This is a genomic window from Spartinivicinus poritis (assembly GCF_028858535.1).
Lineage (GTDB): Bacteria > Pseudomonadota > Gammaproteobacteria > Pseudomonadales > Zooshikellaceae > Spartinivicinus > Spartinivicinus poritis.
In genome coordinates, this window is the sequence record NZ_JAPMOU010000021.1 from 1 (window position 1) to 57671 (window position 57671).

Annotated in this window: 46 protein-coding genes and 1 pseudogene (1 of these 47 running past the window's edge); 36 read left to right on the forward strand and 11 right to left on the reverse strand. The window is 41.8% G+C overall.

What is annotated here, in order from left to right:
- Positions 1–632, forward strand: a 632-nt coding sequence (locus ORQ98_RS16015; protein WP_274689811.1) for a hypothetical protein, incomplete at its 5' end; no start/stop codon positions are given.
- Between the two features lie 12 nt (positions 633–644).
- Here the strand turns inward: ORQ98_RS16015 and ORQ98_RS16020 are convergent.
- Complete coding sequence (locus ORQ98_RS16020; RefSeq protein ID WP_274689812.1) at positions 645–1796, reverse strand: hypothetical protein; 1152 nt, start codon at positions 1794–1796, stop codon at positions 645–647.
- Positions 1797–2403: 607 nt separating this feature from the next.
- On the opposite strand from ORQ98_RS16020, the gene ORQ98_RS16025 reads away from it, so the two are divergent.
- Positions 2404–3264, forward strand: coding sequence for a type 2 periplasmic-binding domain-containing protein (locus ORQ98_RS16025; protein WP_274689813.1), 861 nt, complete (start codon positions 2404–2406; stop codon positions 3262–3264).
- A 136-nt stretch (positions 3265–3400) separates the two neighbouring features.
- Here ORQ98_RS16025 and ORQ98_RS16030 read toward each other — a convergent pair whose 3' ends face one another.
- The 3 genes from ORQ98_RS16030 to ORQ98_RS16040 all read right to left on the reverse strand — a co-directional run bounded on the left by ORQ98_RS16030 (position 3401) and on the right by ORQ98_RS16040 (position 5342).
- A complete protein-coding gene (locus ORQ98_RS16030) occupies positions 3401–3997 on the reverse strand; it encodes a Dabb family protein (protein WP_274689814.1) in 597 nt (198 codons plus the stop codon).
- A gap of 48 nt (positions 3998–4045) precedes the next feature.
- A complete protein-coding gene (locus tag ORQ98_RS16035) occupies positions 4046–4525 on the reverse strand; it encodes a GlcG/HbpS family heme-binding protein (RefSeq protein ID WP_274689815.1) in 480 nt (159 codons plus the stop codon).
- Positions 4526–5039: 514 nt separating this feature from the next.
- A complete protein-coding gene (locus ORQ98_RS16040) occupies positions 5040–5342 on the reverse strand; it encodes a Dabb family protein (protein ID WP_274689816.1) in 303 nt (100 codons plus the stop codon).
- 462 nt (positions 5343–5804) lie between these two features.
- On the opposite strand from ORQ98_RS16040, the gene ORQ98_RS16045 reads away from it, so the two are divergent.
- From ORQ98_RS16045 to ORQ98_RS16095, 11 genes are all read left to right on the forward strand, one after another.
- Positions 5805–6860, forward strand: coding sequence for a Gfo/Idh/MocA family protein (locus ORQ98_RS16045; protein ID WP_274689817.1), 1056 nt, complete (start codon positions 5805–5807; stop codon positions 6858–6860).
- A gap of 24 nt (positions 6861–6884) precedes the next feature.
- Positions 6885–8459 carry an acyl CoA:acetate/3-ketoacid CoA transferase gene (locus ORQ98_RS16050; protein WP_274689818.1) on the forward strand — a complete coding sequence of 525 codons (1575 nt, stop codon included), beginning with the start codon at positions 6885–6887 and terminating at the stop codon, positions 8457–8459.
- Between the two features lie 23 nt (positions 8460–8482).
- The gene (locus tag ORQ98_RS16055; RefSeq protein ID WP_274689819.1) at positions 8483–9259 is read left to right on the forward strand and encodes an enoyl-CoA hydratase/isomerase family protein; all 777 of its coding nucleotides are present in this window, start codon (positions 8483–8485) and stop codon (positions 9257–9259) included.
- 5 nt (positions 9260–9264) lie between these two features.
- On the forward strand, positions 9265–10833 hold the full coding sequence (locus ORQ98_RS16060) for an aldehyde dehydrogenase family protein (RefSeq protein ID WP_274689820.1): 1569 nt from the start codon (positions 9265–9267) through the stop codon (positions 10831–10833).
- 423 nt (positions 10834–11256) lie between these two features.
- Positions 11257–12507 (forward strand): ABC transporter substrate-binding protein, encoded by a 1251-nt coding sequence (locus tag ORQ98_RS16065; protein ID WP_274689821.1) that lies wholly within the window; start codon positions 11257–11259, stop codon positions 12505–12507.
- 529 nt (positions 12508–13036) lie between these two features.
- Positions 13037–13945 (forward strand): carbohydrate ABC transporter permease, encoded by a 909-nt coding sequence (locus ORQ98_RS16070; protein ID WP_274689822.1) that lies wholly within the window; start codon positions 13037–13039, stop codon positions 13943–13945.
- Positions 13942–14823 carry a carbohydrate ABC transporter permease gene (locus tag ORQ98_RS16075; RefSeq protein WP_274689823.1) on the forward strand — a complete coding sequence of 294 codons (882 nt, stop codon included), beginning with the start codon at positions 13942–13944 and terminating at the stop codon, positions 14821–14823. The genes ORQ98_RS16070 and ORQ98_RS16075 overlap by 4 nt, the downstream gene beginning before the upstream one ends.
- Before the next feature lie 16 nt (positions 14824–14839).
- Positions 14840–15967: an ABC transporter ATP-binding protein gene (locus ORQ98_RS16080; protein ID WP_274689824.1), complete on the forward strand. Its 1128-nt coding sequence runs from the start codon at positions 14840–14842 to the stop codon at positions 15965–15967.
- A complete protein-coding gene (locus tag ORQ98_RS16085) occupies positions 15964–17490 on the forward strand; it encodes a GMC oxidoreductase (protein WP_274689825.1) in 1527 nt (508 codons plus the stop codon). Before ORQ98_RS16080 ends, ORQ98_RS16085 begins: the two co-directional genes overlap by 4 nt.
- Positions 17490–18263, forward strand: coding sequence for a 3-ketoacyl-ACP reductase (locus ORQ98_RS16090; RefSeq protein ID WP_274689826.1), 774 nt, complete (start codon positions 17490–17492; stop codon positions 18261–18263). The genes ORQ98_RS16085 and ORQ98_RS16090 overlap by 1 nt, the downstream gene beginning before the upstream one ends.
- A gap of 12 nt (positions 18264–18275) precedes the next feature.
- Positions 18276–19865 carry a GMC family oxidoreductase gene (locus tag ORQ98_RS16095; protein ID WP_274689827.1) on the forward strand — a complete coding sequence of 530 codons (1590 nt, stop codon included), beginning with the start codon at positions 18276–18278 and terminating at the stop codon, positions 19863–19865.
- A gap of 204 nt (positions 19866–20069) precedes the next feature.
- On the opposite strand, the gene ORQ98_RS16100 is transcribed toward ORQ98_RS16095, so the two are convergent.
- On the reverse strand, positions 20070–20696 hold the full coding sequence (locus ORQ98_RS16100) for a CHRD domain-containing protein (protein WP_274689828.1): 627 nt from the start codon (positions 20694–20696) through the stop codon (positions 20070–20072).
- Between the two features lie 696 nt (positions 20697–21392).
- On the opposite strand from ORQ98_RS16100, the gene ORQ98_RS16105 reads away from it, so the two are divergent.
- Together ORQ98_RS16105 and ORQ98_RS16110 are read left to right on the forward strand one after the other, a co-directional pair.
- Entirely contained in the window at positions 21393–21767 is a 375-nt protein-coding gene (locus ORQ98_RS16105; RefSeq protein WP_274689829.1) for a hypothetical protein, read from the forward strand.
- Positions 21754–23751 (forward strand): leukocidin family pore-forming toxin, encoded by a 1998-nt coding sequence (locus ORQ98_RS16110; RefSeq protein ID WP_342455209.1) that lies wholly within the window; start codon positions 21754–21756, stop codon positions 23749–23751. The genes ORQ98_RS16105 and ORQ98_RS16110 overlap by 14 nt, the downstream gene beginning before the upstream one ends.
- Before the next feature lie 88 nt (positions 23752–23839).
- On the opposite strand, the gene ORQ98_RS16115 is transcribed toward ORQ98_RS16110, so the two are convergent.
- Positions 23840–24856, reverse strand: a complete 1017-nt coding sequence (locus tag ORQ98_RS16115; protein ID WP_274689831.1) for a LacI family DNA-binding transcriptional regulator — start codon at positions 24854–24856, stop codon at positions 23840–23842.
- 290 nt (positions 24857–25146) lie between these two features.
- Here ORQ98_RS16115 and ORQ98_RS16120 point away from each other — a divergent pair, with 290 nt between their 5' ends.
- From ORQ98_RS16120 to ORQ98_RS16135, 4 genes are all read left to right on the forward strand, one after another.
- A complete protein-coding gene (locus ORQ98_RS16120) occupies positions 25147–26319 on the forward strand; it encodes a dihydrodipicolinate synthase family protein (RefSeq protein WP_274689832.1) in 1173 nt (390 codons plus the stop codon).
- 217 nt (positions 26320–26536) lie between these two features.
- Positions 26537–27682 (forward strand): glycerate kinase family protein, encoded by a 1146-nt coding sequence (locus ORQ98_RS16125; protein WP_274689833.1) that lies wholly within the window; start codon positions 26537–26539, stop codon positions 27680–27682.
- A gap of 10 nt (positions 27683–27692) precedes the next feature.
- The gene (locus tag ORQ98_RS16130; RefSeq protein WP_274689834.1) at positions 27693–28724 is read left to right on the forward strand and encodes an oxidoreductase; all 1032 of its coding nucleotides are present in this window, start codon (positions 27693–27695) and stop codon (positions 28722–28724) included.
- Between the two features lie 192 nt (positions 28725–28916).
- Positions 28917–29435: a hypothetical protein gene (locus ORQ98_RS16135; RefSeq protein ID WP_274689835.1), complete on the forward strand. Its 519-nt coding sequence runs from the start codon at positions 28917–28919 to the stop codon at positions 29433–29435.
- Between the two features lie 72 nt (positions 29436–29507).
- Here the strand turns inward: ORQ98_RS16135 and ORQ98_RS16140 are convergent, their stop codons facing one another.
- Positions 29508–30485, reverse strand: coding sequence for a Tll0287-like domain-containing protein (locus ORQ98_RS16140; protein WP_274689836.1), 978 nt, complete (start codon positions 30483–30485; stop codon positions 29508–29510).
- Positions 30486–30899: 414 nt separating this feature from the next.
- Positions 30900–31322, reverse strand: coding sequence for a hypothetical protein (locus tag ORQ98_RS16145; RefSeq protein WP_274689837.1), 423 nt, complete (start codon positions 31320–31322; stop codon positions 30900–30902).
- A 198-nt stretch (positions 31323–31520) separates the two neighbouring features.
- Between ORQ98_RS16145 and ORQ98_RS16150 the strand changes: the two genes are divergently transcribed.
- The 16 genes and pseudogenes from ORQ98_RS16150 to flgL all read left to right on the forward strand — a co-directional run bounded on the left by ORQ98_RS16150 (position 31521) and on the right by flgL (position 49542).
- Entirely contained in the window at positions 31521–32069 is a 549-nt protein-coding gene (locus tag ORQ98_RS16150; RefSeq protein WP_274689838.1) for an LOG family protein, read from the forward strand.
- 130 nt (positions 32070–32199) lie between these two features.
- Positions 32200–34380 (forward strand): tRNA(Met) cytidine acetyltransferase TmcA, encoded by a 2181-nt coding sequence (locus ORQ98_RS16155; protein WP_274689839.1) that lies wholly within the window; start codon positions 32200–32202, stop codon positions 34378–34380.
- Between the two features lie 88 nt (positions 34381–34468).
- On the forward strand, positions 34469–34870 hold the full coding sequence (locus ORQ98_RS16160) for a hypothetical protein (protein WP_274689840.1): 402 nt from the start codon (positions 34469–34471) through the stop codon (positions 34868–34870).
- Positions 34871–35451: 581 nt separating this feature from the next.
- Positions 35452–35766, forward strand: a pseudogene (locus ORQ98_RS29620) (methyl-accepting chemotaxis protein); the annotation flags it as partial.
- Entirely contained in the window at positions 35749–36153 is a 405-nt protein-coding gene (locus ORQ98_RS29625; protein ID WP_425347691.1) for a CZB domain-containing protein, read from the forward strand. The pseudogene ORQ98_RS29620 and the gene ORQ98_RS29625, both read left to right, overlap by 18 nt.
- Positions 36154–36610: 457 nt before the next feature.
- A complete protein-coding gene (gene flgB, locus ORQ98_RS16170; protein WP_274689842.1) occupies positions 36611–37015 on the forward strand; it encodes a flagellar basal body rod protein FlgB in 405 nt (134 codons plus the stop codon).
- Positions 37016–37017: 2 nt separating this feature from the next.
- On the forward strand, positions 37018–37464 hold the full coding sequence (flgC, locus tag ORQ98_RS16175; protein ID WP_274689843.1) for a flagellar basal body rod protein FlgC: 447 nt from the start codon (positions 37018–37020) through the stop codon (positions 37462–37464).
- A 47-nt stretch (positions 37465–37511) separates the two neighbouring features.
- The gene (locus tag ORQ98_RS16180; protein ID WP_274689844.1) at positions 37512–38210 is read left to right on the forward strand and encodes a flagellar hook assembly protein FlgD; all 699 of its coding nucleotides are present in this window, start codon (positions 37512–37514) and stop codon (positions 38208–38210) included.
- A 171-nt stretch (positions 38211–38381) separates the two neighbouring features.
- A complete protein-coding gene (locus ORQ98_RS16185; RefSeq protein WP_274689845.1) occupies positions 38382–40394 on the forward strand; it encodes a flagellar hook-basal body complex protein in 2013 nt (670 codons plus the stop codon).
- A 143-nt stretch (positions 40395–40537) separates the two neighbouring features.
- Entirely contained in the window at positions 40538–41284 is a 747-nt protein-coding gene (locus ORQ98_RS16190) for a flagellar basal body rod protein FlgF (RefSeq protein WP_274689846.1), read from the forward strand.
- Positions 41285–41319: 35 nt separating this feature from the next.
- Positions 41320–42105 carry a flagellar basal-body rod protein FlgG gene (gene flgG / locus ORQ98_RS16195; RefSeq protein WP_274689847.1) on the forward strand — a complete coding sequence of 262 codons (786 nt, stop codon included), beginning with the start codon at positions 41320–41322 and terminating at the stop codon, positions 42103–42105.
- Between the two features lie 55 nt (positions 42106–42160).
- Positions 42161–42853: a flagellar basal body L-ring protein FlgH gene (gene flgH / locus ORQ98_RS16200; RefSeq protein WP_274689848.1), complete on the forward strand. Its 693-nt coding sequence runs from the start codon at positions 42161–42163 to the stop codon at positions 42851–42853.
- Positions 42854–43132: 279 nt separating this feature from the next.
- Positions 43133–44197: a flagellar basal body P-ring protein FlgI gene (locus ORQ98_RS16205; RefSeq protein ID WP_274689892.1), complete on the forward strand. Its 1065-nt coding sequence runs from the start codon at positions 43133–43135 to the stop codon at positions 44195–44197.
- Positions 44198–44257: 60 nt separating this feature from the next.
- Entirely contained in the window at positions 44258–45337 is a 1080-nt protein-coding gene (gene flgJ / locus ORQ98_RS16210; protein WP_274689849.1) for a flagellar assembly peptidoglycan hydrolase FlgJ, read from the forward strand.
- A gap of 154 nt (positions 45338–45491) precedes the next feature.
- Positions 45492–48275, forward strand: a complete 2784-nt coding sequence (gene flgK, locus ORQ98_RS16215) for a flagellar hook-associated protein FlgK (RefSeq protein ID WP_274689850.1) — start codon at positions 45492–45494, stop codon at positions 48273–48275.
- A gap of 28 nt (positions 48276–48303) precedes the next feature.
- Positions 48304–49542 (forward strand): flagellar hook-associated protein FlgL, encoded by a 1239-nt coding sequence (gene flgL, locus ORQ98_RS16220; RefSeq protein WP_274689851.1) that lies wholly within the window; start codon positions 48304–48306, stop codon positions 49540–49542.
- Here the strand turns inward: flgL and ORQ98_RS16225 are convergent.
- From ORQ98_RS16225 to ORQ98_RS16235, 3 genes are all read right to left on the reverse strand, one after another.
- Positions 49537–51525: a class I SAM-dependent methyltransferase gene (locus tag ORQ98_RS16225; protein WP_274689852.1), complete on the reverse strand. Its 1989-nt coding sequence runs from the start codon at positions 51523–51525 to the stop codon at positions 49537–49539. The genes flgL and ORQ98_RS16225 overlap by 6 nt on opposite strands.
- A gap of 18 nt (positions 51526–51543) precedes the next feature.
- Positions 51544–53166, reverse strand: a complete 1623-nt coding sequence (locus ORQ98_RS16230) for a methyltransferase regulatory domain-containing protein (RefSeq protein ID WP_274689853.1) — start codon at positions 53164–53166, stop codon at positions 51544–51546.
- A gap of 242 nt (positions 53167–53408) precedes the next feature.
- Positions 53409–55580, reverse strand: a complete 2172-nt coding sequence (locus tag ORQ98_RS16235; RefSeq protein ID WP_274689854.1) for a flagellin N-terminal helical domain-containing protein — start codon at positions 55578–55580, stop codon at positions 53409–53411.
- A gap of 409 nt (positions 55581–55989) precedes the next feature.
- Between ORQ98_RS16235 and ORQ98_RS16240 the strand changes: the two genes are divergently transcribed.
- Positions 55990–57671 carry the 5' portion of a tetratricopeptide repeat protein gene (locus ORQ98_RS16240; protein ID WP_274689855.1) on the forward strand. It continues 46 nt past the right edge of the window, so 1682 of the gene's 1728 nt are visible here — the first part of the coding sequence; the start codon lies at positions 55990–55992; its stop codon lies off the right edge, out of view.

Here is a 57671-nt window from a genome sequence, read left to right on the forward strand (position 1 = left end):
AAAAAGTACGGCTCACACATTACTTTGCACGCCAAGCAGGAGTCCATACTGAGTTAATTATCCGGGGCCAAAAAGCACAGCCAATCACGATGTTAGCGGCTCGGGTTTATGTGAAAGCCCATGGTAAAAAGCGATTTGTGGTTGCTCTGAAATATGAGGGAGAAAAAAATTATCGTTATCTAGTGGCATCCGACATGTCCTGGCGGCACAGTGATATTGCTAGGGTTTATACATTGAGATGGTTAGTTGAGGTTTTCATTGAGGACTGGAAGCAATATGCTGGCTGGAACCGATTGGCCAAACAGCAAGGTGAAGAAGGATCAACGCGAGGCGTGATCATGAGCCTGCTGTACGACCATATGTTACTGCTGCATCCGGAGCAATCCGTCCGCCTTGAAAATAAGCAGCCCGGGCTACCTGTTGGCTGTTTGACTGAGCGAATCAAAGCAGAAGCCCTAATAAAAACTGTAGAAGCAGTTGTCACGGCTGATGAGCCAAAACAACAGCTGGAAGCATTTACCGCAGCAATAATCAGTGTGCTGCCTGAGCGTCGTTCGAAAAAACATTTAGCGGGTTTAGATTTAGGCAAGCAAGAGCCCTCTGAGTCATTAAAATACAGAGCGGCTGCATGAATAAATTAGCAGTTATGTCAATCTAAAAAAACTTCGGAACCGAGTAATAGATTCCATTGAGCGAGTGGCTTGATTGACAAAATTGCCATTTATAGTAATTGTATTGGTCTGAGCATCATAAATGGCAAGGGCATTTTCGTATGAAGCTAAGTTAATTGTGCCTACATGAAACTTTACATTAAAGAGTTTGGTGAAAAGCTGTGGTTTACTTGGGGTATTATTTTCTTGTCTAAAAGCTTTATTTAATGTTTGTGCGACAAGTTTTGCTTCTTTGGAAAATCCTTTGTCACTGGATATTGTGATGCCATTATTTATTAGGTCATTACTTAATAACGCAGCCTGATGGTAATTCAGTAATACTTCATTAATAGTTGACAGTGGTGAGGTTCCTCTATTATATACTGGGCTGTTATTTTCTTTAGCATATATCAAAGCAGCCTGTATAACTAATGGGTTATTTTCGTTTAAGCTTACTCCATCAAAGCTGTGTCCATATCCGATAGCAAATAACTCATGTGCTGATAGTTGTGTGGGATTAACTTGTTTAGATATTATATAGTTAGCGAATGCTTTTACTGTAGCATTTATCGCAGGCGTTCTTGGGAATACAATACTATCTTGGCACATAAGTGCTGAAGTAATTGATGGGTTACTCAATATTGTTTGCAATGCGTTATTTGGATCAACTGCTTGTGAAGATAGTATTTTGACCCGATTAAGCCACTCATTCCAGTATGATAAAGCTAAATACTCAAATGTTTGAATGTCTGAAATTTTTTGTATTGTTGAATTTGGAATCGTTTTGCCTGATAGTTTGGTTTTTCTATTGATTACACCATCTGTTGAATTGCTTTTTATATAGTTTTGTATCCTTTCTAAGTTGATTAAAGATGGCTGAATGAATTTCCCATCACTCAATAATGTACCTAAAATTGGATTGACAACTAAAGGGTAGGATGATGCTTCTACACTAGAAGATGTAGCTTTTTTATTTGCTGCAAGAAATTCTGCTAATAGAGCTTTGTTGTCACTACTTAAGCTTACTGAGAGACTGATTTCTTTTCCATAGTATGTGCTTTGATTGGAGCAACTTGTATTAGCATAGGTGAGTGATGTATTTGCTGAAATTGCAAGTATAAGAGGAATGAATTTAAATTTGTTCATGGTTTAAGTTTAGTATACTCAAATCAGTTTAAGTTAAATAAAATAATTATGGCCGTTGTTAAACGCCCGAAACCATAATTCAAATGATTGTTTTAATAAAGTCTTCTTATTTAGTTTTTTTTAAATTAATTGTTTTGATAGTTGTATGCAGAAATTGCCTAAGGGTAAACCACTAATGTTGTTGTGGTTGATGCTTGTTTATATAAGGACTGAATATTTTTGGATAATAAAATAGACTTGGTTGTAGTTTATACCCATCATGAATCATTTTTAGGTGTGAAAATAAAGTGGTATAGACTCACAGCGAAGGATGATTTAGGCGAGGCCACCGAGCGATGAAGCCCCAGGAGTTTAGATAAACTAAATGACTGGGGTGAAGAGAGAAGGTAACAAAGCCTAAAAATCATTCGCGAAGAGTATATACAACTTATAATGTCTTATTGCTAACACTGTATTAATTCCAACGAACCGGAGCTAATAACGGTTGTCTGTCGCTGGTCTTTATTTGATTGGTTAGTTAATTAAAGTCTCTGTTATTCAAATTTCAGGCGGACTTTGGTTTCTGTGCTTTAATGGAATTAATGTGAATCTACAATGGTAAATGGTTATGTATCTGAAAACTAGCAACTTAAAATATTTTTTATTAATGTGCTGGCTTATCTTGCCATCTGCATTTGCTGGTTTAAAAATTGTTTATCCCAATATTGATGGTATTGGTGCTGAGTCGATAGGATACAGTGTACTTAAACTGGCGCTTGAAAAGTCTGGTCAAGCGCATGAACTGAGTGTATATGGGCCAACTGTCAATCAACAGCGAGCAAGGGATTTAGTTGAACAGGGGCAATTATCTTTATTTGATACTGGCTTTCAAGAAGGGCTTGATCAACGGTTTGATCCTATATATCTGCCCATTGACAGAGGTATTCTTGGCTGGCGCCTTTTTATTATTCACAAGGATAATCAAGAGAAATTTGCCAATGTCAAGTCACTTAAAGACTTACAGCAGTATGTGGCTGGCCAGGGTAAAGGTTGGGGCGATATTGTTGTGATTGAAAATGCAGGAATCAAAGTTAAAACGGCTGGTAAAATACCCAGCTTGATAAAAATGGTAGGAGGAAAGCGGTTTGACTTTTTTCCTTTAGGCGCTAATGAAGTATATAGTTTCTTAGCTAAGTTTGGAGGAAATGACCCTAATTTGGTTGTAGATACCAATGTAGTGTTGGTTTACCCTTACGGACGTTTTTTCTATGTAAAAAAAGATGATAAAGCCCTTGCTGAAACTATTCGCTCTGGAATGGAAAAAGCATTAGCTGATGGTAGTTTGCAGAAAATGCTAGAAAGCCATAAGTACTTTAAAGATGCATTTTCAACTGCCAAGTTAAAAGCAAGGGTGCGAATAGATATTGATACGCCGAATTTGAGTGATGGTTTTAAAAATATTGATGAAAAATGGTGGTTTAAGCCTTGAGAACTGACTAGCTTATTAGGGATGTCCTGCATACACTGTTGATGAGTTATTGGAGAAAGCTATAGCCACATCACTTATCAGTGACGTGGCTATAGCTAGTTAGCAATTATTAGTTAGCCATTATTAATGGTGCCCTTTAATAGCTAGGGAAGGTGATGGCACTATTACTATTATTGCTGCGAGAATCCTTCCCATTAAGGACTTGATAATCAAAAACAATAACACCAGGGTTGTCTGAACCATCAGGGTTTTTACCTACTTTTAAAAACGGCCCAACAAAATTTTTAAAATTCTCGTGGTTTTGATCATAGAATTTTGGATCATCAATTGCAGGCTTGCCCACATAGAAATTTAGGTCTCCTCTTGATAAGAATGTAACAATAAAAGCAAGGTCGTAACCCTTACCAACGCCTTCACGGCTAATATTACGAGTACCAACTTCAATATTATGAATATAGGGTCTACCATTGAACTTGGTATCACGTAACGCTAGAAAACGATTGATAATCTCATCTTTATGTGCTTTAGATATGTTGTCTTTCAGGTCAAATAATACGATATGTCTAGTTAGACCCTTTTTAGTATTCGGTTGGGTTGCTTTCTTGTAGTTAAATGGTTGAATAGGTTTTGGGGAGCTTGCAAACTCTTTCGCGTTGCCTTCATCAATGATATGCGCACTGGTTACACTTGTGAGGCTCATTAATATTAAGCCGGTTAGTAGAATTTTTTTCATTTTATGACCTTACTTTTTGGGTTGGAGAACAGTAAATATGTAGATAATTCACTTATTAAGTACTTTGTTAATTGCTGCCTTGGCACATGCCGTATCTAAATCACCACCAGGGGCACCGCTAACACCAATCCCAGCTATAACCTCACCTTTATATTTAATAGGCAAGCCACCTGGTAAAATTAAAATATCATCGTGAAGGGCATGTAAGCCTTGTAGTTCGGGATTTTTCTGAATTAATTTAAAGAAAAACTCAGTGCTTTCTTCCATTGATGCAGCACTAAATGCTTTACGCTTAGCACCTTCAGCCGCATGGGGGCCAGATTGGTTATGTCGACCAAAGGCTTTTAAATTGCCACTATGGTCAACGATTGCCACACTAACGTTATAATTGTCTTTTGCGCAAGCCGCCAAGCCTTCTTTAACTAATTCCAAGGCAGTATTGACACTCAGAGCATGGCTGGTCACTGTTTCTGCTGTAGCGGTAATACTCGCGGTAGAGAGTAGTGCTGCGGTTAAAATTTTTTTCATAGGAGCTTCCAATAGTTGTTAATAAGAGGGTTTAAAAATAAGTTGTGAGCTTAATGGTAAATTATTTTTTTTAGGATGGTAATTTGAAAAAATATATGGGTTTGATAAAAATTAATTATTTAGAATTATTGGGATAAATAGTACGACATTAATGGTAGAGTTTTTTGGTAATAATCAGGTTGAAGGTCAAATATATAGATAAATCCTCATGCACTTGCTGTAGTACTTGATAGATGAGGTATTTTTAAAATAAGTCGAGGACTTAATAAATAAAAAAGGCAAGCTTTTATTTAAAAGCCTGCAGAGGGAGAGAAAATGTAAGTCATTCGAGAAAGGTATACCCAAAGCGTAGGGTTTTTAGGGGAGGCCGTCGAGCGATGAAGCCCCAGGAGTTTAGATAAACTAAATGACTGGGGTGAAGACAGTTTAATGCTCCTGCATAAACTGCATTCACACCTTCCATGGTGTTCAGTGACGACAACAAACCCTAAAAATCATTCGAGAAGGGTATATTTTAAAAATCTAATGCTAAAGCGCTGTCACTACCCTCAACTAATAATGCATGAATAATCGGCTGTACTTTTTTATGAGCCGGGTGAGGGAGGTAGTTATCCCGTGCGTCAGCATTTTCAAATTGCATAACAAACGCATGGGTATAACCATGACTGATACCTTCGGGGCTATTATTGTTACCCCCTTTACACGACAGTAAACCTGGAATAATGCCTACTAACGCGTTGAGTTGATCGAACATCTCATCTATTTGGGATTGGTTAACGTCAGCTTTGCATTTTAGTAGGACTAGATGGTGAATCATGTTCCCCTCCAATTCAGAGGGAGTCGCAAAACTACTGCGCTTGCAAATACAGCGTTAAAAATCAGCTCAAAGTACTCATTTATTAAGTATAAACTCCGCCTTTTCGCCTTGTCTTTGCTTCGCTCATAACCTTTTGCGACACCCTCTTCATCAACTGATTATCGTGATGATCAAGTTTGATGCTAAATACGGACTTTAAATACAGTCTTAGTGGGTAAGCAGTATAAATTGGAACGATCTAATTGCAAGTGGTTTTTTTCCTTTGGTCAATACAAGTGTGATCCTGGCTGCATTTTTTATTCAGGATGAGGTTTTATCTTTAAAGTAAAGTCCTGTAAATACAAAGAACTAGATTCATCAAGGCGAGGTCATTGATAGCTTTTAGAGTAAAAGTACTTGACGTTGAAATTTTTTGGGGTAGATAATTGGATCGTTCCAATTGATTAAAAAGAGGACTTCCCCATGAGTGTTAAGGCAAGTACTGACAACTCATCAATGAATAAAACCGTCGGCTGGGGATTTATTGGCACTAGTAATATTGCCAAGCAATGGATGGCGGCTGCGGTTAGACATCAGCCAGGCCATGAGGTCGTGGCGATTATGAGTCATAGCCTTAGCCGAGCACAAATGTATGCCCAGGATTTGAAGATTGCGAATGCTTACGATTCTTTTACTGCCCTGCTGGCTGATCCTGCGGTGGAGGTGGTGTATATCTCTAATACCAATGAGCAGCATAAGCCCGCGGTGTTGGCTGCAGCTAAGGCTGGCAAGCATGTGTTTTGTGAAAAGCCCTTGGCTCTAAATCTAGCCGATGCGGCAGAGATGGTATCAGCCTGTAAACAAGCTGGTGTGGTCATGGCAACCAACCACCATTTGCGTAATGCAGCCACCCACCAAGCGATTCGGGCTGAGATTGCAGCGGGTACCGTCGGCCAAGTGATTGGTGTGCGGATATTTCATGCCATACACCTTCCTCAGCCGTTACAAACCTGGCGGGTGAATGACCCAAAAGCCGGTGGTGGGGTAGTGCTAGATGTCGCTGTACATGATGCGGATGTGATTCGCTATTTATTAGCAGAAGACCCCGTGGATGTGATGGCCTATGCCCAAACAGGGGGGATGGCATCAGCGGTTGAAGATGGCGCCATGACCATTTTGCAGATGCCCAGTGGTGCCCTGGTTCAAACCCATGAGTCTTTTATGGTGCCTTATGCCGGCACGGGTTTAGAGGTGCATGGTACGAAAGGCAGCATTGTTGCCCGTGATATTTTGACTCAACGACCGGCTGGCACCGTGGAAGTGATTACTGAAACGGGGCGGCGCCAGCTCGATATTCAACATCATAATTTATACCACTATTCCTTGGCTCAATTTGCACAAGCGATCGCTGGTAATGGTCAACCCGCAGTGACCGGTGAAGATGGCCTTAAGTCGTTAGCCATAGCCTTAGCCATGCTGCAGTCTGCAGAGCAAGGGCAGCGAGTCACGATTGACTATCCAGCGGTATATGCCCAATAAAGATAAGAAGTAGGTATAGGTAATATGTCCAAACAGATTTCATTTGAGCAAGCTGCCCAACTGATTAACGACGGGGATGTGGTAACCGTTTCATCCTCCAGTGGTTTAGGTTGCCCAGATCGTATGTTGCAAGCCATTGGTGAGCGATTTGATCGTGAGGAGCATCCTACCCAGTTAACCACACTGCATCCGATTGCCGCGGGTGATATGTATGGTATTAAAGGGATTGATTACTTAGCCAAACCAGGCTTATTGGACAAAGTCATTGCTGGTTCTTACCCCAGCGGCCCCTCTAGCTTGCCTATGCCAGCTATATGGAAGGAAATTACCGAAAACCATATTTCTGGATACAATATTCCCAGTGGTGTTTTGTTTGATATGCACCGGGAGGCTGCGGCTAAACGACCGGGGGTAATGACCCAGGTGGGTATTGATACCTTCGTTGACCCCGATCGGCAGGGGGGAGCAATGAATGATAAGGCAGCTGCTGACCCCATTGTGCGTAAACTGCAGTTTGAAGGGGAGGAGTATTTATTTTTCCCCAGTATTATGCCCAATGTGGCCATTATTCGGGCCACCTCCGCTGACCAAAAAGGCAATCTGTCGTTTGAGCAAGAAGGGGCTTACCTGGGTGGCTTAGAGCAAGCGTTAGCGGTGCGAAACAATGGGGGAGTTGTAATTGCTCAGGTAAAGCGGGTAGTGAGTAATAATAGCCTGTCCACTTACCAAGTGCATATTCCAGGGAATCTGGTGGATGCCATAGTGGTCGATCCAGAACAGTTGCAAACAACCCAAACCCTTTATGATCCGGCTATCTCTGGTGTTATTCGCCGCCCTGATGAACGTTTTACCCATACTGAATTTTCCCCTGAGAAAGTGATTGCTCGGCGGGTGGCACAGGAGCTGAAAGCAGGGCAGGCAGTGAATCTGGGTTTTGGTATTTCAGCCAATGTACCACGCATATTGCTGGAAGAAGGGCTACATGGTGAGGTCACTTGGGTCGTCGAGCAAGGTGCAGTGGGTGGAATACCGTTGCTGGGGTTTGCATTTGGCTGTGCAGCCAATGCTGACAGTATTATTCCCAGCCCTCAACAATTTACCTATTTCCAGGGTGGCGGCTTTGATCAAAGTTTTCTGTCGTTTATGGAGGTAGATCAGCAAGGCAATGTCAACGTTTCAAAGCTAGGGATCAAGCCTTATTTAACCGCGGGTTGTGGTGGTTTTGTCGATATTACTGCTCATGCCAAAAAGATTGTATTTAGCGGCTTTTTTACTGCGGGAGCCAAGTATGCGTTAGGCGATGGGAAAATTCAGGTTGCTCAGGAAGGCCGCTTCCAGAAGTTTGTTAAAGCCGTTGAGCATGTAACCTTCTCAGGAAAAATGGCGATTCAGCGCGACCAACAAATTCTGTATGTAACGGAGCGCTGTGTCATGCAGCTGACCACTGAAGGGGTTGAAGTGATTGAGTTGGCCCCTGGTCTTGATCTAGAACGGGATGTGTTATCCAAGGCAGGCTTTCCGCTCAAGGTGGCAGACAATCTACAACTGATGGATGCCGCTTTATTCGAGCCAGCCCCTTTTGGCCTTCAGTTAGGGTAATGGGTATGAAAAGGAGAATCAGCATGAATGGCCAAGTGCGACTGGTTAAACAAGCGTTTTTAGCTGAAATCATTATCGATCGCCCTGACAAGCTGAATGCGCTCAGTGTTGAAATGCTGGAGGTATTACAACAGTGCATTCAAGCCATTGAGGCGGATAAAAACTGTCGGGTGGTTATTCTCCATACAACAGGACGTCGTGCGTTTTGTGTGGGAGCAGACATCAATGCCTGGGCGGAATATTCACCGCTGGATATGTGGCGAACCTGGGTGAAACGGGGGCATCGTATCTTTGATGGCTTAGCGCAATTACCCCAGCCAGTGATTGCCGTCATTCAAGGCCCAGCGTTAGGGGGAGGTTTGGAACTAGCTCTCGCTGCCGATATCCGGATTGCTGAGGCAACTGCTTGTTTTGGGTTGCCAGAAGCCAGTATTGCGACTTGCCCAGGCTGGTCGGGTTCGCAACGTTTAAATCGATTGATCAATCCAAGCCTGATGAAAGAAATGCTTTTTACCGGGCGCCAGCTAAGTAGCGAGCGAGCCTATCAACTTGGGCTGATTAATGAAGTGGTTGCCAATGGAGCAGGTTTAGCCAGCGCGAGACAAATGGCCGCTGAGATTATCCAGCGAGCCCCCATTTCTGTTCAGCTGGCTAAACAGTTAGTCGATGCTGGGCTGGGTGATAACACAGCGATGATCTTAGAAGCCATGGCAGGAAGCTTGGCTGCCCATACCCAAGATGCTCAAGAAGGCATTGCGGCATTTAGAAGCAAGCGACAACCGGAATTCAAAGGGGAGTAGTCCTAATGACTGATCAGCAATCATTCAATCAATCATCCAGCGAGCGATTAAATCAGCTGTCGGCAGTCAACTGGGTTGAGGGAAACCGAGTGGTTGATGTTCCCACCGAGCCATTTAAAGGCAGGTTATTGATTAATGGTAAATGGCAAGCCTCATCTGATGGCGGTCAGTTGAGTAGGGTAAGCCCTGCTTATGATCTAGTGGTTGCTGAGTATGCGAAAGCCTCAGTGGCGGATACGGAAGCCGCTATTCAGGCGGCTCAGCACGCCTTTGAACAAGGCCCATGGTCAACTATTTCTGGGGCTGAGCGGGCTAAATTACTGAATCAAGTCGCTGACCAGATGATGATTCGGCAACAAGAGCTAGCCGTATTGGAAGTGCTGGAATCAGGCAAACCCATTAGTCAGGCGAGGGATGAAGTGGCATGGGCCGCAGAGCTTTGGCGTTATGCAGCGGTTTCAGCGAGAAGTATGCATGGTGACAGCCACAATCAACTGGGCCAGGACATGCTAGCCATGGTGATTCGTGAACCGATTGGGGTAGTGAGCATCATTACCCCCTGGAACTTTCCCCTGTTAATTGTCAGTCAGAAGTTGCCATTTGCGTTGGCGGCTGGTTGTACCTGTGTGGTTAAACCCAGTGAGCTGACCTCGGCAACGACGTTAGTGCTAGGTGAGATTCTGCAAACAGTCGGTTTGCCCGCAGGGGTAGTGAATATGGTTGTAGGAGAGGGCCCTGAAATAGGCCCAACTTTAACCACCCACCCAATGGTAGATATGGTCTCATTTACCGGTTCAACCGGAGTGGGCAAGGCAATCAGTGCGGCAGCAGCAGGCACACTGAAGAAGGTGTCGCTGGAGCTGGGGGGGAAAAACCCACAGATTGTCTTTCCGGACTGTGACTGGGAAGCAGCGGTGGATGCTGTGGTATTTGGGATTTACTTCAATGCGGGGGAGTGTTGTAACAGTGGCTCTCGTATTTTGGTCCATGAATCTATTGCTGATGAATTTACCAAGGCGGTCATTGCTAAAAGTCGCCAGGTACCAGTGGGAGATCCTTTATGTGAAGCAACCAAGGTAGGGGCGATTATTTCTGCAGATCACTTACAAAAGGTCACTGACTATATTCAAGGCGCTGAGCAAGCGGGTGCCAAAGTCAGTTTAGGAGGGCAAGCCCAAGGCTCGGATGGTTTCTATATGGCGCCCACTGTATTGACTGATGTAACTCCGGAGATGGCTGTAGCCAATGAAGAAATTTTTGGCCCAGTGTTATCCGTATTGACCTTTAGTGATCTGGAAGAGGCTATTGAGATTGCCAATAACTGCTTATTTGGTTTGTCTGCTGGGGTATGGAGCGCCAATATTGATAATTGTTTGGCTATTGGCCGTCGAGTAAAAGCGGGTACGGTTTGGCTGAATACCTGGATGAGTGGTTATCCAGAGCTGTCGTTTGGTGGTTATAAGGAGAGTGGGCAAGGACGGGAGTTAGGTAAATATGGGATAGAGGAGTTTACCGAGCTGAAAACAATTCAAATGCATATGGGGCCAAGGACCAGTTGGTGGTTACCGAGGTAATGGGTGATTTGGCTTTAGGGTAGAGGCAAGTAAATTTAGTTAATACAAAGAAATCTAGCCTAAGAGTAGTAGCAGAATGGCTGAGGAATAATTGGCGATTCATGGGCTACATAAACAAGACAGAACACGCCACGAGTACTTCCTTGGATGCTCTAATCGGCATCCATGCCTCATAAGGTTCTGTCTTGTTTATCTAGCCCTTTGAGTGAGGTGTATCTAGCAGTACCAATATCAATGAGGTTATCGCAAAAGCTAGTAGATATGAGGTAATAGAGTGTACTGGAGCGGTGACATGGATGTCACTTTAGATCTTGATGGGCCAAGGAGGGCCCTTCAAGATCGGCAGAAGAATGCTCTGTTATTTCATATCGAACACGGAAGTTAAGCTACATCTTTTGCGAGTTCCTCAAATAGGAGTGAGTGATGAAAATAATGACTAAAAAAACAATCAGTGGGTTAGCGTTATCAGTTGCCTTAATCAGTAGTGCTCAAGCGGCCGATGTGGAAGTGATGCACTGGTGGACTTCAGGAGGTGAAGCGAAGGCGCTGGGTGAGCTAAAACAGTCTTTGGCTAAACAGGGCGTTGGTTGGAAGGATACACCAGTCGCTGGCGGTGGTGGCAGTAATGCCATGACCGTATTACGGGCTCGGGTATTATCAGGGCAGTCGCCTACTGCGGTGCAAATGTTGGGGTTTGATATCCAGGACTGGGGTGATCAAGGTGTGGTGGCCAATTTAAATCAAGTAGCCAAACAAGAAGGCTGGGATAAAGTGGTTCCCAGTGCATTACAGCAGTTTTCGAAATATCAGGGTAAATGGATTTCAGTGCCAGTAAATGTTCATTCGACTAACTGGGTGTGGGGGAATAAGGCGGTACTGGACAAAATTGGCGTTGGTGTGCCAAAAAATTGGAACGATCTAATTTTAGCAATGGAAAAGGCTAAAAAGGCTGGTTATGTGGCGTTAGCCCATGGTGGCCAAGCCTGGCAGGATGCAACGGTATTTGATGGGGTGGTGTTAGCGACAGGAGGAGTCGACTTTTATCGAAAAGCATTAATTGAACTTGACCCAGCAGCACTTAGCTCAGACACCATGAAACGGGTTTTCGATCGTATGGCTCAGTTACGGGGGTTTGTTGATAAAAATTACCCTGGCCGAGATTGGAATTTAGCGTCAGCTATGGTGATTAAGGGTAAAGCGGCCTTTCAAATGATGGGAGATTGGGCCAAAGGTGAGTTTCTGAGTGCAGGCAAGCAACCGGGTAAAGACTTTGTTTGTTTTAGAACGCCCGGCAGTCAAGGTGCAATCACCTTTAATGCTGATCAATTTACCATGTTCAAAGTGGATAAAGCGCACCAGCCAGCCCAACAACAAATGGCAAAAGCGGTACTTTCACCAGAGTTTCAAATTAATTTTAATAAAGTCAAAGGCTCTGCCCCTGCTCGGACGGATATTTCCGATGAGCGCTTCGATGATTGTGGTAAAAAAGCCATTGCTGATTTAAAAGAAGCCGTTAATAAAAACAGTTTAGTGGGAAGTTTAGCCCATGGACATGCAGCGCCAGCGGCAATAAAAAGTGCTTTTTATGATGTGATTACTGCCCATTTTAATGGAGAGTTTTCTTCGGAAGAAGCGGTTAAGGCACTGGTTTCATCAGTTAAAAATGCCTCTTAAAGGACCTTCTATAAAACAATGCTTTTAGAGAATCCTTTAATTAATAAAAAAGTAATAGAGTTTATTTATATCAATGACTGGCTCTTTCTTTTTAGGTTGTCGCAAATGTTGAGAATAAGGAGTAACTGGGTGTTCTGGAGCTGCTGTCGGAAATAGGGAGATTAGAAGTATGGCACAATCCAACCTCCCCCTTTGAAAAGGGGGATTGAGGGGGATTTTTACATACAAATAAGACTGGGAGGGTTCAAAAATTATGGAAGATTTAAATCTCCCTGTTATCAGAGAGGCTGTTGCAAAAGGGTATAGAAAAAAGGGTTAGTGTCCGATATGGAATAACAGGATATTCTTCCGCCACTCTTGAAGTGCCATCCCTGGCCCATCAAGAGTTAAAAAGGCATCCATGCCTTAGCTACAGAACACCCTGTTACCCCATATCCGCTAGCTTTTTGCGACAACCTGCAAAGGGAGTGGGCGCTAAAAAGTACTGTTAGAAAAGAAAAGCATTATTAGGAGTGGGATTTTTAATAATATGAAAAATTCAAACAACCCCAAACCTGCTGATAAAACCATTGCCTGGTTACAAACACAGCTGCCAAAACTGGTATTAGCACCGTCTTTTAGCATCATACTACTCTTTGTGTATGGTTTTATTATTTGGACGGTTTATTTATCTTTCAGTGCTTCCCGCATGTTACCTAATTATGAGTGGGCTGGGTGGGAGCAATGGGAACGGCTCTGGAATACCCTGACCTGGCAAACCGCTCTGGATAATTTATTTATTTTCGGGGTTTTATATATTGTTTTATGCTTGGTGATTGGATTATTGCTAGCAATTTTATTAGATCAAAAAATCCGTTTAGAAGGTGGATTACGTACACTGTATTTATACCCGATGGCGCTTAGTTTTATTGTCACTGGTACAGCCTGGAAATGGTTTTTAAACCCAGGGTTGGGGTTAGAACGCACTATGCAAGAATGGGGTTTTGAGAAGTTCGAATTTAACTGGTTAATTGATCCTGATATGGCGATTTATACGGTCGTCATTGCAGGGGTATGGCAAGCATCGGGATTTGTCATGGCCATGTTCTTAGCTGGACTGAGGGGAATTGATAGTGAAATATTGCATGCCGCGCAGATTGATGGAGCACCCACCTGGAAAATATACACACGCATTATTATCCCACAGTTAGGGCCGGTTTTTATGAGTGCACTGATTGTGTTGGTGCATTTAGCCATTAAAAGTTTTGATTTGGTAATAGCGTTAACAGGAGGTGGGCCTGGTAATGCTACTGCTTTACCAGCGACTTTTATGTATTCCTATTCGTTTACCCGCAACCAAATTGGCGTAGGGGCCAGTAGTGCGGTATTTATGTTAATTACAGTGGCAGCGATTATCGTGCCTTATTTATATTCAGAATTAAAAGGGAGCAAAAAATGAGCGATAACTCCCAACAACATGGTTTAAATACAGCCCTATTGTGGCGTGCCTTAATTTACAGTGTGCTGATTATCATGGCAGTTATTTATTTAGCACCATTGTTTGTCATGGTAGTCACGTCGTTAAAATCATTGGATGAAGTACGTACTGGCAATATGATGGCGTTGCCTTTGGAGATTACCTTTGAGCCTTGGTTGAAAGCCTGGCAGTCTGCCTGTTTAGGCTTAGATTGTGGTGGTATCAATGGCTATTTTTGGAATAGCCTCAAAATGGTGGCGCCTGCTGTACTCATCTCAACTCTTTTAGGTGCATTAAATGGCTATGTCTTAACTAAATGGCGTTTCAAAGGGCACCAGATTATTTTTGGTTTGATGCTATTTGCCTGTTTTATTCCTTTTCAAATTGTGTTGTTGCCGATGTCTCAGGTATTGGGTTGGTTAGGCTTAGCGAATAGTACTTCAGGTTTAGTGCTTGTGCATGTTATATACGGCTTAGGTTTTACAACGTTATTTTTCCGTAATTTTTATGAGGCATTTCCCAATGAGTTAATTCGTGCCGCGGTGATGGATGGGGCAGGCTTCTTTAAGATTTTTCGTTATATTTTATTACCTAACTCAGCCCCTATTATTGTGGTAACCATTATTTGGCAGTTTACCAATATTTGGAATGATTTTATTTTTGGGGCTTCATTTGCTTCTGGTGAAGCAGCACCAATGACGGTGGCATTGAATAATTTGGTCAATAGTTCCACTGGGGTAAAAGAGTATAACGTCCATATGGCAGCAGCGATTATTGCTGCACTCCCGACATTACTCGTGTATGTGGTAGGTGGACGTTACTTTGTTCGGGGTTTGATGGCCGGTTCAGTAAAAGGATAATAAAAGGATAAAACCAATGCGTTTTTTAATAATCAACAATGTCATCAAACATTACCATGATGTTGAAGTACTTAAACAAATCAATATCAGTATCGATAAAGGCGATTTTTTAGTTTTAGTAGGACCTTCTGGCTGTGGCAAATCTACTTTACTCAATATGATTGCAGGATTAGAAGATATTACAGAAGGCGAAATTCACTTAAATAACCAAAAAATAAATGGGGTACATCCTTCCAAGCGAGATATTGCTATGGTATTCCAGTCCTATGCGCTTTATCCCAATATGACGGTAGCTAACAATATTCGTTTTGGGTTGGAAATGCGTAAGGTAGCAAAACCTGAGCAAGAACAGGCCATTAACCAAGTAGCGAAGCTATTACAAATTGATAATTTATTAGATCGTAAACCCGCGCAATTATCGGGGGGGCAACGCCAACGGGTTGCTATGGGGCGTGCTTTGGTGAGAGAACCACAATTATTTTTATTTGATGAGCCGTTGTCGAATTTAGATGCCAAATTGCGGGTGGATATGCGGACTGAAATTAAATTGTTGCACCAACGGTTGGGTGCCACCATTGTCTATGTTACCCATGACCAAATTGAAGCCATGACTTTGGCTAGCAAAATTGCAGTGATGAATGCCGGTGTTGTACAACAGTTTGGTACCCCGGAAACCATTTATGAAAACCCTGCTAATACCTTTGTCGCGAGCTTTATGGGATCACCTGCCATGAATTTATTGTCAGGTAAAGTAGTTTGTATTGGTGATCAGCTCAGTGTCGCTGTGAACATCAACAGTGAACAAGGTAAAAATACGCCACTTTGCTTACCTGTCCATCGGGATCAGCAAGCAATTGCTAATTATTTAGGAAAAGACATTACGTTAGGGCTTCGGCCTGAAACCATTACTGACCCAGAAAGTGCTAACCGCGCTGAAGGCATTATTCATGAAGCTGAATTGCAGGTAAAACTGACCGAGCCCACGGGTGCTGATATGTATGTGGTGACTGAAATGGGAGGTAAAGAAGTGGTTGGACGGATGCGTAATCGTGCTCAGGCAAAGGCGAAAGGGGTTGCACCGTTTGCCTTTGATGTGTCGCGGATGGTGGCATTTGATCCAGCCTCAGGGGTGCGTATTCAATGAAAAAAGCAGGCTTATCAGACAAACAGTATGACCTGATTATTGTTGGCTCCGGAATTGGTGGCGCAACCCTATTAAATCAGCTTGCAGACACAGGCTTAAACATTCTGTTAATTGAGCGGGGTACGCCCTTAACTCATTCAGCTCAGGCTCGTGATAGTAAGGCAATATTTGTTGAGGGCGTGTATCGACCTGATGAACAATGGTTGGATGGCACAGGTAAACCCTTTAACCCCGGTAATTATTACAATGTAGGTGGAAACTCTAAGTTTTATGGGGGCGTCATGCTGCGCTTTCGTCAGGAGGATTTTGGCGAGCTGGTATTTGATGAAGGGGTTTCACCTGCATGGCCCTTTGCTTACGAAACGTTGGCACCTTACTACCAACAAGCTGAAACGCTGTATCAAGTCAAAGGGGTGGCAGGGCAAGACAGTTGTGAACCACCGGGTGTAAAAGGCTATGTTGAGGCTGCTATTCCAGATGAGCCAGCCATTGCCAAGCTGCGCAGTCAGCTTGAACAAGTTGGTGCTAAGCCATTCAGTTTGCCGTTAGCCATTGATATCGATGCTTGGTTGGCGTTGGGGCAAACCCCCTGGGATGCCTTTCCTGGCACTAATCCAGGCAAGTTGGATGCAGAATCTGCCGCATTACAATCGATATTAGACCATCCTAACATTAGTCTGCTAACTGATACGACCGTAACCAGGTTGCATACCGAGGCTGATGGTAAGCAAATCCAATCTGTTGAGGTGTGTCAGGGGGGAGTGAATAAACATTTCTCTGCCCGGTTGTTTGTGTTGGCCGCTGGTGCGGTAAATTCAGCGGCTATTTTATTGCGTTCTGCTGATCAACAGTTTCCAGAGGGGTTGGCCAATCGCTCTGGACAAGTAGGGCGCAATTTTATGAATCATAATTGCACGGCTTTAATGGCTGTTAATCCCCTGGAGGCCAATCATTCTGTCTATCAGAAAACCCTGGGTATCAATGATTTTTACTTATCTGATGGTAATGGCAGCCAGCCGCTGGGGAATATTCAGTTGCTGGGCAAAATTGATGGAACCATGTTGAAAGCTCAAATGCCATGTATGCCGAAATCGGCTTTGGATTGGCTCGCGCGGCACTCTGTGGATTGGTATGTGATGAGTGAGGATTTGCCTCAACCGAATAGCCAAGTACGGGTGAGTAGTAATGGTCAAATTATATTGGACTGGCAGCAAAGCAATCTTTCTGCTCACCAGCAGCTAGTGAAAAAAACCAAACAATTAATGCGAGCGGTGGGGTTCCCCATTGTATTAACCAAAGCCTTTGATCGACGTACTCCTTCCCATCAATGTGGCACGGTTCGAATGGGCAATGATCCGGCCACTGCACCTTTAGATCCCTATTGTCGAGCCTATGACCATGACAATTTGTTTGTGGTAGATGCTTCTTTTTTCCCTAGCGCTGCTGCCGTGAATCCGGCATTGACTATTGCGGCTCAGGCTATTCGAGTGGCTGAGCATATTAAGCTGACGGAGATACACTGATGAAAATGACAAAGCAGCCTGTGGCGCTAGTAACGGGTGGCCGCCAAGGGATTGGTCAAGCCATTGTTGAGCATTTAGCCAAGGCTGGATTTGCCGTGGCGTTTACTGCGCGTAATGCCAATGATCGCTGTGAAGCGCTGATTGCTGCTTGCGAAGCGGTAGGCAGCCGAGCACGCTATTTTCCCAGTGATCTTGCGGACTTGAATAGTCACCATGACTTACTAGAAGGGGTTATTAACTGGGGAGGAGGGCTGGATTGTCTGGTAAACAATGCAGGTATTAGCTCGCTCAGCCGGGGTGATTTACTGGAGCTAACTACAGAGTCTTTTGATCAGGTCATGGGGGTTAATGTGCGGGGTACGTTATTTTTATCCCAAGCGGTTGCTAAGTGGATGTTGGAAGCCTCTAGTGAGTTTTACCGTTCGATTATCAGTATTTCATCAGTTAGTGCACTGATGGCATCACCGGAGCGAGCGGATTACTGTATGTCTAAGGCGGCGTTAGCGATGCTGAATAAAACCCTGGCATTGCGATTAGCTAGTGACAATATTGGAGTTTTTGAGCTGCGGCCAGGCATTATTAAAACCGGTATGACAGCGGGCGTTGCGAGCCATTATGACCAGCGAATAGCGGATGGTTTGGTGCCTGCACAGCGTTGGGGAGTGCCGGATGATATTGGCCGGGCGGTGGTGCCATTTGCTAGGGGGGAGATGGCATTTGCCAGTGGGAGTGCCATTGAATTAGATGGTGGGTTATCGATTAACAGGCTTTAGGTTTTGAACAAGATGTACGATTACATAATTACGGGCGGAGGGCCGGCGGGTTGTGTGCTGGCTAATCGGTTAACTGCCAATCCTGATGTTTCGGTATTACTACTAGAATCTGGTAATACGGATTACCACCCATTTATCCATATGCCTGCTGGGTTTGCCAAACTCACGGGGGAAGCCGCCACATGGGGCTATTCCACGGTGCCTCAGCAACATCTGAATAACCGTGAAATGTGGTATCCCCAAGGCCGGGTGCTAGGTGGGGGCAGTTCGATTAATGCTCAGGTGTATACCCGTGGCCATCCTAGTGATTATGATGAGTGGGCTACTGAGGATGGCTGTGAGGGTTGGTCTTTTGATGAAGTGCTGCCGTATTTTCGAAAGGCCGAAGATAATATTCGTTTGGTTAATCGATTTCATGGCGTCGGTGGGCCGTTAAAAGTATCGGACCCTGTCCCACACCCGTTAACCAGTACGTTTGTGCGGGCTGCCCAGGAAGCAGGGTTTTCTTTTTCAGCTGATTTTAATGGCGCGGTACAGGAAGGCTTTGGCTATTACCAGCTAACGAATCGAGCGGGTAAACGCTGTAGTGCTGCTGCGGCTTATATAAAGCCTGTTTTAAAACGGCCGAACCTCACCATTATTACCAAGGCGACTGTTAAGAAAATACTCATAGAAAATAATCGGGCTGTAGGGATTCAGTATGTTCAGCGGGGTAATAATCAGCTGTATTCTGTCAGGGCTCAGCAAGAAGTGTTAGTGGCTTCAGGGGCTGTAGGCTCACCCAAACTATTGCTGTTATCAGGTATTGGTCCAGCAAATCATTTAGAAAATGTCGGCGTGGATGTTGTGCATGATTTGCCAGGGGTGGGTGAAAATTTTCATGATCATATGGATGTGTTTGTAGTCAGTGAGTGTAGTGGTGATTACAGCTTTGATCGCTATAAACCCTGGTATATGAACCTATGGGCTGGGCTGCAATATTTACTGTTTAAAACCGGGCCAGTGGCTTCAAATTTATGTGATGGCGGCGGGTTTTGGTATGCAGATAAAGCATCACGGTCGCCGGATATTCAGTTTCACTTTTTACCCGGTTCAGGGTTAGAGCATGGGTTAAAACAAATTCGTAATGGGGTCACTTTAAACTCAGCATTATTACGTCCAAAAAGTCGGGGTACAGTGCGGTTACGCTCTGCAACCTTTACGGATACACCATTAATTGACCCTAATTATTGGGCAGAAGAATACGACAGAAGGTTGTCTGTCGAAGGTTTTAAATTGGCCAGGGAAATTATGGCGCAACCAGCATTTCGACCATTTATTAAAGGTGAGGCAATGCCTGGGGCTGATGCGAAAACCGACCAGCAAATTATGGAATATGCCAAGCAATTTTCAAAAACCGATTATCACCCTGTAGGGGCTTGTAAAATGGGAGCAGTAAACGACGAGTGGAGTGTCGTGGGACCAGATTTACGGGTGAGAGGAATAGAAGGGCTGCGGGTTATGGATTCCTCGGTAATGCCGCGGGTAGTCAGTGCCAATACTAATGCAGCAACGATTATGATTGCAGAGAAAGGTGCAGCGTTAATTTTGAAGAAAAAATAAGTGTTAGCAAAAAGTATAAGACAGAATAGTAGTATTTTATATTTTTATAGCTAATGTCTTAGTTTAGCCCGAATATTTCTGATGAAATATTCGGGCTATTTTTGCTGCTGTTTTAAGCAGGTTTTCTGGTTTTAACGACACCTATACCGCTTGCGAATCATTTTTAGGTGTAAAGAAAAAGCGGTATAGACTCACAGCGAAGGGTTATTTAGGCGAGGCCACCGAGCGATGAAGCCCCAGGAGTTTAGATAAACTAAATGACTGGGGTGAAGAGCGACGGTAACAAAGCCTAAAAATCATTCGCGAAGAGTATAAGCTTAAAAGACCTAATATCAGTAGTAAAAAAGTAGCAGGTAAAGGAACCGCTACCTCTACTTGCCCCCTAATCGCGCCAGCAGGAAATTCCTTATTATGGATATTGACATAAAACTCTGTTGGGTGACTAAGAATTAGTGTGACATCTTTTATCTCAGCTATTAATGAGTCGATTAAAGTACCTTTGCCCCCTGTTGTATTTACACCCAAGCCAATCAGTATGTCGGCATTTTTTCCTACACCGCCATTTGGACCATGGATATGCATTGCGGTAGGGTCAGCAATATCAAAATACTGAATATCCCAAGAAATTTCACCGGTAACGTCATTAAATGAGATTGATCCAAATGCTTTCCCATCTGGGTCGCCTTGTGTGCCTACCTCTTGGTTACCATCTAAGCTGAGCTGTTTCGTAATAATGGTCGCATGAGAGTTAAGTGCAAAAAACTGAAGGATAAGAAACGCCATAAATGAAGCGACTTTAACGACAAATGTTGAATAAACTTGGTTGTTCATATTGAAAAGCCTCGTATGTTTTTTATAGAAATTGGTTTTTAGCAATAAGTGAGCCACTAATAAAAAATAATGATTTTTTTAAGTAAGAAGATAATGGTAAATAAAAAAATTCTTGTATGAAGGAGGTGGTGCTGCTGAAAAAAGCTTGGTTTTTACGCTTAAATCAGTTTTGGTTGATTTTTTAAAGATTGTAAGAATTTTTGAGAGATGCCTTAACTGTAGTGAGTGGAAAAAATAATGTTTGATCTGCGAGATTGAATAGGTTGATATTTGTTTGGTGGTTTGTAAGTTTTTTAAACGGGTTTATTGTCTGTTTTTATGGGGTTAAAAGGACTATTTTTAATGGTCGAAATGATGCCTTTTAAGTTAACAATGTTTGTCCTCTATTTATTCCGAAAAAAACAAATAATACGTTGTCGGGTATTTGTTTGTTCGTGAAATGTGGTTTGTTTTAAGTAAAAGCAGGTTAGCTCGTCTCACTACATTGTATTGGTAGTGGTAACTAGTAAAGTGTTTATTCTATTGACAGTTATTTTATTGAATGGTCTCGTTACTTTTGTTGTATTAATTTTTCTTTTGATGATGGAATAGGTGTCTATGTTTAACTGTTAATAGAGGAAAACCCCTAAAATGAGAGATATGTAGCACTACTTACTTATACAGCAAAATAATAGCAACAAAATAAGGAATATAATAATGAGAGTATCTAGAATAGCACTTTACTATAGTCTTATTGGTTTTGTATTGCCTGTTTATGCTAATACCCAAGATGTTGGTTGGGAAAACATATCAAAGACAACACAATCGTTAATTAGTGAGTTTGGTGATGAAAGCTTAAGCAGTGCCGACAATATTAATTATATAAACTATGCAAGATTAAAGAATAGGAATCTTGCAAATAAGTCTACTTTTTCCTTTATAAAAAGAGATATTATTGAAAATAATAAAGTATACCTTATTGATACATCTGAATCTAGGCTTTATCAAAGCAATAAAACAATAAAGGAAGATATTAAGTCGGTTTTTGGTATAGCATTCGATAAGGATATGTTTTTTTATTTCAAATTATAACAACAAGTTAAAGTATACTCCTTTCAGTAGTGATAATGGAGGAAAAGCTTTTTTCAGCTTATTAAAAAAAACATCAAATAAAACGTCAAATAAAACGTCAAATAAAACGTCAAATAAAATAAGAGTCATTAGCTCAAGCCGGTTATCCTCAGGTGTGACATCCTCTAATTTACAGAGTAGGCAGGAAACTCATCCACAAGTCTCTTTTTATATTGATATTGATCGACCAATAAGTAAACAAGAGTGTACTTTTCCAAGTTCTCATCTATTTAATAGGGGCACAGAAAAATTTTGTGATGATGCTAATATTTCCCTTACTTATTTGGTTACACTGCAGCGCTCATTGAGTATAGGTGCCTTTGGCACTGGTACTCCAGATGCAAAGATTGTTAGAATTTCTGCAGATGGTAGTGGGGCTGGTATTCATTTAAATGATCAGTTAGACCATAGAGAGCATAAAGCTGACTATACTGTATTTGATGGGTTTTACTATGATTGGAGTACAGACGTATTTGCTCAAAACTATAACTTCAATATTAAAGCTTCTAATGACAAGGCTGTTATTTTAAAAACTGTTCCTAATACAAATATCAACTCAAACTTTCAAAATAGAGAGTTATCAGGCTTTGAGATAGGCGTAAGTGGTGGTGTAGAGGGAACACCAAGTGATCCAAAACTTAAGCTTGAAGGTTCCTATAAATATACGCAAACCCGCACGTTAATATATGATACGCAAGACTATAGAGTAAATAAAGCAAATCCAAGTAATCGGGAAGTAAACTTTAGGTGGGAAAGAGAGCAATATGCTACCCCTGAGTCTCTATTTGATGATTATACTGACTCAATTTTAAATGTAGCATATCCAATAGATAAAAACCGAATTCGTCCAGTAGGGTACTCGAATTTTACGCCAAGCTTTGATGTGATTTATAAAGCCTCTTCGAATGAAACGGGCAGTACGACTTTTGAGTTAGTTTCATCTGTTCAAATGCGGGCGGTATATGCATCGGCTTATAGACACTATTATGTGGTTGGAGCACATGTTTCATATAAGCCTGTAGAAGTTAAGGATAAAATAATTGATGTAAAAGAAACATTTGATGTTGATTGGAATGCCCCTGTTTTTACTGGTGGATACCCAGTTAATCTGCAATTAAGAGGGTTTAATAATCAATGTATTAATTATAATGAGTCCGACTTTGGGCTTTCGATTGCAGCGTGTGAATTATCGGGTGCTGATGCCAGGGGGCAGTCTTTTATTTATAACAATTTAGGTCAATATGTAAGTGTCATTAATGAATCTAAATGTTTAGATGGTAAGAATTTAGCTAAATTAGTTAACTGTAATGCAAATTTAAGCCAGCGCTGGAAATGGAATGAAAAAGACCAGCTGGTTAATGAACTAAATGATAATGTATTAGCTCATCGCTACAGTGAGCTTTCTCTTAAAGCTCCGTCAAGAAGAAACTCTAAGTACTATCAGACCTTAACCTCGTTTACAAACTTATTTGGCGCCGATGATATTATCCCTGTAAAATCAAATAGAAGTGAGTCTTTACTGCTTCAGATAGAGAACTTTCAATTAAGTAACGATAGGAGTCGTCAAGAAAGAGCAAGCGATTATAATAATGTAAGTGGTCAATGTACTAGTGAATATCTTAAGCTCACTCAAAGCCGAGAAGAGTTGCAAGCTTGTACTCCAATTGAAATATCTTCATATGACTCTGAGTGGTTTTATATTTACATTCCGGAGGATTACCAGGGAGAACAATTATCTATTAATTTAAAGGGTGGAAGTGGCGATGCGGATTTGTATGTAAGTGCTAACGCTTGGCCTTATGAACAACAGTATGAGTATGGTTCAGCTAACACAGGTAATAATGAGCAGTTGATAATTAATAATCCCTCAAAAGGCACTTATTATTATATTAATGTAGATGCTAAGAGTTCCTTTAATAATGTCACCCTTGAAGCGAGATTATAGCCAATGGTGGTTTGGCTCGTTTGGCGAAATAATAAATATCAACCATTTTTTATGGTTGATATTTTATTTGTAAGTCACTTATAGCTACTTATTTGTTAAGTATAGATGACTCCCTTACCATCACTTTCGGCATTACGGTTTGGTTGGAAATAGGGCGCTCTGGGTCTTTTAAGCGGCTGATTAAACTCTCTGCCGCTAACTTTGCCAATTGATCCGTATAAATATGGACGCTGGTTAAGGAAGGACTAAAGACATTGCAGCCTTGGATATCATCAAAGCCAGTGACGGCAACATCTTTTCCTGCCTTAAACCCAGAGCGGTCAAGGCCAAAAGTGACCCCAAATGCAATAACATCACTGTAACAAACAATGGCTTCGGGTAATGGACCTTGTTTGGCTCGCTCTATAATCAATTTGGCGGCCGCTTCTCGGGTAGGGGGGCAGGGCAGTATTTCACATGTTTCCATGGCTATACCCGCTTTACTTACAGCTGCTTTAAAGCCAGCCAGGCGGCTTTCATAAACGGGGGTGTTGTCTATGCCGCCTAGAAAAGCCAGCCGTGTAAAGCCTTGTACGAGTAAATGGGCGGTAACGGCTTGGCTGCCGGCAATATTGTCAGGGCTGATAAAGTCACACGCATTGCCTTCGATTGGACGCATAACACTCACAATGGGCAAGCCTTTCATGGTGTGGCTGGTAAGTTGCTCATAACTTGTACCAAACACGGGGCAGATGACTATGCCAGCTGCACTATGTTCAGCAAAGGTGCGTACCACTTTTTCCTGTTGTTGCATGTCTTCAGAGGTATTGGCCATCATGACCACATAGCCTGAGTCAGTAAAACTGCGCTCTAGTGCAACGGCCAGCTCAGCAAAAAATGGGTTAGTGAGGTCATTGATGACCATACCAATAATTTCTGATGAACGACGACGTAGGTTGGCTGCTGCCCGGTTGTACACATAACCTAATTGCTTGGCAGCCTTGAGCACTTTTCGTTTGGTCTCTGGCTTTATTTTGGGACTATCCTGTAGCGCTAACGAAACTGTTGATTTAGAAACACCTGCTGCTGCAGCAATATCGGGAAGGGTAATACTTGTTTTGGTCACAGGCTTTCTCTCGATTTTGTTTTTTACACAATGGTTTCGATCGCTCAGTCTCTCAACTATATTCAGCATTCATTCGGCCACTCAGCTTTATAATGCTATTACTGGTAACGCGGTCACTTGCAACGACTAAACGTTTATTGTAACGTTCCATTAATTTATCACAATAACAAACTTTGTGCACTGCCTCAAGGTGGTGATTTCAGAATTTTCATTAATAACGCTACTACTAGCATAATCTACTAATTATCCTGTATTTTAAGGGTTTAATATAATTACCAGGAGGCCAGCCCATGCTTCTCTCTGTTAACCTGCCAACTGCTGATAATAAATTGGAACGTTACAATTTGCTGGCTGAAGGATTTGTTGATGTCAAGCCAACAATTCCCTTGAACCGGACCCTTTATGCGGCGGCTCATCTGGTGGTTGATCCGTTTCAAGAGCGGCATCCATGGCAAGGTATTCCGGCTGTGGACTGGGATACAACTTTGGCGTATCGAGAGTATTTATGGGGACAGGGTTTTAAAGTGGCTGAAGCTATGGATACGGCGCAACGGGGGATGGGGGTGGATTGGCCAACAGCGCTCGAATTAATTAAGCGAAGTATTTCATTGGCAAAGGCTATTCCTGGGGCTGATTTAGCTGCTGGTGCAGGTACGGATCAGCTTAATGAACACATTAATTATACCCTAGATGACGTACGTAAAGCCTATATTGAACAGATAGAGGCTATTGAGGCTGTGGGTGGCAGGGTGATTTTAATGGCTTCCCGAGCGTTGGCAAAAGTGGCTACAAGCCCGGATGAATATATAGGGCTTTATGCTGAACTGATTCAGGGCTGTCGTTATCCAGTTATTTTGCATTGGCTGGGGGATATGTTTGACCCTCAACTTACCGGTTATTGGGGTAGTACGGATATTTGGCAGGCAATGGCAACTGTAGAAACGATTATTAATGAAAATCAGCGAAAGTTAGCGGGAATTAAAATTTCTTTGCTTGCCACTGAGTATGAAGTGGCATTACGCAAGCGCTTACCGCAAACAGTGAAAATGTTTACCGGAGATGATTTTAATTACCCAGAATTGATCGCTGGTGATGGTGAAGATTTTTCCCATGGTTTGTTGGGTATTTTTGATCCCATTGCGCCAGTTGCTGCACAGGCTTTAGCGAAGTTGGCTGAAGGGGATATTGCCGACTATTTTCGTTTAATGAACCCAACCGTTGCTTTATCTCGGAAAATATTTGAAACGCCAACTCAGTACTATAAAGCGGGAGTAGTATTTATTGCTTGGCTAAATGGCCATCAGTCCCATTTTTCCATGGCAGGGGGGATGCAATCGGCTCGTTCTTTAGTACATTATGCGGAGGTATTTCGGTTAGCGGACCAAGCGGGTGTATTAAGAGATCCTGAGTTAGCGGTGAGGCGGATAAATCAGTTGAAGGCTGTATATGGGTTGTACGACTAGTGTTTTTAGGTATATGAAGGGCACTCAAGAGCTGGTGAAATATGGAGTGGTAGGGTGTTCTAAAACTGTTGTCAAAAACAGGGGCATTAGAACGATAGCACAATCCAACTTCCCCCTTTGAAAAAGGGGGGAACAACTTTTGCGACAGCCTCCAAAGGGGGAGAATAGCTTTAGTGGTGGATCATAAAATAAATTTAGTGTTGCTATGGAATAACCAATGAAAATTGTCATTGCACCTGATTCCTTTAAAGAAAGCCTCTCCAGTATTGAAGTGGCGGAGGCGATTGCGCGAGGTGTTAAACAGGTATTGCCTGATGCTGAATTAATTAAACTACCAGTAGCAGATGGCGGGGAAGGAACGGTTGATGCAATGGTGGCGGGTACCAATGGCAATAAATTTAGCTGTCGTATAACTGGACCAATGGGAGAGCCCACTGATGCTTGCTGGGGGTTATTAGGTGATGGGGTGACGGCGGTGATTGAGGTAGCTGAGGCAGTGGGGTTGGCGAAAGTACCGGCTAAGCAACGTAACCCGCTAAAAGCAACGAGTTATGGCATCGGAGAGCTGATTATTGAAGCACTGAATGCAGGTGCTAAAAAGCTGGTTATCGGTTTAGGTGGTAGTGCCACCAATGATGGGGGCGCTGGGATGTTACAGGCTTTAGGGGCCCGCTTATTAAATAAAGCAGGAGATGTGGTCGCTTTAGGGGCTGAAGGGTTGGCCGATCTGCAACAGGTGGATCTTAGCCATTTAGATAGCCGGTTGCAAAGTGTTGTATGTAAAGTTGCCTGTGATGTGGATAACCCGTTATTAGGTCCCAACGGGGCTACTTATACTTATGGTCCCCAAAAAGGGGCTGATGTAACGATGCTACAACGGCTGGAAAATCATTTAAGTCATTATGCAACGGCTGTGGAGCAAACCTTACAACAAGAGATGGCTGTTGTGCCTGGTGCTGGTGCCGCAGGTGGTTTAGGCTTTGCCTTATTAGCGGGTTTACCTGCCCAATTGCAAAGCGGTATTAATATCGTATTAGATGCTATTAAGTTAGAAAATTATTTAGCTGATACAGACTTGGTAATTACGGGTGAGGGTAAAATAGATGGTCAAACCATTCACGGTAAAACGCCTATAGGTATTGCTAAATTGGCTAAACAGTATAACTGTAGTGTCATTGCATTAGCCGGGAGTTTGGGAGATAACTACCAAGCCGTTTATCAACAAGGGATTGATGCAGTCTTTAGTGTCGTACCAGGGGTCATGAATTTAACTGATGCGTTAACAAATGCTGAACAGAATATTGAAAATACAGCTTTTAATATTGCAAAGGTTATTTGTTGTCAAAAAATCACGAGCTGTTAAGGTTTTATAGATGATAAAAACAGGTATTATTGGTTATGGTTTCTCCGCTCAGACCTTTCATTTACCCTTTATTAAGCATTTGAATGAATTTGAGCTGACTGCAATCAGTTCGAGTAAAAGCGAACAAGTATTAGCCGACAACCCAGGCATCCAGGTTTATGATACGGCTGAACAATTAATAAAAGACAATACGACAGAACTGGTAATTATTACTTCACCTAATGATACCCATTATGACTTAGCCAAATTAGCCCTAGCCAATGGCAAACATGTGATTGTGGAAAAGCCATTTGTTACTCAGGTAGCGCAGGGAGAAGAGTTGATTGCGTTGGCGAAAGAAAAAGGACTAGTACTGTCGACCTATCATAACCGCCGTTGGGATGGGGATTTTTTAACCATTAACCATTTAATTGAAACAAAAGCACTGGGTGAAATTCGTTTATTTGAATCTCACTTTGACCGGTTTCGACCGACAGTTCGACAACGCTGGCGTGAGCAGGCAGGTGAGGGTACTGGTATTTGGTATGACTTGGGTTCTCACTTGGTTGATCAGGCATTATGTTTATTTGGCTGGCCAAAAGCAATCACTGCTTGTTGTCGTGCGCTCAGAGAAAACTCACAGGTGACGGATTATTTTCATGTGCAGTTGCATTATCCCAATCATGAAGTAGTACTTCGTTCCAGCCCGTTTTCTGCAGGTCCTGGCTTACGCTTTCAAGTGGAAGGCACTAAAGGCAGTTTTGTTAAATATGGTTTAGACCCGCAAGAGGATCAGCTAAAACAGGGTGGAGGGCCTGCTAGTGAAAGCTGGGCAAGAGAGTTAGACGCAAAGCATGGTATGTTGTTTCAGGAAGAAAAAGAAACTATTTACCCAACCCTGTTAGGCGGCTATCAGCACTATTTTAGAAATATTGCCCAGGCTATTATGGAGAGTAAAACAGTTGCTGTAACAGTCGAACAGGCGTTGGCAGTCATTAAAATTATTCAACTGGCAGAACGTAGTAGTGCTATGGGCCAAACGATATCATTGCTTAACGAATAATTGTTTTAATGAAAAAACGTAAGAAATTCATCAATAAAATAGAAATAATCTCGAAATAGCTGTTGTGTTTTTATACAAAACCTGCTGGGTTAGCTGGTAAAAATCTATAAGTGACTGATTAATAAGCGTTGGTACAGCACTTGCCTTATTAGAGGTAACGGATTCAAAAAAACCAGCAAAAGGTAGGCTTGTATGAAAACATTCACATCAGTTAGGCAGTTAGTTTTTATTTGCTCGTTAATGTCGATGATCGTGCTTCTCCCTACCAAAGGGCATAGTGCATTGGTTTCATTTCAAGTAGAAGATACGGTTAATCCCATGGTGTTGTTCGGTATGTTCACAGTGGATGATATGGATCCAAACTATGGTACTGGATTTCAGTCATTAATTGATTGGGCTATTTTTGATATGGAAGGCGTGCCTGGTATTCATACTCCGGTTGATAATATAACAGCTGCCATGGTATTTATTAATTTAACCAACCCAAATTTATCTGTACTAAACTTTGATTCGACAGATACCGTAATACCGCCAATACCTCCAAGTGGTAATAACTTGGTACTTAATATCGATAATACCTGGTCCTCTGGTACCATGAATGGAAACTATATTGTAAGGTTAATCAGTGTGCATGAGCCTTCAATTATTGCACTGTTTAGTTTTACCCTAGCCTGCCTGTTTTTCAGTACCCGAAAACGATGCCGCCGCTAAAGTAGTAATAAAGGGGCTTAATAGCCCCTTGTTGTATTTTGGACTTCACTTCTTCAGTTCCTGCCCCACTGCCTAAAAATCATGCATTTTGATAAATTTTTTTAAGTCTTGGACAAGGCTGTATAACGTCTTAAATTGCTTGTTTAAATCATTTATTTCGGTGCTGGATTTATATTCTGTGTGAAATAAAGTTATGCTTTCTTCTCTATCTTGATGAATAGTTTGGATCGCTTTTGATGCTTCTGTGGTTATTTTTTTGATGGGGCTGACTACGAAGATAAGAATATAGGAAATAAAACAAATTAACAGGATAAAAAACAACCCTATAGCTAATAATGAGTAAAGATTAATGCTTTTCAGTAGTGTGAGTATCCCACTATCATAAGGTAATGAAACACTGACAATTCCCGCTAAACGCCCTTGTTCGTAGTTAAAGCCGCTGTCTCCAGGGTAAAGTTCTTGTAACTTTTTAGGCGCATTTTTGGGGTCTCCATGGCAGCTTAAGCAGGATTTTTCTGCAGTAATCTCCCGTGCATATAGAAAACGATTGTAGGTTTTTTGATAATATTCATGTCTATGGAACTCGTCTTTAATTAATGCTATTGCGGTTTGCTCAAATCTATTAGGTGCATTGTGAGGGTTTAGAAAATTGTCAGAGGTAATACGGAATATAACATTTGCATTGTTTTGTAATGTAATATCAGATACCTCCCTCTGAATGAGGGATGGATTTTTTAAGTGGTAATGGTCAATGATGGTTCTTTTTTTATCATCCTTTTGTTGCTCGGTGACATAGGTTTTTTTCTCTAGATAGTCTTGTGGGTTAAAGTGTTCCCGAACACCTGATTTAACCCAAATACCTCCTTTAAACTGACCTGCCCAATGACCGATATGAGTGACCATATCCGCGATGCTACTTGCTTGTGTTCGTAGGCTGCTGATATAAACTGCATGGCTGATCAGGTAATAACAGCCAAGAAAAGACAGAGTAAGTAAAAAAAACCATGCGATAATGTGGTTGGCTAATTGATTATTACCTAACTTACTCATCTTACGAGCCCCAACACGCTTAGGTTTATCTTCAGAAGTTCAGTTATTAAACTGAGCTGCTTAACAGTATAGCAACTGAGAGTCTTGAGGGCGTGATAGGGGAAGGCTAAGCAGTTAATGGTTAAATATTATCTTTGTAGTAAATGAGGTTGTCCCTCTAGACCATGTTAACAAGGGTAGCCTAACAGATTACCTCCGGATAATTGGTCTTAAGCGCAGTGGTTCACGCGCAAAATAAGGTAACCACTGTTTCTCCACTTATCTTCTGGCTGTGTTCTTTTTCTTGCACTAGGCCCCTATGTTGTCCTTATAAAGAGTGTCTGCAAAAAAGCACCTTGCCAGAAAATAAATGTCTTGGAGTACTATAACCTAACTTTACCCATTGACCACTATAAGGTATTTGGAGCCTTTTGTTTAAAAAACAGAACGCGTATATTGCCAGCTGTTATGTTGATAGCAGGCCATTGCTGGGAAGGCATCCTGGCTGGCTTCCACTCTAATCACATAATTACGACAGGGTAGCCCCATTCGGCTGGTATAAGTGCTACCCGCAACAAATCCAATATACCCCAGAGTAGGGTGGGGTATACGACGATACTCTCCTTCAGCAAAGCCACTAAAACCGGTTTGAACCCACTGCTCGGCCTGATCGTTGACCACCTTTATTTGAAACTCACTGTTGAAGCTCCAAAGTGTCCACTTTAGTATGTGGGAGCGGTCAATATCCCAAATAGAAAGACTCGTTCGGGATGCCGCTTGAGCTTTACTATGAAAGTAGATTGTTTCTTGTCCAAAAGTAAAGAGTATGGCAAGTAGAAAGATTGTATGCTTTTTCATAGCGCTATTATAAGTATTAAGAAAAATACTACTTCTAAAGTATTAGGGTAGTTGATTTTAGTAAAAATGTTCCAATAATAGCCGATAAAATAGCATAGTTTAAGACAATTGTTGAATACACCCTAATGTTGCATAGCTTTTTGAGCTCAGAAATGGCTAGCGTAGCGCTTGTGCCACTAGGGTATCGTGAGGTAATGAATGCGGGTTAATATTTTTTGTGCATCAAGGCCTGGGTTAGATCCTAGTTTGCCTACCATGGTTCAGCAGCTGGCCATAGCGTTAATAAAAAACAAGATAGGTGTGGTCTATGGCGGTGCCAATGATGGGTTGATGGGGATCTTGGCTGATCATGTATTAGCACTTAAAGGCGAAGTGATTGGCGTTATGCCTAGCCTGCTGGTGGCTAGAGAAAGGGCGCATGCGGGATTAACAGAGTGGTTTGAGGTTAGCAGTTTAGCAACCAGAAAAGAAAAAATGGCCAGTCTGGCAGATTGCTTTTTGGTTTTACCTGGTGGTTTGGGTACTCTTGATGAATTGTTCGAAGTATTAACCTGGGCCCAAGTGGGTTTGCATAATAAACCCATAGCTATTCTTAATCACCATGGCTACTACAATCACTTACTGGCTTTTTTAGAGGAAGGAGTGGCTAACCAGCTGATTGCAGAAAAAGACTTTAATCGTTTACTTATTGCAGATACACCTGTTGAGATAGTAGAAAAGTTAATAGAAAGTGTTGTATTCGATTAGGCCCTGTTAAGGCTTGGTTGAAGGAGTGTCTTTGAACAAATATTGAACGGCCTCTACAGCTTAAATAACGTAGTATTAATAAAATAATGCCACGAAAGCAGATAACCAGAAGTCAGGTGAGGTATTTTTTTTGCAACAGCAGCTTAGTCATTGGTTGGCCGTTATTAAACAACAAGCAACGGCTAGTCAATATCGTGCCACTATCATTATTGCGGGTGAGCAAGCATGGACTCAACAACAGGCCAGCCAACTGGTTACTCTGTTGGGGCCAGTAACGTCTAGCTATTGGGTAACCAATGATAATTTGCGGCATCAGGGAATAACGGTGATAGCACCACAACAAGTGCGAGAGTATTTAGGTAGAGAAAGCCAGCTTTTAGTTTATGATGCATTCACAGGTTTTAACCCTGATCATTTTGCCGCGATAACGGGTACGTTGACTGGAGGGGGGCTACTACTTCTATTGACGCCACCACTAGCCACCTGGGCTGAATTTAATGACCCAGAATATCATCAGTTGACCGTACTGCCTTATACTGCAGATTCAGTGCAAGGTGCTTTTTTAACGTGGCTGGTAGCAGCACTTGATAAACCACGCCCGTTGTTTATCAAGTGGCAGCAAGGCCAACCGCTACCAACCGTTGAGGTTGACTCCAGTTTGCAGCCAGCAGTTGATATAGGTGATGGTGTTGCGGAAGATGGTTGTATTACCCAAGATCAAGTTGAAGCAGTAGCAGGCATAATAAAAGTGGCGACAGGACATCGTAAACGTCCTTTGGTAATTACGGCAGATCGTGGGCGAGGTAAGTCAGCCGCGCTGGGTATTGCTGCTGGGAAACTGTTGCAACAAGGCAAGCGAATTTTAGTGACGGCCCCTAATTTCGAGGCTGTGAATACCTTATTTAACCATGCTGCAACCTATTTAACGATTGACTGGCAATTACAACCTAAATTGATTTATAGCGATACGAATACTAATAGTTGGTTGCATTATTTGACCCCAGACGATCTCAGTCATGAAATGCCAGCAGCTGATGTACTATTTATTGATGAAGCTGCTGCTATTCCTCCCGATTTATTAAACCGCTGGACACAACATTATACTCGTATTGTATTTGCTACCACAGTACATGGTTATGAAGGAACAGGGCGAGGGTTTACCATTCGCTTTCAACCTATGTTAAATCGCATCAGGCCCCAATGGCGGGCACTGAGTTTAACTCAGCCGATTCGTTGGCAGTCAAATGACCCATTAGAAAATTTTGGGTTTGATGCGTTGCTACTGGATGCAGAGCCCGTCGCCGATGAGCAATTAATTAATTTTACGAGTGATGACCTGATATTTAAAAAAGTATCGTCTGAGGAGCTGGTGCAACAGCCACAATTATTAAGGCGTTTATTTGGGTTGTTGATCATGGCTCATTACCGTACCACGCCTGGTGATTTAAGACACTTATTGGATGGCCCCAATTTACAGATTTGGTTAGGGGTTTATCATGGCGAGGTCGTTGCAGCCAGCTTAACTGCATTGGAAGGGGGGCTAGACGAGGAGTTAGCCCAGGCTATTTATTTAGCTAAACGGCGTCCTAAAGGGCACCTAGTACCACAAACGTTGGTCGCTCATGGTGGTTATCAACAAGTCGCAGGATTGCGTTGTGTCAGAATTATCCGTATAGCCCTTCATCCAGCTATTCAGCGGCAAGGAGTAGGGCGACAGTTAATAGCTCATATTTATGATCAAGTGAAAGCAGAGCAAGACTACTTGGCGGTTGCTTATGGTGTTACACTACAGTTGCAGGGCTTTTGGCAGTCATTAGGTTTTTTACCTCTCAGGCTGGGTATTACCAGGGAAGCGAGCAGTGGCTGTTATGCATTGATAATGGCAAAACCTGTTTCAGCTGAGGCGATTGAACAAATGGTCGAAATGAGCGCTCGGTTTCACCTGCATTTTATTTCACAGTTAGCTGAGTTGTGGACAGACTTGGATGAAAAAATCGTTACTGCCATTTTAACGAGTAACCAACAGAATAACATCGAACTATCAACTCAAGATCAACAAGATGTGTATGCATTTGGTTTTGGTAATCGGCAATATGAAACCTGCATTGTACCGTTAAGAAATTGGCTGCAAGTGCAAATTCAACAGCACCCTAAACAATGGCAGTTATTGACAGAGTCAGAGCAACATTTATGGATAAAAAAAGTAATGCAACAATATAGTTGGGAACGCTTACGGAATTTAACAGGGTTAGCCAAGCAGCCACTGATTAAACAAATGCGGCAAGCCGTACAAAAACTAATGTTAAGATAACTTACATTCCCTTCAAAGTGGAGAAAATCATTAAACTGGTTTAACTTGTATGTAGCAAATCATTTCCATACACAGGGTGGGGCGCTCAATGCTGATCAATGGTATAGGTGGCTTTTCTCAATTGCCGATACAACTACCGGTAGTGAGTCGTGCACCTGATCAAGCCAATACGAATAACGGCTTAGTCAATGATGAGCTAAATCGAAGCCCTTCAACTTTCACTGCCAATCCAACGTCTAACCATACCACTACTGAAATAGCCCCTACTCAGGTGGTACCTGCAAATCGTGAAGCAATAGCTACCCAGCTTCAACCAACAGCCAATCAGCAAAATCAGGTCGTAATACCCAGTGCTAACGCTCAGCTTGCAGCCGATAGGCCCAACAATACTATTGCTATTACTGAACAACAACAGCAATTATTGCAACGATTTCAGCAGTCATCGCTACCAGTTGATAATACATCCCGATTGATTGATGAAAGAGTGTAAATAGCTGAAGTGAACGGAGCTGGTATTTCTTTAGGTCGAAACTGATTAGCTTGAGCAATTAAATAGGCACAAATAGTTAACAAAAGCGACAATTACCTTCTATGCTTCACTATTAAGAAAGGTTTCAGTCTCTTTAGATTATTTTAGTTTTAAACAAAGGCTCTGTTATGTTTGGATCTAATAAATATAAGCAGCAGTGTTTTACTTTGGAGCAAGAAAATCAACAGCTAAGGGATAAAGTTGCTGAACTGGAAAAAAACGTTTACGAGGCTGAGCATGGCAGAGATGACTTAGTGAGGGAAGCAAAAGGCGGCGCAGAAAACCTGAAGCAGTTAATCAACACCTTTTTTTATGGTGAGCAAATGATTCAAAATATCAGGGAAGCATTGGCTAGTGCTGCGCACCAATTGTTGAGCGAAAAAGGGAATTTAATGGAGGCGGATAACCTGTTTGTTAATACAGGTAATTTGCTTGATGCATTAAGAACGCGTGTCAGTGGTATTAGTGATGTAGCGACTGATAGCGCAGATAGTGTCCAAAACTTAGAAAAAGTGGCCTCACAAATTACGCAATTTGTAGGGGTAATCCGTGATATTTCCGAGCAAACCAACTTATTAGCACTTAATGCTGCAATTGAAGCTGCGCGTGCAGGCGAAACCGGTAGAGGGTTTGCTGTGGTGGCAGATGAAGTCCGTAACTTAGCTCAAAAAGCAGGGGAAGCCAGTGATGAAATTTCCACATTGGTGGACACTGTAGTGCAAGGTACCCAAGTGAGCACGGCGCAAATACAAAAAATGGTGGAAGCGACAACGGCAGTTAATCAAGAAACAGAGGATATTGGTAATACGGTTAATGAAGTATTAAATATGTCACGGCAGATGCAAGGTATTATTGAAGAGTCAGCGAATACTAGTTTTATCCAAACGGTTAAGCTTGACCATGTTGCATGGAAGGTAACGATCTATCGCCATTTAATTCATCAATTGCCCGTTCAGGAAGGTGCCATTGTTAACCATGAGAATTGTCGGCTAGGGGAGTGGTATTATCATGGTGATGGTAAAAACTATCAGAATTTAATGGCCTATCGGCATTTAGAAGAGCCTCATAAACTGGTCCATACGAGTGGTATTCAGGCAATTGAAGCACAGTTAGCTGGCAACCATGAGGAAGTATTAAAGCACTTGGAAACAATGGAGTCTGCCAGTGTTAAGGTAGTAGATTGCTTAAGTGACTTAGAATCTGCTATCAGTTCATCTGATAGCAATCATGGATTTCACCATTAAATATTTGTAGCACAAATAAGTAAGCCTTATTTGAAAGATAACCATTTTTGACGTGTTGGTGTTAATGCCCCTCGTTTCGCTGGGCTACATGGATATTTTCAGTAGTCTGGTGAAAGAGTTAGCTAATCGGAATATTGTTTTAACCCCCAATTATAAAATTCCCTTTGTATAAAATAGCAATAAGGGCATTACTAAAAAATGCACACTCTTTGGGGCTTTCTGTGTTTTTATATAGAGTGGCCCTATTCAAAGTACTTACTTACTTGCTTGCGCAAAAAATCACTATTCTGGATGATGCCCATAAACCCAAAAAGTGTGGCACCGGATTGCCGCACGGCATTAGCGGAATAATCACTAAATCCTTGTAATTATTGTATTTTTTATTTGGCATAGGCATTGCTCTGGAATTGCTGAATGGCAATGACTAGCGCAGAGCTAACAGGTGGTAATTTCGAAAATGGCTATTGGTTTTGATCAAGCATTAGGGGTTCACCCGCAAGCACTATTGTTAAGAGGAAAGCGTGCTGAGCTATTGGCGGACAATTTGGCCAATAGTGATACGCCTGGTTTTAAAGCACGTGATATCGATTTTAAGCAAGTACTAAATCGGGTGAATGAGCAACAAACTGGCAAGAAGTTGCCGTTGCAGCAAACTCATCAAGACCATTTAGCTGGCTTATCGCAGAAACAGGATGTGGACTTGTTATATCGCATTCCAATTCAGCCTGCCATTGATGGTAATACAGTTGATACCCAACAGGAGTATGCCATTTATGCCCGGAATGCAATGGATTATCAAAGTAGCTTTGAGTTCTTAAATAGCAAGTTTAAAGGTTTAATCAAGGTGATTAAGGGGCAATAGCAATGGCTTTAGTCAATGTGTTTAATATTTCTGGGTCAGGTATGTCAGCCCAATCGGTTCGGCTTAATACAGTGGCTAGCAATATTGCTAATGCAGAAGCAGCAAGCAGTAGCATTGATCAAACCTATCGGGCTCGGTACCCCGTATTTACTGCTATCAGCCCACAGCAACAGCACCTTTCTTTTAATCAGTTATTGCATGAACCGCAACAGCAGTCTGAAAAAGGGGTTATGGTAAAAGCCATTGTTGAAAGTAAGGCACCTTTAGAAAGGCGTTATGAACCTGATCATCCAATGGCAAATGATGAAGGATATGTTTTTTACCCAAATATTAATGTGGTAGAGCAAATGACCGATATGATTTCAGCCTCTCGTTCATTTCAAACGAATGTGGAAATTATGAATACGGCAAAAACAATGCTACAGAAGGTGCTGACATTAGGGCAGTAAGGGTAGCATTGTATTTTTGTTGATTGAAGGTTCTGTGAGGTGTTCCAATGAGCACGCCGATAACAAATAATAGTAACACTAATGCGACTAATGCAGTCATTGAAAAATACCAACTGCAACAGCCGAAACAGAATAATACCAATACGGAGTTAGGTAAGAATCAGTTTTTAGAATTGATGATTACCCAAATGAAGCATCAGGACCCACTGAACCCACAAAAAAATGAAGAGTTTGTTGCTCAGCTGGCTCAATTCAGTTCAGTTGAAGGAATAACAAACCTGAATCAAACAGTTGAGTCAATGGCGAGTGCCTTTAATTCCAGTCAGGCATTGCAGGCTTCAGCATTAGTGGGACGAAAAGTATTGGTACCCACTTCTTATACTGAACTGGAGGCGGGAGGCAAGGTGGTAGGGATGGTTGATATACCGCAGCCGATTAATAATTTATTCGTTGAAATATACAGCAGTAGTAGTAATCAACCTATAAAACAAATGAATTTAGGTAAGCAGCCGGCAGGTGAGTTAGATATTAGTTGGGATGGAAAAGACAATAATAATCAAACCCAACCTGCAGGAAAATACCAATTTAAAGCTTATACCCTGATTGATGGGAAGCAAGTGCCATTAAATACCTTGTTAGGAGCCAATGTAAATAGTGTTACCTTGGGTGGCTTGAATAATGTGTTATTAAATGTTGAGGGAGTACAAGGAGAAGTGAGACTCAATGAAGTGAAACGGATTCAATAATAATTATTAGAGGTGCCCTTAATTTCATTTATTAGGTAAAAACCAGCTTCATGAATATACCCACTATATACGGTATATCAATGTAGTACAGCAAGTGTAGTATCTATTTCAGGGAAGTCTCTCATTTGAGATCATACCTGTAGCAGTCAGTTATGCTGAGAGGATAGTCGTATGGGATTTAATACTGGCTTAAGCGGTTTAAAAGCAGCCACTATCGATTTGGATGCAATAGGCAATAACATAGCGAATGGGAGTACAATAGGCTTTAAAAACTCAAGGGCTGAGTTTCATGATTTATTTTCGCGGTCATTTGGTGGTAGTGCTAGTCAAGCGGGTAATGGTGTTATTGTACAAGCGGTTGCACAGCAATTTAACCAAGGTAATCTTAAGCCGACTGAGCGTAACTTAGACTTATCAATCAATGGAACTGGGTTTTTTATTACGCGGGCATCTGATGGCGTTAATTACACACGACAGGGCATTTTTGGTGTTAATAGAGATGGGCAGATCGTCACCAATGCAGGTGACTTTTTACAAGGGTTTATTGCTGATGCAACCGGGGCTATTGTGCCTGGTGTATTGTCAGATTTGCAAGTCGGTGAACAATTTCAAGATCCACGGTTAACCAGTAATGTTGACATCAGTTTTAATGTTGATTCAAGAGAAACCGTATTAGCCACTCGAGGCACTACTTCACAAGCCAATGCCGTGATTATTGCCAATGCCCAGACTGGCATTAATAACGGTTATACGGCAGGTAGTTTTCTTTTACAAAATGTCTCGCAGACACCAGCAACTACACTGGCAACCTTAGCTGTGCCGAGTGTAGCGAATTTATCGGCTGGAGCGATTGCCGCTGAGATAGCACAGTTAGGTGCTAATAATGGTATAATCAGTGCCAGCGCTAATGCTAGAGCTAAGGTGGATGTGACCACTTTGCCGTTAGGGGGAGCTGCTGTAGCAGGGTCATCCATTAGTATCAATGGTCAGGCAGTGAGCTTAACCACTGTGAATAATGTGAATGAGCTGGCAACGGCCATTTCTAATTTAACGGGGATAAGTGCAGCGATTGATGCCGCAGCCCCCAATGAAATTCGAATATTTAATAATACCGGGGATGATATCAGGGTTGCCATAAACAATACTGGGGTAGGAGCGGGAATTCCAGTTCAAGGAGCCACAACTACCAGTTTTACTAATGCAGGCGCGGCGGTGAATGTTACCGATGGCAATACGGTGACGGTTGGGGGTGAACTTTCGTTTCAATTAGAGGAAAATGTTCAAATAGCAGCACCCACATTACCTGCGACGATCTCAAACATCTTTAATTTGCCACTGACTTATACGCCTTTTGTTGAAAACGATTTTAACCCTAATGACCAGTCAACCTATAATCACGCGACTCAAGTACAAATATTCGACAGTTTAGGTAATCCTCATAACATGACTTCCTATTTTGTGAAAGAACCGGATATGGCATCAACGCCTAATGTCAGTGACTGGAGTATGTATATATTGATTGATGGTCAAGATGTGGGTGACCCTATTGTGCCAGGAGGCGCTGCCACACGATCAAGGTTTTCGGTGCAATTTGATCGAGAAGGAAATTTAGTCACAACCAATCCTATCGTCATTACTAACTGGGTTCCTCTTGATACGAATGGTGACCCTATTAATGCACTACAGCCTGTTAATATTTCAGCGGGTGGTGATGTATTGCCATTACCTGAACCACCCACCAGCTCTAATTTTGTTATTGATATTGCAAACTCAACACAATTTGGGAGCCCATTTGCGGTTGATAGTTTAACCCAAAATGGTTTTGGAGTAGGGCGTTTGACGGATTTAGATGTTAGTCAGGAAGGTATTTTATTTGCCCGTTATACCAATGGACAAAATTCAGTTTTAGGCCAGTTAGCTATGGCTAATTTTGTTAATCCGCAGGGGTTAACACCGATAGGAAAAACTGCCTGGATAGAGTCAATAGATTCTGGAGAACCTGTGGTGGGTGCACCAGGAACAGGGGTGTTAGGCTCAGTGGAGTCTGGTTCTTTAGAAGAGTCGAATGTGGATGTGGCTGAGGAGTTAGTGAATTTAATTATTGCCCAACGTAATTATCAGGCTAATGCAAAAACCATTCAAACGGAAGATACGATTACCCAAACAATAATTAACTTAAGATAATGATATACCCTTCGTGAAGGGCATCAATTCTTACTTTTTAATTGTAATGATATAAAAAACCAGCTTTAAAGGTGTTCTACCTAAAGCTGGTTTTTTTTTTGCAGAGATATTCCTGATTTGATTAATTATTGGTATTAACTCTTATGGATAAAGCATTATATATAGCCATGACAGGGGCTATGCAGAATATGCAGGCGCAAGCAATTCGAGCCAATAATTTGGCAAATGTGAATACTACTGGGTTTAAGGCTGATTTTGAGCAAGCCCGGTCGATGCCAGTATTTGGAGAGTTTTATCCCAGCCGTGCCTATGCATTAACCGAAAATCCGGCTACCAATTATAATCCTGGTTGGCTTCAAGAGACGGGTAATGATTTCGATGTAGCCATCAAAGGTGATGGCTGGATTGCTGTAATAGGCCCTGATGGCACAGAGCGTTATACTCGGGTAGGCAATTTATCTATTGGGCCTAATGGACAGCTTTATACCGGCAATAATTTGCAGGTACTTGGCGATGGAGCGCCTATTGTTGTTCCAGAGTTTGACAAACTTGAAATTGGTCTTGATGGCACAATCAGCATTCGTCCACGGGGCCAAGGGCCACAGGAATTAGCACAAATTGATCGAATTCGATTGGTCAATCCTCCACTAGAACAACTGGAAAAAGATGAAAATGGTTTATTTAAATTAAAAGAAGACGGTGCAGCTGCCGTACTGCCTGATGCTAATGTCAGATTAGTGGCTGGTTTTTTAGAAGGAAGTAATGTGAGTGCTGTAGAAGAAATGATCCACTTATTATCATTAGCTCGTCAGTATGAAGTCCATGTAAAAATGATGAGCCGGGCTGATGAAAATGCACAGGCAATGGCGCGCATATTGCAAATTGGTTAGCAAAAGTTAGGAAATAGGATGTTAGGAGCACTGCTATGCACCCTTCTCTTTGGATTAGCAAGACCGGCATGCATGCCCAAGATAAACAACTATCAGTGGTCGCTAATAATTTGGCGAATGTGGCGACGGTAGGTTTTAAAAGAGATAGAGCAGAGTTTGAAGACTTATTTTATCAGATCCAGCGGCAACCGGGTGCACAGTCAACTCAAGATAATCAAATTCCCTCTGGCTTACAAATAGGTACTGGTGTAAGGGTGGTGAGCACCCAAAAAGTATTTTCAACTACGGGCTTTCAAACGACGGAACAGCCGCTTGATGTAGCAATCAATGGTCGTGGTTTTTTTCAAATATTATTACCGGATGGCACCATTGCTTATTCTCGAAATGGACAATTTCATTTAAATTCAGATGGTGATGTGGTAAATGGAAATGGCTTACCACTAGAGCCTGGTATCACCGTACCCAGAGATGCCACTAATTTTACGGTGGGTGAAGATGGAACAGTCACTATTCAAACGCCAGGTAATGTTCAACCACAACAATTGGGGCAAATTACGCTAGTGGATTTTGTTAACCCTGGTGGCTTGCAGGCAATGGGAAGTAATTTATTTTTAGCGACTGGCGCCAGTGGTGATCCAGTTGAAGGCACGCCGGGACAGGACGGTTTAGGGTTTCTTAAACAATATACATTGGAAAGCTCTAATGTCAGTGTGGTGGAGGAAATGGTCAATATGATTACCACCCAACGCGCTTATGAAATGAACTCAAAAGTCATTGCAACAGCAGATCAAATGTTGCAGTTTGTTAATCAAAATGTTTGATCAGGATTAAGCGATAGTCATAAAACTTGTAGCAGCTGCTTAGGGAGTCGTAATAATGAAATCCAGAAATTTATTAATTATTGCTATGGCTGCATCAATATTCGTTTTACCTGGTTGTATTTCATTACCTGCAGAGCCTAATGATCCAGCATATGCCCCAGTTTATCCTGCCACGCCGAAACCAGCTGAATTAAATAATGGCGCTATTTACCAGGCCGGTTTTGAAATTACGTTATACGAAGATCGTAAAGCCCATCGGGTGGGCGATATTATAACGATTCAATTAAATGAGTCGACTCGGGCAAAAAAAGAAGCAGATACTGAACTGAGCAAAAATACTGATGCGACTGTAGCAAACCCCACTGTATTAGGGAAAACTGCAAAAGGTTTATTTGGGAACGATTTAAGTCTGGCAACAACGTTATCGGCTGATCGAGAGTTTGAAGCAGAAACTGAATCAGAACAAAGCAATAGTTTAAGTGGCAATATTACGGTAACGGTGGCAGAAGTATTACCAAATGGTTTATTAAAAGTGCGAGGAGAAAAATGGCTGACGTTAAACCGTGGTGACGAATATATTCGGATTACCGGAATGGTCAGACCAGATGATATAGGCCCAGATAATGTAGTGTCTTCCCAAAAAGTCGCTGATGCACGAATTACATACAGTGGTCGGGGTGAATTAGCCGATTCCAACACCGCCGGTTGGATTACCCGGTTAATTTTAAGTGCATTTTTTCCATTTTAACGAAAATGCTTTTTCTTAAATGCATGACAACACGATTGGAGTTTGTTGTAAAAGGAGGGGGTAAAACTATAGCACAATCCAACTTCCCCCTTTGAAAAAGGGGGGATAGCGTTTTCGACAGTCTGAAAGGGAACTAAAAAAGCCTATTTTGGGCATAAAACAAAATGGTAAGTGTGATTTTGTATCTTAAGTGTATGGGAAAAATTTGCTGTGAATAGACAAGTAGCAATTAATGTAACGAATACAATCACTAAATTGTTAGTAGGCTGGTTATTCGTGATGGGGTCATTAAGTGCCACTGCCGAACGGCTAAAAGACTTAGCCAGTATTGCTGGGGTCAGGTCTAACCAGCTGGTTGGTTATGGGCTTGTCGTTGGTTTAGATGGTACTGGCGATAAAACCAGTCAAACCCAGTTTACTTCACAGTCATTTATGAGCATGTTGCGGGAATTTGGCATTAACTTGCCTCCTGGGATTAATCCTCAATTAAAAAATGTAGCGGCGGTTGCGATTCATACTGATTTACCCCCATTTGCAAAACCAGGGCAAAAAATTGATATTACGGTTTCTTCTATTGGTAATGCTAAAAGCTTACGTGGGGGGAGTTTATTATTGACCCCATTAAAAGGTGCTGATGGGCGAGTGTATGCCATTGCCCAAGGTAATTTAGTCGTCGGTGGATTAGGTGTTGAAGGCGCTGATGGTTCTAAAATAACTATTAATGTACCCAGTGTAGGCCGTATACCTAATGGTGCAACGGTTGAGCGAGCGGTCCCTAGTGGTTTTAATCGCCATAATAAAATTATGCTCAACTTAAACCGTTATGATTTTACCTCAGCCAAAAGAGTGAGTGATCAAATAAACCAGTTGCTTGGACCAAATATCGCTAAAGCCATCGATGGCGGTTCTATCGAAGTTACTGCACCACTCGACCCTTCCCAGCGAGTGACTTATATGTCAGTGTTGGAAAATTTGGAAATTGACCCAGGTGAAGCGCCAGCAAAAGTAGTCATTAATTCCCGTACAGGTACTATTGTTATCGGTAAACATGTCAGAGTGTCACCTGCGGCAGTCACCCACGGCAATTTAGTCGTCACGATTAGTGAAGACGCGGCAGTCAGTCAACCCAATGAACTGGGGGGAGGGGACACCGTAGTGGTACCACAGTCGAATTTAGGTGTTGAGCAGGAAAGTAATAAAATGTTTTTATTTAAACCGGGTGTCACTTTAAATGAAATTGTCCGAGCAGTTAATCAGGTGGGTGCTGCCCCTGGTGATTTAATGGCAATATTAGAGGCACTGAAAGAAGTGGGAGCATTGAAGGCAGATTTGGTCGTCATTTAGTGATAAAAACAGTTCACCTTGAATCAATGTATGTCTGTGTAACTTTGGGAGGATTAGGCTATGGAACATCAGCCTGCAAGTATGTACACCCAATTAAATAGTTTGCAAAACTTAAAAGGGCTTGAGAAAAAAAATCCGACCCAAGCGTTAGAGAAAGTTGCCAAAGAGTTTGAATCGTTATTTACTCATATGTTGTTAAAAAGCATGAGAGCTGCTAACCAGGTATTTAAAGAAGGCAATTATTTCAATAGTAATGAAACACAATTTTTTGAGGAAATGTTTGATAGTCAGTTATCGGTAGAGTTATCTAAAGGAAAAGGCATTGGGTTGGCAGATATGTTGATCAAACAGATGGCTCCACAAGCTGCTGTCAGTCAACCTCAAGTGGCACCAATGCCATTTGATCAAGCGGCTAAGCAACGGCAGCTATCTTATACGTTAAGTTATGTGCAAGCGATGAAAGCTCCTCCAGAACAGGAAGGTAAACTAAACGAAAATCAACGCAAGGATAACCCAACACAAGCAAAACATCCTCCTCTTTATAATGCTGTAATGGTCGGAGAGGAAAAACTTATAGCGGATAGTCATCATCAACCGATAACAACCAAACTGACAAATATACTAAGTCAGTTGACGGGTACAGGGATAGACCCTAATAAGTTTAGTCGCCCCGAAGCGTTCATAAAACATGTTTATCCGATTGCCAAAAAGCTCACCAGTGCTTTTGGTTTTAACCCGGCGGTACTAGTTGCTCAAGCGGCATTAGAAACTGGCTGGGGAAAACATATTATTCAGCATAAAGACGGTAACTCCAGCTATAACTTATTTGGTATTAAAGCTGATCGGCGTTGGCAGGGAGATAAAACCCATGTTAATACCACTGAATACCGGCAAGGGATTGCCATAAAAGAAAAAGCAGCGTTCCGCTCCTATGACTCAATTGCCGCCAGTATTAATGATTATATGGATTTTTTGCAAGTAAACCCGCGTTATAAAACAGCATTGACTAAGCGTGATAATCCGGAACAGTTTTTGAATGCATTACAACAGGCAGGTTATGCAACGGATCCTAATTACGCGAAAAAGATTTTGAAAATAGCGAATGGGCCGTTATTTAAATCAGCTATAGATAAATTATAATATTGCAATTATTAAACTACCTGCCAGAGACTGATTGAAACGTTATCGCGGATTACAGCAAAAGAATATTATATAGTCAAAGCGAATGATTTTTATAGGGCTAGCTTACTACTGTGAAGCTAGCTCTATAAAAATTATATTTAGGAGTTTTACCATGGCAGGTAATATACTGCAAATCGGTACCACTGCCTTACAAGCTTATCAGCGGGCATTAGCCACCACTGGGCATAATGTGGCTAATGCTCACACACCTGGTTTTTCTCGCCAAGAAACCATTTTTAATACCCAGCAAGAACAGTTTATTGGGGGGGTATTTTCTGGAAGAGGGGTACAAATCACTGATATAAGGCGAATCGCTAATGATTTTGTCACCAACCAACTACGCTTAGATACAGCCAGTTTTTTTCAGTTAAGTGCGTTTGATCAGAATATCCGACAGCTAGACTCTGTATTAGCTGATGAAACCACAGGGTTAAGTGTGGGGCTAGATAAGTTTTTCAATGCGATGCAAGCGGCTTCTGAAAACCCGACCTCAATACCTGCTCGCCAACTTGTATTAACCGAAGCGGAAGGCTTAGCTACTCGCTTTAATACTTTGTTTGCGACTTTTGAAGAGCAAAACCAAGCATTGAATACTGAAATTGAGGCATTAATAGGAGAGGTTAGCTCGATAGCAGCTGGTATTGCTGAATTAAATTTACAGATTTCCAATGTGGCAGGGAGTAGCACGGCAGGTCAACCGAATGACTTGCTGGATAAACGTGATGAGCTGCTTAGAGAATTATCTGAAATTGTAGGAGTACAGGTCGTTCGCCAGGATGACAACACCATTAATGTATTTATTGGTAAGGGACAGGCTCTTGTACTAGGTAGCAGTAGCTCTGAATTAATCTCTCAGTCAGGTGGGGCAAATAATGAAGGGGTTAATGTGGTAGTGAAGGGCACTAATCAACCACTTAATCAAGATTTATCAGGGGGAACGCTAGGTGGCTTAATTACTTATCGTGATAAGATTTTGGATCCATCCTTTACTAATTTAGGTTTAGTGGCAGTTGGGTTAGCTAAAACCGTCAATGATCAGCAACGAATAGGAATAGATTTAACGGGTAGTTTTGGTGAGCGAATTTTTAATGATGTTAATGAACGGCAACTTACTTTGGACCGCGTATTTGGCGATCCCCAAAATGCGTTGCCTGTTGACCGAGTGGTATCATTAACCATTAAAGATGTACAACAAATGCAGGCAAGTGATTATACGTTTAATTTTCCAGGGCCTGATAACTTTACCTACTCAATTACCCGAAACAGTGATGGGGTTGTGGTCAAGCAGGGCTCTATCAGTGGCTCATTTCCAGAAACACTAGAGTTTGATGGCTTAGAACTAGCTTTAGAAAGCGGCTCTTTTCAAGGGGGAGATACGTTCTTTTTACAGCCTACCCGACGAGCGTCTCGAGATTTTACTGCTGTGATGGGTGATCCAAGAGAGTTAGCGTTTGCCGCAGCAATTCGTACCCTCAGTTCAACCACTAATCAGGGAACTGGGTCAATTTCTCAAGGCGATGTTTTTCAAGTCTATGATCAGGTATCGGGGGCTTTATTACCGGCTTTTGCTACGTCAGGGCAATTATCTCCACCGATTATTATTAAGTTCACTAGCTTAACGACTTATGATGTATTGGATAACTCTGACCCTGCCAACCCTAAACAACTAGTGCCGCCTATTCGTAATCAAGTATTTGTACCTGGGACGCAAAAAGCTGTCTTTACTACCGATGTAAATGAAACGATTGGAAGCACTCAGCAACGGGGAACGGGAAATGTTGGGCTAGTGACGGCCCCAGTGATTAATCCAGTAGCGCCTAATCCTGTTAATAATTACCCAGCTCAGAACATTGATATTTTTAAGCGAGACCCTACTACTGGGGTAATTACTACAACTAATGTCGCTACGGTACTCAATGCTTCAGCTCAGGAAATTGCTAATCAACTGACACAAGTCGATGGCGTGACTGCCAATGCCTTTAATCAGGTGGAGTTAAGGAGTATTACAGGGGCTGTTGGTAGCACAATGGAGTTTTTTCTGAACGGGGAAGATTTGACCAACCCTGCCTTAGGGCCTGTTCCAACACCTGATACTAATCCATTATTGAATCAGCCTTATATTCAGTTCTTAGCAGATAGAATTAATACTAATGGTAATTTAACCAATCAGGGGATTCGGGCGGTGGTTTCTGAATCAGGTGGGCCGCCACCAATCCCAACATTAAAAATATTTGCAACAACTGGCGTAGACTTAGATGTAGGCTTACGAACATCTATCGGGGCGGGTAGTGTAGAAGTCACCAATGGTGAAGCAGGTGGAGCATTTTCCAGCCAAACCTTAGATGGTGCAGTTGCGGGTGCAGGTAATCAGCATGTTACGACCATTGGCGGTAGTATAGATGTCACTATGGCCGATGGTGTAACCCTACGAACTAACCCTACACCCACCAGTGGAGGTTTATTTGGTGATACCGCTTCATTTAACTTTGCGCAAAAATCTTTTAAAGGTTATCAAGTGACTGTTCAGGGTCGGCCACAACCTAATGATACCTTCACAATCGACTTTAATAGTAATGGTACATCTGATAACCGTAATGGCTTTAAATTAGCTAATTTAAGTACGGATAAAACTTTATTTAATGGCACTGCTAGTTATGCAGAAGGTTATGCTCAATTTATAGAGTTTGTTGGGGTTAATGCCAGTCAAGCAGATATAGATAAAGCAGCAAGTGAAACTTTACTGGCACAAACGGAAGGGGTGAGACAGTCAGAGTCAGGGGTTAATTTAGATGAAGAAGCAACCAATCTAATTCGCTTTCAACAAGCTTATAATGCCTCAGCACAATTAGTAAATGTGGCCAGAGAGTTATTTGATACCCTGTTAAACAGTGTATAGCGTCTAATTATTTGAGACGGGTATGGTTATGCGGATTTCAACAGTTGATATATTCAGGTTAGGGCTGAATCAAATCCAAAAAAATAGTGCTGAGTTATTAAATACTCAGCAACAAGTGGCGACGGGAAGAAGAGTAGTAACCCCAGGTGATGACCCAGTTGCCTCAACAAAAATTGTTGCTATTCAGCAAGAACAGGCAATTGCAGCGCAATATCGGCGTAATTTAGACGCAGCAGAGAACAGCTTAAAAATTGAAGAAGCCGCGTTACAAGGGATTAAAAGTGTTTATCAACGTATCAGGGAGCTGACGGTTAACGCCGGCAATGGCAGTTTAAGTGTGTCGGATAAAGCCGCTATTGCTGATGAAATAGAGGTAAGACTCGATGAGCTGAAAGACTTATTTAATCGTAAAAATGCAGATGGTGTATTTATTTTCGCTGGGTTCCAGGCCAGTCAACCACCATTTATTGACAAAGTGGGGGGGGGATTTGATTATTTAGGTGATGAAGGACAACGCTTTTTACAAATTGCTGCTAGTGCTACAGTGGCAATTAATGACAGTGGTAAAGATTTATTTGTAGATGTCCCCAGTAATCAAAAAACTTTTTTAACCTCAGCCAATCCGAATAATACATCTGACCCGCCTGCAACCATTACAGTAGGGCAAGTAGTCGATCAAGATGCATTGGATGCCTTTTATCCTGATGATTTGATTATTACTTTTAACCCAGAAACAGCTGTTGTCCCGAATGGAGCAAATTATACTGTCACCACGAAGGAGGGGGGAGTCACATTAGCCAGTAATATTCCATTTCAAGGTGGGGAATCTATATCCTTTCATGGTATGGCGGTAGTAATTGAAGGGACACCGAATCAAGGTGACACGTTTTTTGTGGATACGAGTGATAAGCAAGATGTATTAACAACAGTAAAACGTTTGCAAGATGGGTTAGATAATGCACAAAACGACGGGCCAGGTAGAACGGCTTTACAAAAACTGTTGGATGATACCCTGGTTAATATGGATAATGCGATTGCCAGTTTACTTGAGGTGCAAAGTCAGGTAGGCGGACGACTGAATATTATTGATAGTACTCGTGCGCAAAATGAAGACTTTAATATAGTCAGTGAGGAGTTCTTAGCCGAAATTCTCTATGTAGATCAAGCTGAAGCAATTAGTCGTTTATCGCTGCAAAATTTTTTGTTGCAAGCCGCCCAGCAAAGCTTTACGACAATCAGTAATCTTTCGTTATTCAATAATCTATAGGGCTTGGGCAAAAAATTGATACATCCCAAGAAAGGCAAATGGATTTTGTTGCTCAAATTGATCCCAGGCAGTAAGGTCTAGCATGCTTGCTGGGTTAGGATACAGTTTTTGAAACTGGGTAAATAACTCATGACTTCTGAAGTAAAACCCTCTAAAAGCTAATGAATGATCTGTTAATAACTTAGCTACTTCCAGTGTTGTATAGCGATGTTCTTGTGCATGAAACAATAAATCACGACACATACTGGTTGAGTAAAAGTCACTTAACTTAAGGCATGTAGCAAATTCAGTTCTTTTTTCAGTGAGCGCCTGGAAACGAAACTGACGAATACTGTTTAATGTTGGCTGTAATTCATTGTCAGCACGAAACTTGGCTATTTCTTGTCGAGCAATTTGGCTATATAGTCCTATTTTCATTACCCCTTGTTTAACCAGTAGTTTACGCAAAACGGCCAAACCATCGGCAGGCTGTGCCATATGGTGGAGTACCCCTACACATTCAATAATGTGAAATTTTTCTTTTAAAGTATCCAACTGCAAAATGTCCCCTTGATAAAAACTAATATTTTTAATTTGAAAATGGTCGGCCATGAGCTTGGCATAAGCTAAGCTTCGGCTGCTAAGGTCAACCGCAATAATTTGCAGATCAGGAAACAGTAAGGCTTGACTAATGGGATGTTTACCAGTGCCGCAGCCTGCTACCAGCATTTTTAGTGATTTAGTAGAAAATTTGGGTTTGGTAAAAGGTGGCTTATTAATGTGATAGTATTTGATATAATTACAAGGGCTTTTTAACTGGGTCACTTCTGTCCAACGAGGATAGGGGTTTTCCTCGTATTGTGCTTTCACTGCGGAAGAGACTGGGTGATCAATGGATGTTAGTTGAGGGATAGTTTTTGCTAGAGTGGTTTCCTTATATTGATGATAAAGTATTTTTTCAATGCAAGGCTGCATCTCCTTTGGCCAGTCAGCTAGGGGGTAGTGTAATAGTTGCTCAAAATAAGGTTGTTGAGATATGGGTTCATACAGCGATACTAATAAAACCAGGCCGGCAATTTGCTCTAAGCTGGTATTAGGATTTTTCAGTAAGTCCTGGATAATTTGTTGAATGGAATCAATCGTTGAGGCTTCATCATTATTCACAAAGTTAACATATTCGTTAATATAACCTTGCAAGGCTAGAGCACATAATAAACGAGTGATGTGCTGGGGTATTTCACCTAGTTGGACAATAGTGTTTAGCAGGTTATTACGGATAGCTATTAAAAACAACTCAATGTCAGGATCTGCAATGATAATTCGTTGTAATGCTTCGATCAGAAACTCATCTTGTGTAATATCGTTTAAGTCAAGAGCTATTTTATTAGATTGATCTTCTGTCAATTGATACTTGAGCTTAATCAGTGAAGTAATGAGGCTGGCAATTTCTCTACTATCGAAACGAGTATCTTTTAAATAGTCTGTGGCACCTTGTACTAATGGTTCACTGTATTTAGTGGCCTCGATATGTTGTAAACAGTTTCTTGATTTAATAATTAATTGCTCATTGAAAGCAAAATCATTAGCTGCGCTAGAAAAATTATAAAAGGCTTCAGTAAACTTACATTGGATGTTTTGTGTTTCAGCTACCAGCACAGCGAGTAGTGGATTTGGTATAGCTTCTTTATCCAGTGTGATTATGGTATTGATTGCCTCATCTGTTTTTCCATTACATAAATAAACACAGGCATTACGTAAATTGGCAAGATAGCCGGATTTAATATGAGTGCTTTTGACTAATACCTGGCTAAGTTCCTTTAAATTACCTTTAAGCAAGTAAAAGGTAATATTGGTTAAAAAAGTAGTAGGATCGTTATAGTTTTTTGATTTTATAATGAGGGATAAAAGCGATTTTTCAGTTAACTGAGCAGACTGGTTAATTGTGGTAACAATATATTGTTCTGTGTTTGTATTGAGTGGTTGTGAATTAACCAGATTTTTCATTTTAGTTTTATCCTGCGTTTAATTAATCATTACCCCAATTTGAATAAGGCTATTAATCATGATTGTTAAAATAGAGTTTGAGACTTCGTTTCTATTTTTTGCTTGTTTTTGCATCTGTTTGATGAGAGAGAAGTCCAACTTGCCTGTTTGTAGAAGTTTATCAACAGTGCTGGCCAATTCTGACTGGGTATGGGTGCCATTAAGATAAGGAATAAAGTATTTGAGATTATTATCGAGTGACAAGGTCTCGTGATGTTGGGTTGTAAAGACTTCTTGATTATCGCGAAGTTGCTGGCTTATTAATGGACTAACTAATGGTTTATCACTGACTTGGTTGACGCATAATGGTGGGTTCACTCTGAATAGCCTGAGTGAGCTTGCCTGGAATGCTGTGATAATATCATCACACAACTGTTGGATATCTTTTTCTAATATATCAGACTGTTGCTCATCAATAGATAGCCCTAATTTTTGATAACTCTGTTGAAATAGCTCGTTAAAACTTAAGCTACATGGCCAGCTTTCTTCTAAGCTTCTTAATGCAGCTTTGGTAATGGGAATTGATGCGGTAAGTTCGGGAGACACTTTACTTCTTGAAATAAACTGTACATCAGACTTATCAGTTAAGTTAAACTGTTTTTCTTTAAGTTTGAGATCACTGACTAGGCTTAATAATCTGATTCTTTGTGTTTCTACAATAGGGTTGATTAGGTGTTGGTCATGAACCAATAAACTAGAGCGAAAGGTACGGGCTACCGTAAAGTCATAGTATTGCTCTACCATGACGCGGTCTTCTGAATAATCCAGAATTTGCTGTTGGTGGTCTTCAGGTAGATTGCTAATAAAATTATCACTAAAACTGGCATCACATAAATAGGTTAGCTGGTGTCGTTTCGCCAGTGTCATGAAATCATAAAAATAGTAGGGAATATTAAAGTCTGCTAAATGTTCATGTAAAATATAATGATCAGGCACATTGTTTAAGTGTTCTAATTGCTGTTCAAAAATATTTTTAAAAGGATAACTGGCGTTATCCACGGCATATTTTGCATATAATTCTACAATGGCTTTGGCATCTTTAACTTTGTTTTCTAATGAAGACTTCTGTGTTCTGAGGCGCATCAGGTCTTTTACAATATTTTTGATATGCCAACCTGGATGCACGTTATAGCTAATATAAGCGATACCAAATTCACTGAGGTGCTTTTTGCAAACTTCCAGGATTTTCTGTTGAACCTGGGCGGGTACCCAAGAAAAGACCCCATGACAGATAATAAAATCAAATTGGCCAAAATGTTCATCGACCTGTTCAATGCTGACATTTAGCAGCTTTATATTATTAAGCCTGAGACTCGCTGCTTGATTGGTGGCAATATCAATTTGGTTTTTTGAAATATCAATCCCTATAAATTCGCTATCCGGGTAATTCATGGCCATCGGAATGAGGTTGCCGCCCATTGCACAGCCAATTTCCAGTACTCGGCATTGCAGTGGGTTAACCGGTGTAAAACCAAATAATACCCCTAAACTGGCCAAATGTTCAGGATGGGTTTTTACAAAGGGATCACTGCGGTACAAGGTTTCATTGTAAGCTTGGGCAATGGTTTGAGAGGCATGATCCCCTTCAACTAAGTTACTCATGGTTGAAATTCCATTACATTACAGAAGCAGTTTAGCTTTTTTATTGTTTATTGTTATAAAGCATAGCGCTTTTAGCCACGATGGGTAGTCTAAATTTACGTCAGTAGAAAAATAAAAAAATTTAGTCGTATACTTGAGGTAAAAGTGAAATATAGGTGTTTTGTGTTGATTATTAGTCAGTAAAAAAGCCTGGCTGGCATTGCCTTATTCAGTCATGCCAGTCAGGGGTTGAGAGTGATACGCTAGCCTTGTAATAATTGTAGTACTTGCTGTGGCTGCGCATTGGCTTGGGCAAGTATTGAAATACCCGCCTGTTGTAGTACTTGGGTTCGTGATAATTCAGCCGTTTCGGCGGCAAAGTCAGCATCTTTTATTCTTGAATTGGCTGCTGATAGATTTTCAGCAGCAATGGCTTGGTTAGAAACGGTTGACTCAAAGCGATTTTGAATAGCACCTAAATTAGCTCGCTGGATATTAATAGACTGCAAGGCATTGTCCACGGCATCTAGCGCTTTTAATGCGCCTTCTACTGTAGAGACATCAACATCCTTAATAAACTGTCCTGATGAAGCTCCACCAAAGGTGCCTGCCTGTAAACCATGGTTGGTCAAGCCGTTAGCATTATTGGTGGTTAATACAATAGGGCTGGCAGACGATAATCGTAAAGAAGACTCATAGGTTGCCTGGGGTTCGGCACCACCAGGGTCGGTATCGACGAGCCCAGTGACAGCAGGCGTTAATGTCGTATAGCTAATCGTAATATTTCGACCATCCTCTGCCAGTAGTTGTACACCACCTGTATTACTGCCGGTATCAATTGCCATGACCCCCGTTTGCCCTGCAATAGCATTAATAGCATTGACGACAGTAATACGGCTTTCTTCAGCATCGGTTGTTGTGGTAATACCAGTAGTTATGACCCCATTAATAGTTATAGTGCCAGTTTTGGCTGCCGGTGTCATAGCAGAGCCATTAACTAAGTTAGGGTTAGGAGTAGCAGTAACCCCGGTACGCTCACTGACTTTATTAATTGCCGCTGCTTTGGTGATAGCGCTACCGGGTTTATTCATATTAGATGCTGTATCATCCAAAGGATTACCTGCAGGCACTGGCACATCGTTGATCACAATGTCGCCATTTAATAGTGGTGGTGCATTATCTTTTACGGTGGTTGTAGTATCGCTATCAATTGCTGCCAATGATGATAAAAAGGCACCCGTACCAGCATAAGTCCCTTCTGCCAGCCCGACATTTTGATTAAGTTGCCCATCTGGACCTTGCTCAATTTTAATGGGTGAACCATCGCGGGAAATTAAAGTAAAGCCTCCGGCAGCTGTACCATCAGATAAGTTCATGGCAGTCAATGCGGTAATGTCAGCAAAGATTCCCATATTATTATTACCAATGGCTGGTAGCCCAGTGGCTGCAGGCGTGACATTATCGCCTCCAGCATTATCGTAAACAAGGGTGATATTACGACCATCTGCTGCTTCTAAAATAATCCCTGATTGATCTGCCCCAGTATTCACTGCAACTACGCCAGTTTCAGCTGAGCGGGCGTTAATTGCTGACACTGATGCTTCTCGGTTAGCATCGGCAGATAGATTCATGTTAGTTGATAGTGCAATGGTCACTCCATTTAGAAATATATCACCTGCCGTAGTTGCAACGACTTGGCTAGTGCCTTCAACGGTGTTGGTTAATACCTCTGCGGTTACCCCGGTTTCGTCAGACTTAGAGTTGATAGTAGCGATTTTGGCAATGGCACTGGCACTTTTATTAGCAATTGATGCGGTATCTGCCGTGGTTTTCGAGCTGGGGATAGAAATACCATTAATTAATAAATCCCCTTGGGCAATGCTGGAATTCGTCCCTCGGGCACTGACCCCAACAGACTGGGAAGCACCTAATTCATCAACCCGTGCGCCATCTATACTAAAGGTGACGTTTTCACCTTCATTTGCACCAATTTGGAAGGTGACTTCAGTGAAAGTGCCGTCTAATAACAAGGTACCGTTAAATGCAGTTTGTTCTGATACCCGCTGAATTTCTTTTTTCAACTGCTGAACTTCGGCATTGAGTGCCTCACGGTCTTGGCCACTGTTAGTCGCATTGGCAGATTGCAGGGAAAGGTCACGAATGCGAAGTAAATTCTCTTTCATGGCACCTAAGGCGCCTTCAGCGGTCTGGGAAAGAGAAACTCCATCGTTGGCATTGCGGATAGCCACATTCAACCCACGGATTTGGGCATCAAATCGGGTGGATATAGCGAGCCCTGCTGCGTCATCTTTAGCACTATTAATGCGTAAACCAGATGACAAGCGTTGCAAGGCAACAGCACTATCTGCTTGTGAAGTATTTAAATTACGCTGTGCATTTAATGACGGAATGTTGGTATTGATGACTTGAGGCATAACCTCCCTCCTACTAACTGCTTACCCGTCTGGTGATACTATTTGTTTAACAAAAGTCGTATCGTTGAACGGGTAATTTACTACCGGAGTACCAAGCGTACTTTGGCTGTAGAATTGGGATTCAAAGGGTATGCCAATAGACTGACTGAAAATAAACTGAAAAAATTAGTTAATTAAAATCAAGTGATTAGGTTATTACTAGGATATTTCTTGCTAACAAGTAAAGGCATAAAAATAAAACTGCCTGCTAAAAGAGGCAGTTTTTTGCCACTAAAGAAACAAAGTGGGGTTATCATTGATTGGCCAACCCTAAAAAAGTAGTTGTTATTCTGTTTTATCACGTAAACTGGTACAAATGCTGTTAGCTTAATAAGTTATTTTAATTTATCCGTCAAAGGTACGTCACATTATGTCTGTCGTCAGTGATCCACAGGACTTGGAGCAATTTGAAACAGCTGTAAAGTTAATGCAGCAAAATCAATTAAATGAAGCCAAAAGACTATTAGTTCAGTTATTGGAAAAAAATCCGGCCAATGCAGCTGTACAGCATAAATTGGCTGAAATTTATTTGGCAATTGAGCAATATGATACGGCATTACCCTATCTTTTAGATGCTGTTCAACATGAACCAAGTAATGCGTATTATTTATATCGACTTGGCTATCTGATGTTAAAAATGGGGCATACTGATCAAGCGATAAAGTCGTTAACCCTTGCCACAAAAATAGATCCAACTCTGGCAGAACCTTATTCATTACTGGGAACGATTTATCAGAATCAGGGTAAAGACCAAGAGGCATTGCAATGCTATCTAGCTAAAGCAGAGGAAATGCAAATCCCTGAGATCTTTGAAGCAATTGGCCAGCTTTATCAAAAGCAAGAACAATTCAGTCAAGCCCAAACTTATTACACGAAAGCACTTGAGTTGCGACCGGACATGACAACTGCTCAAACTAGCTTGGCCAGTGCTTTAGTTGATCAGCTACTGCATGAGTGCCGTTATGATTCTGCAACGGCAGCTACTGTCCGTTCGCTTTGTCAGCAACAAGCAAACTCATCTCTGGTCAAACGAACCTTAGCTAACCTTGAAGGGCTAGAAGGTAACTCAGCTAATGCAATTCAGTATTACCGGGAGGCGCTTGAGTTAAAACCGGATGACAATACGATACGGGCTAACTTGGCAATCACCTTATTACGGAGTGGTTATTATCAAGAAGGTTGGTCAGACTTACGTTGGCGGCAAGATTTATCCTCTCATGATCATGGATTTATTAGTAAAACCATTGCTGGGGTGTTAGCACCTCAATGGCAAGGTGAGCAAAAACCAGGCATGACATTATTAGTCACTTCTGAGCAGGGAGTGGGTGATCAAGTATTGCATGTACAACACTTGGTACCTTTACTGAAAGCAGGTATTAATATAGTACTGACTTGCAATGTAAAACTAGTGAGTTTGTTCCAACACTCTTTTCCTGAAATAACCGTGTTACCTGATAACGAGCCAGTTCCCACTGATTTACAAAGCCGCATTGATGCCCAGGTTTTTTTATTGGATGTGCCTTATTTGGTTAAGTTGGATCTACCTAATTATCACGCGCCCAAGCACTACATAAAAGCCCATCCAGAATTAACCAAACAGTTTCGTCAGGACATGATTAAAAATAATAGCCAGGCTCAATATCATATTGGTATTGCCTGGCAAAGTAGCAGTGGGTCTTCGGGAGCTGGCAAGTCAATTGCACTGCAAAAGCTAGTACCATTATTGAGAATACCTAACTGCCAGTTTGTCAGTATTCAGTATGGTGATGCGGTACAAGCTGCATTGGCATTAGAGCCTGGTCTGATATATGTGGATACGACCTTTAATCCATTTGATGATTTGGAAAAGGCTGCTGCTCAAATTGCAGCACTGGATAGAGTGATTGCTGTGTCGAATGCGGCAGTGCACTTAGCGGGTGCTTTAGCTATTCCTACTTGGGTGATGACACAGTATGTACCCTTATGGCATTGGTTTGAAAAAAGAGAAGATAGCCCTTGGTATTCCAGTGTGCGGTTATTTCGGCAGCCGAATCATGGTGACTGGGAGAGTGT

What these genes read in the sequence shown, in the direction of transcription:
- ORQ98_RS16055 (WP_274689819.1), top strand. Translation starts at nt 8,483, where the DNA reads ATGAATGGCCAAGTGCGACTGGTTAAACAAGCGTTTTTAGCTGAAATC.
- flgG (WP_274689847.1), top strand. Translation starts at nt 41,320, where the DNA reads ATGCACCCTTCTCTTTGGATTAGCAAGACCGGCATGCATGCCCAAGAT.
- ORQ98_RS16100 (WP_274689828.1), bottom strand. Translation starts at nt 20,696, where the DNA reads ATGAACAACCAAGTTTATTCAACATTTGTCGTTAAAGTCGCTTCATTT.
- ORQ98_RS16180 (WP_274689844.1), top strand. Translation starts at nt 37,512, where the DNA reads ATGAGCACGCCGATAACAAATAATAGTAACACTAATGCGACTAATGCA.
- ORQ98_RS16230 (WP_274689853.1), bottom strand. Translation starts at nt 53,166, where the DNA reads ATGAGTAACTTAGTTGAAGGGGATCATGCCTCTCAAACCATTGCCCAA.
- flgB (WP_274689842.1), top strand. Translation starts at nt 36,611, where the DNA reads ATGGCTATTGGTTTTGATCAAGCATTAGGGGTTCACCCGCAAGCACTA.
- ORQ98_RS16060 (WP_274689820.1), top strand. Translation starts at nt 9,265, where the DNA reads ATGACTGATCAGCAATCATTCAATCAATCATCCAGCGAGCGATTAAAT.
- ORQ98_RS16140 (WP_274689836.1), bottom strand. Translation starts at nt 30,485, where the DNA reads ATGAGTAAGTTAGGTAATAATCAATTAGCCAACCACATTATCGCATGG.
- flgC (WP_274689843.1), top strand. Translation starts at nt 37,018, where the DNA reads ATGGCTTTAGTCAATGTGTTTAATATTTCTGGGTCAGGTATGTCAGCC.
- ORQ98_RS16040 (WP_274689816.1), bottom strand. Translation starts at nt 5,342, where the DNA reads ATGATTCACCATCTAGTCCTACTAAAATGCAAAGCTGACGTTAACCAA.
- ORQ98_RS16190 (WP_274689846.1), top strand. Translation starts at nt 40,538, where the DNA reads ATGGATAAAGCATTATATATAGCCATGACAGGGGCTATGCAGAATATG.
- ORQ98_RS16090 (WP_274689826.1), top strand. Translation starts at nt 17,490, where the DNA reads ATGAAAATGACAAAGCAGCCTGTGGCGCTAGTAACGGGTGGCCGCCAA.
- ORQ98_RS16075 (WP_274689823.1), top strand. Translation starts at nt 13,942, where the DNA reads ATGAGCGATAACTCCCAACAACATGGTTTAAATACAGCCCTATTGTGG.
- ORQ98_RS16025 (WP_274689813.1), top strand. Translation starts at nt 2,404, where the DNA reads ATGTATCTGAAAACTAGCAACTTAAAATATTTTTTATTAATGTGCTGG.
- ORQ98_RS16150 (WP_274689838.1), top strand. Translation starts at nt 31,521, where the DNA reads ATGCGGGTTAATATTTTTTGTGCATCAAGGCCTGGGTTAGATCCTAGT.
- ORQ98_RS16020 (WP_274689812.1), bottom strand. Translation starts at nt 1,796, where the DNA reads ATGAACAAATTTAAATTCATTCCTCTTATACTTGCAATTTCAGCAAAT.
- ORQ98_RS16070 (WP_274689822.1), top strand. Translation starts at nt 13,037, where the DNA reads ATGAAAAATTCAAACAACCCCAAACCTGCTGATAAAACCATTGCCTGG.
- flgJ (WP_274689849.1), top strand. Translation starts at nt 44,258, where the DNA reads ATGGAACATCAGCCTGCAAGTATGTACACCCAATTAAATAGTTTGCAA.
- ORQ98_RS16035 (WP_274689815.1), bottom strand. Translation starts at nt 4,525, where the DNA reads ATGAAAAAAATTTTAACCGCAGCACTACTCTCTACCGCGAGTATTACC.
- ORQ98_RS16145 (WP_274689837.1), bottom strand. Translation starts at nt 31,322, where the DNA reads ATGAAAAAGCATACAATCTTTCTACTTGCCATACTCTTTACTTTTGGA.
- ORQ98_RS16030 (WP_274689814.1), bottom strand. Translation starts at nt 3,997, where the DNA reads ATGAAAAAAATTCTACTAACCGGCTTAATATTAATGAGCCTCACAAGT.
- ORQ98_RS16120 (WP_274689832.1), top strand. Translation starts at nt 25,147, where the DNA reads ATGCTTCTCTCTGTTAACCTGCCAACTGCTGATAATAAATTGGAACGT.
- ORQ98_RS16085 (WP_274689825.1), top strand. Translation starts at nt 15,964, where the DNA reads ATGAAAAAAGCAGGCTTATCAGACAAACAGTATGACCTGATTATTGTT.
- ORQ98_RS16105 (WP_274689829.1), top strand. Translation starts at nt 21,393, where the DNA reads ATGAGAGTATCTAGAATAGCACTTTACTATAGTCTTATTGGTTTTGTA.
- ORQ98_RS16205 (WP_274689892.1), top strand. Translation starts at nt 43,133, where the DNA reads ATGGGGTCATTAAGTGCCACTGCCGAACGGCTAAAAGACTTAGCCAGT.
- flgL (WP_274689851.1), top strand. Translation starts at nt 48,304, where the DNA reads ATGCGGATTTCAACAGTTGATATATTCAGGTTAGGGCTGAATCAAATC.
- ORQ98_RS16095 (WP_274689827.1), top strand. Translation starts at nt 18,276, where the DNA reads ATGTACGATTACATAATTACGGGCGGAGGGCCGGCGGGTTGTGTGCTG.
- ORQ98_RS16080 (WP_274689824.1), top strand. Translation starts at nt 14,840, where the DNA reads ATGCGTTTTTTAATAATCAACAATGTCATCAAACATTACCATGATGTT.
- ORQ98_RS16125 (WP_274689833.1), top strand. Translation starts at nt 26,537, where the DNA reads ATGAAAATTGTCATTGCACCTGATTCCTTTAAAGAAAGCCTCTCCAGT.
- ORQ98_RS16135 (WP_274689835.1), top strand. Translation starts at nt 28,917, where the DNA reads ATGAAAACATTCACATCAGTTAGGCAGTTAGTTTTTATTTGCTCGTTA.
- ORQ98_RS16045 (WP_274689817.1), top strand. Translation starts at nt 5,805, where the DNA reads ATGAGTGTTAAGGCAAGTACTGACAACTCATCAATGAATAAAACCGTC.
- ORQ98_RS16050 (WP_274689818.1), top strand. Translation starts at nt 6,885, where the DNA reads ATGTCCAAACAGATTTCATTTGAGCAAGCTGCCCAACTGATTAACGAC.
- ORQ98_RS29625 (WP_425347691.1), top strand. Translation starts at nt 35,749, where the DNA reads ATGCAAGGTATTATTGAAGAGTCAGCGAATACTAGTTTTATCCAAACG.
- ORQ98_RS16225 (WP_274689852.1), bottom strand. Translation starts at nt 51,525, where the DNA reads ATGAAAAATCTGGTTAATTCACAACCACTCAATACAAACACAGAACAA.
- flgK (WP_274689850.1), top strand. Translation starts at nt 45,492, where the DNA reads ATGGCAGGTAATATACTGCAAATCGGTACCACTGCCTTACAAGCTTAT.
- flgH (WP_274689848.1), top strand. Translation starts at nt 42,161, where the DNA reads ATGAAATCCAGAAATTTATTAATTATTGCTATGGCTGCATCAATATTC.
- ORQ98_RS16160 (WP_274689840.1), top strand. Translation starts at nt 34,469, where the DNA reads ATGCTGATCAATGGTATAGGTGGCTTTTCTCAATTGCCGATACAACTA.
- ORQ98_RS16130 (WP_274689834.1), top strand. Translation starts at nt 27,693, where the DNA reads ATGATAAAAACAGGTATTATTGGTTATGGTTTCTCCGCTCAGACCTTT.
- ORQ98_RS16065 (WP_274689821.1), top strand. Translation starts at nt 11,257, where the DNA reads ATGAAAATAATGACTAAAAAAACAATCAGTGGGTTAGCGTTATCAGTT.
- ORQ98_RS16235 (WP_274689854.1), bottom strand. Translation starts at nt 55,580, where the DNA reads ATGCCTCAAGTCATCAATACCAACATTCCGTCATTAAATGCACAGCGT.
- ORQ98_RS16185 (WP_274689845.1), top strand. Translation starts at nt 38,382, where the DNA reads ATGGGATTTAATACTGGCTTAAGCGGTTTAAAAGCAGCCACTATCGAT.